The sequence below is a fragment of the Micromonospora inaquosa genome, assembly GCF_003857055.1.
GTDB classification, from domain to species: Bacteria; Actinomycetota; Actinomycetes; order Mycobacteriales; family Micromonosporaceae; genus Micromonospora; species Micromonospora inaquosa.
Map to the genome: position 1 here is coordinate 1 of NZ_QGSZ01000173.1, position 56,531 is coordinate 56,531.

Sequence of the window (56,531 nt, forward strand, 5' to 3'; positions counted from 1 at the left end):
CGACCTGACCCCGCTCCGCGATCTTGCAGTTTCTGTTGTCGGCATGCGTGGATATGCACCTTAAGTCGGGACAGAAAGTGCAAGATCGCGGAGCGGGGTCAGGTCGGGCTCGTCGATCATGGAGTTGCGGTGCCCGTCTTGGGGTTTTTCGGGTTTTTTGTCACCCACCACAACTCCATGATCGACGAGGTGGCAGCGGTTGACGGGCGGCCGTTGCGGTAAACGCAACGGCGTTGACAAGGACCAAGCGTGGTCATGCGTCGGGGGCGGGCGAACCGCGGCGCTGTCGGGCCTCAGTTGGAGTCGAGCAGCCAGCGGACCACGTCGATCTTCTCAGGGAAGACGCCGCCGTCGGCGACGCTCCAGGCCAGCGTGTGCCCGATCGTCCAGCCCCGGGCCCGCTCCCGGTCCAGCCCCAGCTCGGTGCTGAGCCGGTCCAGCCGGTGCCGGACGGCGGCCGGCGAGTGGCCGAGCTCCCGGCCGCGCACCATCGGCACGATCGAGAACTCCCGCTCGCCGGTCAGCGGCTTCGGGTCGATCGCCAGCCACGGCCCTCGGTCACCGGGGAGCGCCTCGGCGGCGAGCACGTTGCCGGCGTGCAGGTCCTGGTTGACCAGCACCTGCTCGCCCTGGCTCGACGCCAGATCGGTGAGCAGGGTGAGCGCCGCGTCGAGTAGCCGCCGCTCGTACGGCCGGCCGGCTCGTTCCCAGGTGCGGGGCATCCGGTCGATCCAGCCGGCGGCCTCCTCGGCCAGCGGGGTGAACGGCGCGCCCGCCGGCCGCCAGAGTCGGGGCAGCAGCACGGTCACCGCGTCCAGCGCGCGGTCCACGGGCAGCTCGTGCAGCGGAGTGCCGGGTTGGCAGCGTTCCACCAGCAGGGCGCGCCGTTCTGGGTCGTGTGCGAGCAGCCGGATCGCCCCGTCGCCGTCCCAGTGGGCCAGCGCGTCGGCCTCGTGCCGACTCTCCTCGTCGGGGTACTGGAGCTTGAGCACCGCCGCCGTGCCGTCGGGCAGATCTGCCGGGAGCGCCAGGGAGGCGTAGGCGTACCGGAAGGGCGGGCCGAGTCGTAGCGACCACCGCTCGGTGCACTCCGCCAGCCACGTCGGGAGTGTGGCGAGCCAGGCCCGGCCCGCCGGTGACGCACGTACCCAGTCAAGTCCCTCTGGTAGATCCATCCGGCCATCCTGGAGCATCCACCGCGTTCTGGTGGGTCTGGGTCAGGAGCGGGGCGGCGTCAGGCGCGGGCCGCGATAGGGCAGGGTGGCGCTGTAGACCACATTGGTGGTGGTGCTGCCGAACCCGGCGAGATCGTTGACGACCTGTTCGAGGTGGGCCATCGACGTCGCGGCCACCTTCAGCACGTAACAGTCGTCCCCTGTGGTGCGCAGGCACTCCAGAATCTCCGACCGTTGATCCAGTAGCCGGTGCAGCGGTTCGTGCCGACTGCCGGGGTATTTCAGTCGGATCACCGCGAGCACGGCGAAGCCCGCCTTGGACAGGTCGACCTCGGCGCGGTAGCCGCTGATCACACCGGTCGCCTCCAGTCGCCTCACCCGCTCGCTGGTGGCCGACGCGCTCAGCTTGACCCGGCGGCTGAGCTCGGTGATCGGCAGGCGGCCGTCGCCCTGCAACTCGATCAGGATCGACCAATCGAGATCATCAAGATTCTCGGCCATCCGGCCAATCTACCGGCGGATTCACGGCAAAGGCCAGCGAAGGCAGGGATCAAGGTGTTCCCGCGCCGCTCCACGCTGACTAGCGTATAACCCGTGCAAATTGGCGTGAACGTACCGAACTTCGCCCCGGGTACCGACCCCGACGTGCTGCGACAGTGGGCGCAGACGGTCGAGGGTCTCGGCTTCGACCTGCTGATGGTCTCCGACCACATCGCGGTGACCCCCGACGTCGCCAAGAAGTACCCGGCGCCGTTCTACGAGCCGTTCACCACGCTGTCCTGGCTGGCCGGGGTGACCTCCCGGGTCCGGTTGGGCACCACGGTGCTCATCGTCCCGTACCGGCACCCGCTGCTCACCGCCCGGATGGCGGCGAACCTCAACCGTCTCAGCGGCGGCCGGCTCGTCCTCGGCGTCGGCGTCGGCTGGGCCCAGCAGGAGTTCGAGGCGCTCGGCGTGCCGTTCCGGCGGCGCGGCGCGCTGACCGATGATTACCTGCGCACCATGCGTGACGCCTGGCAGAACGCCGACGACTACGACACGGATGCGATCCCGATCTGGGTCGGCGGCAACAGCGAAGCCGGCATGCGGCGCGCGGTTCTGCTCGGTGACGCCTGGCACCCGCTGCGGGTCACGCCCGGATGGCTGGCCGAGGCAGCCGGACGGCTGAAGGCCATCGCCGACGAACTGGGTCGCCCGGTGCCCGCGTTGATGCCGCGCATCGCACTGCGGGAGGTTCCTGAACCGATCACCGCCCCGGACCGGCTCGCCGGTGTCGGCACCATCGACCAGATCATCGCCGACCTTGACCAGATCCGTCTGCTCGGCGCGGAGACGGTCGTGCTCGACCCGTTCAACGGCGACCTGACCGAGATCCGCCAGCCCGAACGCGCCTGGCGGACACTTGCGGCCGTGGCCGCTCACCACAAATCCCAGGAGGACCGATGACCCCCGACGACGAGAAGTTTCTCCGCCGCGCCGTGGAACTCGCCAGCGAGGCAGGGGCCTCCGGCGAACGGCCCTTCGGCTCGTTGCTGGTCGGCGCGGACGGCACCGTCCTGATCGAGGACCACAACACCGTGGTCTCTGACTCGGACATCACCGCCCACCCGGAACTGAAACTGGCCCGCTGGGCCGCTCGGGAACTCGACCCCGACGTGGCCGCCGCCACCACCATGTTCACCAGTTGCCAGCCCTGCCCGATGTGCGCGACCGTGATCGACCGGTCCGGCCTCGGACGGGTGGTGTACGCGCTGTCCAGCGAGCAGTTCGAGGAGGTCAAGCCGGCCACCCCGGCGCTGCCCCCGGTCCGGTACGAGGGGCCGGCGCTGTTCGAGGAGGCACGTCGGCCGATCGACGACTACTACTGACCGAAGCTGTCCCGCGGTGGTGTGACGTAGCCGGAATTGACAGTCGGCCGGCTGCCGGAGCAGGGTTGAGCGGTGACAACGATGTCAACGGACAAAAGGGAAGGGATTGTGTGCATGATCCTCTCCCGGCCGCGCCCGGTTCGCGGTATCCCGTTGACGGTTTCCCGGCGCGGACCCGGTCTGTCCGCCGATCCTGGCCGTATGTCCCTTTCCTACCCGACGGTGACCAGCTGAGATGACCGACGTGCCCCGATCCGACGCCGCAACGACCCCCGCTCCGGCGCGGTCGCCAGACCTGCCCGATCTGGACGACTTCCTCGTCGACCAGACCCGGACGCTGCTCGACACCGCCCGCCGCTCGGTGCGGCCCGAGGGCGGCTTCTGGTGGTTGACCGACGACCGCACCCCGGATCGCGGCGAACCGATCCACACCTGGATCACCTGCCGGATGACCCACGTGGCCTCCCTCGCCCACCGCAACGGCGACCCGGACGCCGCCGCCCTGGTCGACCACGGCGTCGCCGCGCTCAGCACGCTGCTGCGCGACGACCGGTACGGCGGCTGGTTCGGCGCGGTGGACCAGCAGGGAACACCCGTCAACGATCGCAAGGCCGGCTACGACCACGCGTTCGTGCTGCTCGCCGCCTCCAGCGCCGCGCGCGCCGGACGGCCCGGCGCGGACCGACTGCTCGCCGACGTGCTGGCCGTCGTACGGGACCGGTTCTGGGACGACGACGCCGGCGCGGTCCGCGAATCGTGGAACCGCGACTGGACGGTCACCGAGGACTACCGCGGCGCCAACAGCAGCATGCACATGGTCGAGGCGTTCCTCGCCGCGACCGCCGCCACCGGCGACACGAGCTGGGCCGACCGGGCCCTGCGAATCGCCACCCACCTCGTGCACGGTGAGGCGGCCCGGCACGACTGGCGGCTGCCCGAGCACTTCACCACCGACTGGACGCCGCTGCCCGACTACAACCGGGACCAGCCCGCCGACCCGTTCCGGCCGTACGGCTCCACCATCGGGCACTGGCTGGAATGGGCCCGGCTGCTGCTGGAACTGGAGGCGGTGCTGCCGCAGCCACCCCGCTGGCTGCTCGCCGACGCCCGCGCCCTGTTCGCCGCCGCCGTGCGGCGCGGCTGGGCGGTCGACGGCGCGGACGGCTTCGTCTACACCATCGACTGGGACGACCGGCCGGTGGTGCGCTCCCGTATGCACTGGGTCCTCGCCGAGGCCATCGGTGCGGCGATCACCCTGCACCGACGCACCGGGGACGCGGTCTACCTCGACTGGTACCAGGTCTTCTGGGCGTACGCCCGCCGCTGTCTCATCGACCAGACCGGATGGCGGCACGAGTTGGACGCACAGAACCTGCCCGCCGACACGGTGTGGCACGGCCGACCGGACGTCTACCACGCGTACCAGGCGGTGCTCCTGTCCCGCGCTGCCGTCGGGCTCGGTGGCCCCGGCCCGCTCGCACCGGGGGAGGTGACCGCGTGATCGTCGTCGCGGGTGAGGCACTGATCGACCTGGTCGTCACCGCCGAGGGGCAGCGGGCGGTGCCGGGTGGCTCCCCGGCGAACGTCGCGGTCACCCTGGCCCGGCTCGACCAGCCGGTACGGCTGCTGGCCCGGCTCGCCAGCGACGAGTACGGTCGGCAACTCGTCGAGCATCTGAGCGCCAACCGGGTGGACCTGGCGTGGGCGGTCCACGCCGACGAGCCCACATCGGTGGCGGTGGCCACCCTGAACGCCGCCGGTCAGGCCAGCTACGAATTCCGGCTGGCCGGTGCGGCGGACTGGCAGTGGACGCCGCGGGAACTGCCCGAGCTGGCCGGATCACCGGCGATCGCGCTGCACACCGGGTCCCTCGCACTCGCGTTGGCCCCCGGCGCGGAGGTGCTGGAGGGCCTGCTCGCCCGGGAACGCCAACGGGACGGGCTCACCGTCTCCATCGACCTCAACCTGCGGCCGAGCATCGTCACGGACCGGGCGGCGGAGCAGGAGCGGGTACGCCGACAGGTTCGCCTCGCGCACCTGGTCAAGGCCAGTGACCAGGACCTGGCCTGGCTCTACCCGGAGCGTTCGCTGGCCGACGTGATGACCGAGTGGCGGGCGGCCGGCGTGTCCTGCGCCGTGGTGACCCGGGGCGGGGAGGGCGCCTGGCTGCTCGCTCCCGACGGCTCACTGCACGAGGAGCCGGCGGTCCGGACCACGGTGGTCGACACCGTCGGTGCCGGCGACTCGTTCACCGGTGGGCTGCTGGCCGCGCTGGCCGACCTCGACGCGCTCGGTGACCGGCCGGCCGACCGGCTGGCCGCGGTGACCGGGCCGCAGTGGGGTGTGGTGCTTCGGCAGGCCGCCACTGTGGCCGCGTTGACCTGTGGTCGCCGAGGCGCCGACCCGCCGAGCCGCGCCGAGGTCGAAGCCCTGCTCAAGACCGCCTAGGCCAGGCCCCGCTTCAGCAGCCTGGTGGGCAGCACCGTGGTTGAGGGCGGAGTGTCGTCGCCGGCTACTCGTTCGAAGAGGCGCTCGGTGGCGACCCTCGCCAGCTCCCGGGTGTCGTACGCGACGACGGTCAGCGGTCGGGGCATCAGGTGGGCCAGCTCGAAGTCGTCGAAGCCGACCAACGCGGCGTCACTGCCCCGCCGGTGCAGCTCCTGGAGCGCGCCGACGGTGAGCCGGTTGTTGGCGCAGAAGAACGCGGTGGGCGGCTCCGGGAGGTCGAGGAGCGCGGCGACCGCCCGCCCGGCCTCCTCGGGGGCGATGAGCCGCTCGCGGACCAGCGAATCGTCCGGCTCGACTCCGGCGGCGTCCAGCGCCGCCCGTGCCCCGGCCAGCCGCTCACGCATCGTGGGTACGCTCGGTGCGCCGAGCAGCAGCCCCACCCGCCGGTGCCCCTCGTCGAGCAGCGCGGTGACCCCGGCGTGGCTGCCGCCCCGGTTGTCCAACAGCACGGCGTCGGCTTGCAGCCCCTGCGGCGGCCGGTCCAGGAACACCACCGGCATGCCCAGCTCGACCTCACGACGCAGGAACGAGTGGTCGAGGCCCGCCGGCACCACCAGCAGCCCGTCGACCCGGCGCTGGGTGAAATCCTGGAGCAGGGCGCGTTCCCGCTCCGGGTCCTCCTCCGAGGACGCGGTGATCAGCATCGTGCCGTGGGCGGCGGCGATCTCGGCGGCGACGCTGGCGATGGTCGCGTAGAACGGGTTGGCGATCTCCTCGATCAGCAGCCCGACGGTGGCGTTGAGCTGCCGGGAGCGCAGGTTACGAGCGATGTCGTTGCGTCGGAAGCCCAGCTCGGCGATCGCGGCCAGCACCCGGCCGACCAACTCCTGCCCTACCGGCTCGTCGTTGACGACCCGGGAGACCGTCTTCAGGCTGACGTCGGCCCGTCGGGCCACGTCGACCATCGTGGGGCGCCGACGCACGGTCGGCCGGGTCGGAGTCTGGGTCACGGGGTGGTCCTCCACGGCGGGCGCGGGTCAACGGTCGAGCGCGGCGAGCGCGTCGACCGCTTTTCGGGCGGCGATGAGCACCGGATCCCACACCGGTGCGTACGGCGGAGCGTAGCCCAGGTCCAACTGCGTCATATCGTCCACCGTCATGCCGTTCCACAGGGCCACGGCCAGCGTGTCGATCCGTTTGGCCGCCTCGGACCAACCGACGATCTGCGCGCCGAGCAACCGGCCGCTGGGGCGCTCGGCGATCAGCTTGACCGTCATCGACCGGGAACCCGGGTAGTAGCCGGCCCGGTTGGTCGACTCGGCGATCACGGAGACGAACTCGAAGCCGGCGGCTGTGGCGTCGCGCTCGCGCAGACCCGTCCGACCGACCTCCAGGTCGCAGACCTTGGTCACCGCCGTGCCGATCACACCGGTGAAGGTGGCGTACCCGCCGCCGATGTTGATCCCGGCGACCCGGCCCTGCTTGTTGGCGTGCGTGCCGAGCGGCACGTGCACCGGCAGCCCGCTGACCCGGTGCAGGGTCTCCACGCAGTCGCCGGCCGCCCAGACCCCGGTGAGCCCGGGCACCCGCATCCGGCGGTCGACCCGGATCGCGCCGGTCGGGCCGAGGGGCATCCCGGCCGCCTCGGCGAGCGCGGTGTTGGGGCGTACGCCGAGACCCAGGACCACGACGTCGGCCGGGATCGACCCCTCGGCGGTGACCACGGCGGACACCCGGCCGTCCCGCTCCTCAAGGCCGGTCACCGGCAGGCCGGTGCGGATCGTGATGCCGAAGCCGCGCATCGCGTCGGCGACCAACTCGCCCATTTCGGCGTCCACCGTCGACATGGGCTGCTCGCCCGCTTCCATCAGGGTCACCGAGAGGCCGCGTTGGATCATGGCCTCGGCGATCTCGACGCCGATGTACCCGCCGCCGACCACCACCGCCCGGCGCGGCTGCGGGTCGGCGTCCAGCCAGTCGCGCAGCGCCGCACCGTCGTCGAGGGTCTGCATGCCGAACACGCCGTGCGCGTCGGTAACCGCCCACGACGGCTTCACCGGCACCGCGCCGGTGGCGTACATCAGGTCGTCGAAGCGTTCGCGGACCTCGCCGCCGTACTCCAGGTCGCGGGCCACCACCTCGCGGCGTTCCAGGTCGATGGTCGTGACCTCGTGGCGCATCCGGACGTCCATCGCGTGCTCGGTGCGGAAGATCTCCGGGTCCCGGGCGATCAACGCCTCGGGGCCGGACACCAGCCCGCTGATCCAGTACGGGATGCCGCAGGCCGAGTAGGAGGTGAAGTGGCCCCGTTCGAAGACCACGATCTCCAGGTCGGCTCGGGCGCGTCGGCGTCGGGCCTGGGACGCCGCCGACATTCCGGCGGCGTCCCCGCCGATGACGATCAGCCGTTGCGCCACGGGTTCATCCTGTCACGCGTCGATCAGCCGCGGGTCTGCCGCGCGACGTCCTGCACCACGTCGGTGAGTCGGCCGGTACGCTCGAACACGGCGCGCTGCCGTGCCGCGCCGCTGCCGTGTCGACGCAGCCCACCCAGCAGGTCGGTCACCTCGGCCCAGTCGTCGTGCTCCTCCAGCGCCGGGCGCATCCGCTCCACGAACCGGTCCAACAGCTCCCAGGCCGGGCGCAGCTCACCGTTGGTGACGTCGACGGCCTCGCCTTCCAGGCCGTCGTGGGCGGCCCGCCAGTGCGCGCCGACCAGCAGGTGGTGGTCGGTCCGCAACGCCGGCCGGCCGGCCTCGACATCCGCCATGGCGGTGGCCACCAACGCCCGGACCAGCGCGGCGACCAGCACCGCGTCGTCCACCGACGGGCAGACGTCGCCGATCCGCAGCTCCACCGTCGGGTACTTCGCGGACAGCCGGGCGTACCAGTAGAGCATCCCCTCGTCGAGCATCACCCCGCTGGAGATCAACTGGCGGATCAGCCGCTGGTAGTGCTCGTGCGACTCCAGAAACGGCGTCGGCGCCACCGACGGCCAGCGCTCCCACTCGACCGAGCGCCAACTGGCGTAGCCGGTGTCCTCGCCACGGGCGAACGGCGAGTTGGTGGTCACCGCCTGGAGCATCGGCAGCCACGGCCGTACGTGGTTGAGTACCTGCACGCCGGTGTCCGGGTCGGGCACCCCCACGTGCACGTGCATCCCGTTGTTGCCGGGGCCGGGAACGAGCAGCCGGAACCGCTCGATCATCCGGTCGAAGCGGGGCTTGTCCACCACCGGTGGCACCGGGCCGTCCACCGGGCCGGTGCCGATGGCGAGCAGGCGTACGCCGGCCCGCTCGGCGGCGTCGGAGAGCGCCCGACGCAGTACGCCGAGGGAGTGCCGGATCGATGAGAGCTCCAGGCCGGGTGGGCTGCCGATCTCGATCTGACTGGTCTGGAACTCCCGTTCCACCTGTCCGTGCAGTTCGGCCGGGACCTGCTCCATGACCAGGTCTACGGCCGGAACCGCAGCCCCGGTGTGCGGGTCGACGAGCAGGAACTCCTCTTCGACACCCACGGTGAGCAATCCGGTCGCCGCAGCCATGTCGCTGGGCGCCTCCGCCACCTGACCGGTCATTGACATCACCCGTCCGTTCCTACCGTTCGCGGTCCGTCCGCGTTGGTCCGTCGTTGGTTACCCAACGTGGCGACGCCGGGAAACGTGGCGTCGGCACGTCGTCCTCGGGGTGGCCCGCCGGATTCGACCGGGTGATGTGACAGCGGGTCCTATGCTGGGCCCGTGCCGGTGCTGCTGGGCTATGTCGGGGTCGCGTGGGTGTCCGCGTTCGCCCAGCTCACAGTGCTCGCAGGCCGGCCGGTCGACCTGCTCGCGGGCGCTGCGTTGACCGCCCTGGTGCTGCTCGCGGTGGTGCTGGCGGCCCGGGTGCGCGACCGGGCGGGCTCGCCAGGTGCCGGGCCGCGGAGGGCCGGTCTGCGGGCCCGCTCCCGAAGTCGCCGAATGCCCCGCCAGATCGACCCGGACGCGGCCGGTCGCCCCCGTCCCCGTGCCCCGGGGCACCCCTCGGCCGCGTAGCGCCTCGCCGCCGCGCGGCCGATCCCGCCGTCACCGGCCCCCCTTTGCTGAGCGGATTCCGCCCGGGGGAGGGCCTCACCGGAATCGGACCGAGGGGTTTCCCATGCTTGCCTTCGCACCACTGCACGACACCGTCAGCGCTGCCGGCAGCGCGCTGTCCTGGCTCACCGAGCTGCTCGAACCACTGGCCGGCGGTGCGGCGACCGCCGCCGCCATCGTGCTCTTCACCATCGCCGTCCGGTTGCTGATCTCGCCGCTGACCGTCGCGCAGGTCCGCGGCGAGCGGCGCCGCGCAGCGCTCGCCCCGCAGGTGCGGGACCTTCAGCAGCGGTACGCCGACGACCCGGCGACGCTTCAACGCGAGGTGTTCACGTTGTACCGCGAGGCCGGCGCGAACCCGATCGCCGGCTGCCTGCCGTTGCTTCTCCAGGCGCCGTTCCTGCTGGTGCTGTACCGGTTGTTCAGCACCAGCGAGGGCGGCACCGGGTTGCTGGACGAGCGGTTGGTCGGGGTGCCGCTGGGGCACCACCTCAGCGACGGGTTGGCCGGTGCGGCCGGACCGCTCTTCGGCGTACTGCTGGTGGTGTTGCTGGCGGTGGCCTGGTGGTCGTCGCGACGGGCCCGCCGGGCGTCGGCGGCGGTGGGCACGGTGGCCGGTACGCCGACCGAGGGGCCGGGAGCGGCCACGCTCGGCCGGTTGCTGCCCCTGCTGCCGTTCACGACTGTGCTGGTGGCGCTGGTGCTGCCACTCGCTGCGGTGATCTACCTGGTGACCACGAGCGTGTGGTCCGCGCTTGAGCAGGTGGTGCTCCGCCGACCGCAGGCGGTTTCGTCGCCGGCTGGGCGCTAACGCGGATCAGCGGCCGGCGGTCACCGACCGCCGGCCGTCGCGCTCCCGGCGCTTGCGGACCTTACGGATCACCCAACTGGCCACCATCACCACGAAGACCGCGACGATCGCGTAGTTGAACCAGTCGCTGTAACGCTCCACGTCCTGCCAGCGGCTGCCCAGCGCGTAACCGGCACCCACGATGAGACCGTTCCACACCCCGCTGCCGATGGTGGTGAGCAGGATGAACTCGCCCAGCGGCATCCGGTTGGCCCCGGCCGGCACGGAGACCAGGCTGCGGACCACCGGCACCACCCGGCCGATCAGCACCGCCCGCCGACCGTGCCGCTCGAACCACCTGTCGGCCTTCTCCAGGTCGTCGCTGTCCACCAGCGGGATGTGATCCAACCAGCGCTTGAGCCGTTCCTCGCCGAGCGCCGCGCCCAGCCAGTAGAGCACCAGCGCACCGACCAGCGAGCCGACAGTCGCGGCCAGCACCACCAGGACGACGTTGAACTCGCCCTCGTGGGCAAGGAAACCGGCGAGCGCCAGCACGATCTCGCTGGGGATCGGCGGAACGATGCTCTCCAGTGCCACCAGCAGCGCCACGCCGACCGGGCCCATCACCTCGATCACCGAGGCCACCCAGCCGGTCAACCCGGTGAACTCGGACGGGTCGCCAGCCTCGGCGTAAGCCATGGGTCGTCCTTCCGCGTGGGCCGTTGGGGATCGGAGGGTCATACCCACCGGGGCCCGAACTACACCTGGGCTCAGTGCTCCGGGTGCAGTGCGGGGTCCGCCGGCCCCTGCCGCCAGCCGGTGAACACCACGCTCAGCCCGGCGCGGGACGGCGCGCAGCAGAACGGGCCGGCCTGGGCGTCGGCCGCCGGGTCCAGCGGGGCGAGCCGGACCAGTCGCCACGGCTCGTCGTCGACCCGGGCGCGGACGGTCAGCGCGTCGCCGGCCCGGCTGACCCGGACGGTCACCTCCCGACCCGCCCACTCCGGCACCGGCCCCACCGACCAGTCGGAGAAGTCCCGGGTCACCACCGCGCCGAGCTGCACCTCGCCGTCGCTGATCTCGACGCCGGCCTTGGTCCAGGTCCGTTCGTCGACGCGGACGAACACACCGGCCTGGTCGAACTGCGCCGAGAAGTCGAGCCGGAAGCTCACCTCCATGGCGGCGCCCACCGGCAGCGGTGCCAGCAGGGCCGGGCCGTCGTCGTGGACGAAGCCGTAGCTGGTCTTCCGCCAGAAGTCGCTGTCCGCCGCCGGTTCGACGACCAACTCGCCGGCCGGGCCCTCCTCGACGCGTACCGGCGGGTGCAGCCAGGCGCCCCGGGACCAGTCCAACGGTTCGCTCGGCGGTACGAGGTCTTTCTCCATGACCGGCACGGTAACCAACGCCACCCGAGGGTCGCCGGACGGGTTTGCGGCGGTGATCGATCGGAGATGTTCCTCCGGCATGGGTGACCGTTGGTATTCCGAAGCCGTCGTCTACTGCCTCGACATCGACACGTACGCCGACTCGGACGGCGACGGGGTCGGTGACATCCGTGGGTTGATCGGGAGGCTGGATTACCTGGCCCGGCTCGGGGTGACCTGCCTGTGGTTGCACCCGATCCACCCGTCGCCCAACCGCGACGACGGCTACGACGCCACCGACTTCTACAACGTGGACCCGCGCTTCGGCACCCTCGGCGACTTCGCCGAGCTGCTGCACCAGGCGCAGAACCGGGGCATCCGCGTGATCATCGACCTGGTGGTCAACCACACGTCCGACGAGCACCCGTGGTTCCAGTCCGCCCGCTCCTCGCCGGACTCGCCGTACCGGGACTGGTTCGTCTGGTCCGACAACGAACCGGACGACCGGTACCAGGGCATGGTCTTCCCCGGTGAGCAGAGGGAGACCTGGAGCTACGACCGCACCGCCAAGGCGTGGTTCTACCACCGGTTCTACAAGTTCCAGCCGGATCTCAACTTCGCCAACCCGCAGGTCCGGGCCGAGGTCAAGAAGATCATGTCGTTCTGGCTCCAGCTCGGCGTCTCCGGTTTCCGGATGGATGCCGTGCCGTTCATCATCGAGCTGACCGAGCCGGGCAACCCGAACTCCCCGAAGGACTTCGAGTTCCTCACCGAGATGCGTCAGCACGTGCAGTGGCGACGCGGCGACGCCGTCCTGCTGGCCGAGGCGAACGTCGAACCGGACCAGCTACCGACGTTCTTCGGCGACGCCAGCGGATCCGGCAACCGGATCCACATGCTCTTCGACTTCATGCTCAACGGGCGACTCATGCTCGCCCTGGCCCGCGAGGACCCGGAACCGCTGATCGACGCGTTGCACGACACCCCGAAGCTGCCGGTCGGCGGGCAGTGGGCCACCTTCCTGCGCAACCACGACGAGATCGACCTGTCCCGGCTGACCACCGAACAGCGCAACCAGGTGTACGCGCAGTTCGGCCCGGACGAGAACATGCGCATCTACGACCGGGGCATCCGTCGCCGGCTCGCCCCGATGCTCGGCAACGACCGGCGGCGCATCGAGCTGGCGTACGCCCTGCAGTTCTCGATGCGCGGCACGCCGGTGCTGCGCTACGGCGAGGAGATCGGGATGGGCGAGGACCTGTCGCTGCCCGGTCGGGAGGCGATCCGTACCCCGATGCAGTGGTCGTACCAGCCGAATTCCGGCTTCTCCACGGCGGACCCGGAGAAGCTGGTCCGTCCGGTGATCGACAAGGGTGACTTCGGCTACCAGAACGTCAACGTCACCGCCCAGCGGGGCGAACCGAAGTCGCTGCTCGGCTGGTTCGAGCGCATGATCCGTACGCTGCGGGAGGCTCCGGAGATCGGCTCCGGCTCGACGACCCACATCGACGTGGCGGTGCCGCCCGGAGTGCTCGCGCACCGGGCCGACGGGCCAACGGGGACGATGGTCTTCGTGCACAACCTGGGCACCGACGACGTCGAGGTGGACCTCAGCAGTCTTGAGCCGGAGGCCGACCTGCCGATCGACGTGCTCGCCGACCGTGGCTACGGCGAGTTGGGCAAGCTCGGCGCGGTGAAGGTCTCCGGCCACGGATACCGGTGGATTCGACTCTGCCGGGACCGGGGCTTCTGAGGCACGGCGGTTCCCCGATCACGCGTGACGTCCGGCCGGTCGGTGCCGGCCGGACGTCACGCGATCAGGGCAGGACGATCAGCGCACGCCGAACGCGCGCAGCACGGTCTGGTTGATCGAGTTGCCTGAGCTGTCCGTGGCGCTGGCGCGCAGCGACACGAACGTGGCGCCCTTCGGCGCGCCCAGCTTCGTCGTCCACGAACCGTCCTTCGAACGGCTCAGCGACTGCTTCTGCCAGTGCGCGCCGTCGTCGTACGAGATCTCCAGAGTGACCGGCCGGATGGTGCCGCACCCGGTGGCGCCGGGCAGGTGGTCGGCGGACACGGTCAGGTCGGTGTGTGCCTTCGCGGTGCCGGCGGCGTCGGTGTCGACCGCGTAGTCGAGCTGGAGCAGCGGGAGCACCGCGGACTCCACCCCGGCGGCCGGCGCCTTCGACCGGAACGTCCACTCGGTGGTGGTACTGGTGGAGTACGGGCCGCCGGTCGGGTCCTGGGTGGTCCCCACCACCAACCGGTACGGCAGGTCGCCGGCGTTCGGCGCGGTGCCGCTGATCCACGTGCTGGTGCTTTCGGCGAGCAGCGTCCGGCCCTGGTAGAGCTTGTTGGTCTGCCCGGCGCCGTTCATGGCCATGCCGACGTGGTCGGCCGCGCCCCAACCGGGCACGTCCAGCTTGAGGGTGTCGCCGGAGCGGGTGGGCAGCGTGAAGTTGTTGTTCAGGTGCGGCCGTTCGATCGGCTCGAAGAACTGCTCCTCGTTCTTGCTGCCGGCGCGGTAGCTGGTCCGGGGGTCGATCTGGTAGGTGCCGCCGTCGAGGTACGCCTCCTGACCCCAGGTGTACAGGTCGCCGGTGGACACCCAGTCGGTACGGACCGCGGCGAGCGGCCGGTTGCTGGTCTGGCCGATGCCCCAGTTGTTGTACGACGGCCAGTCGTACCGGAACTCGCCGCCCCGGGTCTGCGGCGTCGGGACATTGAAGCCGACGTCTACCCGGGCCAGCGTCCTCGGAGTCTCGGCCCGGCTCAGGCCCTGCGGGATCCGGTTGTGGTACGCCTGGACCAGGTCGTACACGTAGTCGGCGATCGGCTGTGAGACCACCTCGACCTCGGTGGACCCGCGCTGAATCTGCTGGATCAACGCCTCGCCCTCGTCGGTGCTGAGCATCGCCACCTCGATCGGGGTGGGTGTGAAGAAGTCGATCGAGTAGTCGCGCACCTCGCGCCACGGGAAGTCGTTGACCACCAGCATCAGCTTCGCCCCGGCGGCGGTCGCCGCGGCGGCCTGCTCGGCGTCACCGACATCCAGGTTGTGCCGGACCACGACGGCCTTGCCCCGGGCGTTCAGCTTGGCGTAGTCGCCCGGCGCACCGTCGCCCGCGTAGACCGCCGGCAGCGTCGAGCGGCCCTTCGGCAGCTGGGTGGTGCCCTGCTGGCGGACCACGTCGTCGAAGTTCACCTTCTTGGTGCCGACGCTCAGCACCGGCTGCTCCTTGCGCCACCGGGCGCCGAGGTAGAAGTCGCCGTGCCGCACGTCCCTGCTGGTGGGCTGCGCCCAGAAGCTGTCGTAGAACACGCCGCCGGCGATGAACGAGCGCCAGCGGCCCTCGCCCTGGGACCGGTAGTAGTCCAGCCGGGTGAAGGTGTCGGCGGTCTGCTGCGGCACCGTCGACTCGACCCGGCGGGCCGCCTTTCCGTCCAGCCGAACCGTGGTGTCCTGGCGCAGGTCGATGTCGGGGTTGCCGAGCAGCGCCAGGCCGAGTGAGTTCGGGCCGTGGCTGCCGGTGACGTTCAGGAAGCTCATCGCCGAGTAGACGCCTTCGGGCAGGTAGAGCTGCGCTGTGCCGTCCGCGTCGGTCTCGACGAAGCTGAGGTCGTAACTGCCCGGCTGGCCCAGCTCGATGATGCCGCCGGCGGGCTTGCCGGCCCGGTCGGTCATCTCCAGGCGAAGGTGGTGGTACGGGCTGAACGTGCCAACCCCGATGGCGGTGCGGGCCAGCACGGCCCGATCCGGCCCGCCGGTGGCGATGACCTGACCGGTGTACCGGCTGCCGGCGCCGGCCCGGGTGGTGTCCGTGGTCAACGTGACAGTGGCGGTGCCGTTCGCGGGCACTGTCAGCTGCGGCGCGGACACGCTGAACAGTCCGGCTGGCGCGCTCGGCGCGTCCACCGCCAGGCCCAGCGTGATGGGCTGACCGGTGGTGTTGGTGTACGTCACCGGGTGCGTGCTGCCGCCCGCCTTCGCGGTGTCGGAACCCACGCTGGTGGAGATGGTGCCGGTGGCGATGACCGGGGCGCGGACCGCGGCCGCGACGTCGACCCGGCCGGTGCCGGCCTGGAAGGCGTCGTACTGCCCGGTGGCCTTGGTCGTGCTGACCAGGGCGTCCTTGAGTTGCTGACCCGTCCAGTCCGGGTGTTTCGCGGCGAGCAGGGCGGCAGCGCCGGCCACGTGCGGCGCGGCCATCGAGGTGCCGTCCATGCTCTGGTACGAGCCCTCGCCGGGCGCGTACTGGGAGCGGGCCGCGAGCACCCCGACGCCGGGCGCGGTCAGCTCCGGCTTGATGGCCTCGTCGCTGATCCTGGGGCCCCGGCTGGAGAACGCGGCGAGCTGGTCGTCACCGTCGACCGCACCGACTGTCAACGCCGCGTCCGCCGCGCCCGGCGCACTGACGCTGCCCGGCAGGCCGGCGTTGCCGGCGGAGATGACGAACAGCGCGCCGGTCTCCGCACTGAGCGTGTTGACCGCCTGGCTCAACGGGTCGGTTCCGTCGCTGGGCTGGTTGGAGCCCAGGCTCATGTTGACGACGCTGGCGTCGGCCTCCCGGGCCGCCCACTCCATGCCAGCGAGGATCCAGGAGTCCATTCCGTATCCGTCGTCGCTGAGCACCTTGCCAACGGCGAGCTGGGCATCGGGGGCGACGCCCTTCTCGCGGCCGCCGGAGGCGGCGCCGGTGCCGGCGATGGTGGAGGCAACGTGGGTGCCGTGCCCGACCCGGTCGGTGATCTCCTCGCCCGGCACGAACACGGCGGACGCGCTGATCTGGTTGGTCAGGTCCGGGTGGGCCGCGTCGATGCCGGTGTCCAGCACGGCAACCCGCACACCCGCGCCGGTGTCGCCGCCGGCCCAGACCGCGGGAGCGCCGATCTGCGCTGTGGTGTCGGCCAGGTCGGCGTGTACCCGCCCGTCCAGCCAGATCTTGGCGATCCCGCCGGAGAAGCGTCCCTTGCCGCCGGTCGCGGCGGTCGCCTTGGCGGTGGAGGCGGCCGTGATCGCGGCCCAGAACTCGCCGGCCCGGTCGCGGTCCTCGCTCAGCGCGACACCCGAGATGCTGCTCAACGTACGGGTGCGGGTCGCGCCGGTGGGTGCGGCGCCGGCCCGTAGGCCGGCTGCCCCTGGGTCGTACGACACGATGAGCGGAAGGTGGTCCACCCGCTCGTCGTCATACCCGTCGGCGATCAACCGGTTGACGTTGAACAGTCGCTTGTCCAGGGTTTTCGCGGCCACGTAGGGGAGCACCGACTGCGGGTAGACGTAGAGGTCGTCGCCGGCCTCGACCACCCGTACCGGTGTCGAGGAGCCGTCGGGACGCCGTACGTCGAGGGTGCCGCCGTTGCCGCTCTGGCGGGTGGTGACAGTGTCACCGGTGATCAGGGTGACCGAGTGGGTGCCGGGTGCTGTGGGAAGGCTGGTCGCGGGGGCGGCGGTGGCACCGGGATCGGCCGGGGCTCCCGGGGCGGCGGCCAGGGCGGGTGATCCACCGGTCGCCGCGAGGGCCGCGGAGACCACGGCGGCGAGCCAGGCTCCACGGGTACGCGAGAATGTCACGTGATGTCGTTCCTTGCCTCGTCTGTCCACTGTCGGGTGACAGCGGTCGCGACGCTACGCGCGGAAGATCATCTAGTACATACCCTGTGGATTTGGCCATGGTCATCACCGATAACTAGCAGTGGAAGGTTAAGCTCCTTCGATCGACCCCAAGTTACCCGGAGGTAATCATGTCGGAGGAGCTCCGCGTCGCCATCGTCACCGGAGCCGCACGCGGCATCGGCGCGGCCACCGCCCGGCGGCTGGCCGCCGACGGAATGGCAGTCGCCGTGGTCGACATCGAGGAGACGGCCACCAAGGAGACTGTGGACGCCATCGCCGCCGCCGGCGGCCGGGCGCTCGGAGTGGGCGCCGACGTGTCCGACCGGGACCAGGTCGAGGCGGCGGTGAGCCGGGTCGCCGCCGAGCTGGGCGCGCCCACCGTGCTGGTCAACAACGCCGGCGTGCTCCGCGACAACCTGCTGTTCAAGATGACCAACGCCGACTGGGACACGGTCATGGGGGTGCACCTGCGCGGCGCGTTCCTGTTCAGCCAGGCCGCCCAGAAGCACATGGTGGACCGCAAGTGGGGGCGGATCGTCAACCTCTCCAGCACCTCCGCGCTGGGCAACCGGGGCCAGGCGAACTACGCCGCCGCCAAGGCCGGTTTGCAGGGCTTCACCAAGACCCTCGCCATCGAGCTGGGTCCGTTCGGAGTGACAGTGAACGCGGTCGCACCCGGCTTCATCGTCACCGACATGACGGCCGCCACCGCCGCCCGGATGAAGGTCGACTTCGACGACTTCCAGAAGCACGCCGCCGCCGAGATCCCGGTCCGTCGCCCAGGCCGGCCGGAGGACGTCGCGCACACCATCTCGTTCCTGGCGAGCGAGGGTGCCGGCTTCGTCTCCGGTCAGGTCATCTACGTCGCGGGCGGCCCCAGGGACTGACCCGTACTCGGCGACGAGGGCGCACTGCTGGCCGGGACGCCCTCGTCGCCGGGTCTGCGCCGAGTGCGGTGGGCGCGCGGCGGTCGGGCGGGGCGTGCGGCGGGTCAGGCGGGTGCGCGGCGGGTGCGCCAGAGCCAGATCAGCCCGAGCACCGGCAACACCAGCGGGATGTAGCCGTACCCGCTACCGAACCCCGACCAGACCGTCTCGTCCGGGAACAGCTCCTTGTCGACCAGGCTCAGGACGCCGACGGCGACCACCCCGACCAGCTCCACGGAGCAGCACGCCAGCGCGACCCGTCGGCCGGTGTGCCCGGCGCGGGCCAACCCCACCGCCGCCACGATGTAGATGAGCGCGGCCACCCCGGAGAGCAGGTACGCCACCGGTGCCTCGTCGAACTTGGTGGCGATCTGAAGCCCCGCCCGGCTCGTCGCCGCGATGGCGAAGAGCAGGTAGACCGCGATCAGCAGCCGACCCGGGCCGGAGTTCGTACGTCGTGGGGCCGGCCCCGCCTCAACCACCGAGCACCTCCCAGGTCTGCTGCAACCGGACCACCACCACCGGGGTCACCAGGCAGACCGCGCACACGATCGCCGAGCCCCAGCGGGTTGGTTCCATCCGGGCCAGCACCCAGGCCAGTGGCGGCAGGCACACCAGCGTGACCAGGTAGCCGAAGAAGGCACCGGGCTCGCCGGGCCGATCCCCGCCGCCGACCGCGACGAGCGCCAGCACGCTCAACACCAGCAACGCCACTTCGAGTACGGCCAGACCGACGAACTGCACCCGGTCCGGCGGCCGGTGGCGTACCGCCGCCACCAGCGCCCACGCCGCGACGAGCAGCGACAGCACGATCGGTACGGTCGCGACGATCCCGTCCACCGGCGAGTCGGTGCCCACGCTGCTCACCGGGCACACCCGGTCGTTGCCTCGGTCACCGGCACAGCCTACTAACCGTCGTAGTAAGCGGGTGTTCTGCCTCTCCGCGTGTGACGCGCGCCTGTCGAGGTGGGCGTCAGTCGTCCACTGGCAGCCAGTAGACGGAGATGGCCAGGAGCGGGTCTGGTCCGTCGTTGCGAATCTGGTGCGGCACCCTGCTCTCGAACGCCGCCACGTCCCCGGCCCCCAGCACCGCCGTCTGGTCGGCGAACATCAAGCTTCCGGTTCCGGAAACGATGATCCACACCTCGCGGGACCGATGGACATCGAGGTCGTTTGACGTGTTCGGAGCCACCGACCAGCGAGCGACCTCGAACGGCGCGGGCGCCGTCGACGGAAACGGCAGCAGGGCGCGGTGAACGGGGCCGCCCTCGGCGAAGTCGTACCAGTGTTCAAACGTCACGGCGCCGCTGGCCATCGCTGGATTCGTTGTTCGCATGTGGTCGAGACTGCCGCGCCGCACGCGGGGGTGTCTGGCGGCAATCGGACCCGACGTTGGCGGGAGCGACGCCGGAAGGCCGCGAGCGGACCGGAGCACACCGACGTGTGCCGTCGGTGGCTCGACCGCGACCCGGAAACGAGGGTGAGCTGCTTCGATTGGTGGAACCCGCCGCCGTCAGGGCCGCCGGGGCGACTAGCGTGGATCACGTCCGTGGCGTTGCCGCGGTGCGGGGAAACAGCGGAGGTACACGTGCTGCGGTTCGGTTTGTTCGGCACCGGTCACTGGGCGATCGAGACGCACGGGAAGGCGCTGCACGCACATCCCGACGCGGAGTTGGTCGGGGTGTGGGGCCGCAACCCGGAGCGGGCCTCCGCGCTGGCCGAGCGGTACGGGGTGCCCGCCTACGCCGACGTCGACGCGCTGATCGAGCAGTGCGAGGCGATCGCCGTCGCCCTGCCGCCGGACATCCAGGCCGACATCGCGGTCCGGGCGGCCCGCGCCGGTCGGCACCTGCTGCTGGACAAGCCGCTGGCGCTCAGCGTGGCCGACGCCGACCGTGTCGTGGCCGCCGCCGAGGAGTCCGGGGTCGCCTCGGTCGTCTTCTTCACCCAGCGGTTCCAGCCGAACGTGACAGCGTTCCTCGCCGCGACCGCCGCCGTCGGGGGCTGGCAGCACGGCCGGACCACCGCGTTCGCCTCGATCTTCCAGGACGGCAGCCCCTACGGCGGCTCGTTGTGGCGTCGGGAGCACGGGGCGCTCTGGGACATCGCCCCGCACGCCCTCTCGATCCTCCTGCCGGTGCTGGGACGGGTGACGCAGGTGGCGGCGATGGACGGACCGAGCGGGATGGTGCACCTGCTGCTCACCCACGAGGGTGGTGCCACCAGCAGCGCCTCGCTCTCCCTGGACGCCCCGACCGAGTCGATGGCCCGGGAGTTCGTGTTCTACGGCGAGAACGGCGTCGAGAACGTCCCGTCCGGTGAGAACGACCCCGCCACCGCGTTCGGTGTCGCCATCGACCAGCTCGTCGAGCAGGTGCGGGCCGGCACCCGGGACCACCGCTGCGACGTCCGGTTCGGCCGTGAGGTGGTCGGCATCCTCGCCGCCGCCGAAACCGCCCGCAGCGAAGCCCGCACCATCACCATTCCCTAACCACTCTGTCTGGGGTGGGTCAGGTGCGGGTGGACAGGGCGGCGCTCAGCTCGTCCGGTGAGTCGAACTGCTCCGCCGGCAACGCCTGCAACATCTGCAACATCGCCGTGCTGGCCCCGTTCTCCTGACCCCAGCGGATCAGGTCCTCCCGCGAGACCGGGTAGTCGAGCCCGGCCAGGTACTCCTGCAACTGCACCCCGGTGACGGTCATGTCGGCCGGCTACCCGCTCGTGGTGGCCGTACACCGGCCTGGTCGGCACCCACGACGGCCCGGCGGCCGGCGTGTCGGCCCGCGACGCGCCGACGGTTTGCCGCAGTGGCGGCCGGGTAGCCGCTGGCATGCTGGTTCAGCGGCTCGGCGCGCCGAGCGATTTCGACCCGTTGCTGGAGCGCGTCCGGAACGCGCGGGTGGTGATGATCGGTGAATCCACCCACGGCAGTTACGACTACTACCGGTTGCGTGAGCAGCTCACCCGCCGCCTGATCGCGGAGTGTGGCTTCTCCTTCGTCGCCGTGGAGGGTGACTGGCCCGACTGTGACCGGGTGCACCGGTCGGTGACGGCCGCGCCGGGTGGCGCGCTCGAACCGCAGCTCGCGCTCGCTGAGTTCGAGCGATGGCCGACCTGGATGTGGGCCAATGCCGAGGTGGCCCGGTTCGCCAGCTGGCTGCGAGCCTGGAACGTCGAGCGGCCCGAGGAGCAACGGGCCGGGTTCCACGGGCTCGACGTGTACAGCCTCTGGGAGTCGATGCAGGCGATCTTCGACTACCTGGGGGAGGAGGACCCGAAGTCGCTGGAGGCGGCGCAGGACGCGTACCGGTGTTTCGAGCCGTACGGCAAGCGGGTCGAGGAGTACGGCGCAGCCAGCCGGTTCGTCTCCGCGCGCTGCGAGGAGGAGGTCGTCCGGTTGCTCGCCCGGACCCGCGAACACGCCCTCTCCGACGGCCCGGACAGCTTCTCGGCCTGGCAGAACGCGGAGGTGGTGGCCGGTGCGGAGCGCTACTACCGGGCAATGGTGGCCGGCGGGCCGGACTCGTGGAACATCCGCGACACCCACATGCAGGACACCCTGGACCGGCTGCTGGACCGGTACGGCCCGGACGCCCGGGGCATCGTCTGGGCGCACAACACGCACGTCGGGGACGCACGGGCCACCGACATGGCCGCCGACGGGATGGTGAACATCGGTCAGTTGGCTCGGGAGCGGCACGGCGAGGACGCGGTGGCCCTGATCGGCTTCGGCAGTTACCGGGGTACGGCGATCGCGGCACCCCGCTGGGGTTCGCCGCCCGAGGCGATGGTGGTGCCGCCGGCTCGGGAGGGGTCGATCGAGCGGCGGCTGCACGAGCTGATGCCGGAGCGGGCCGTGCTGATCTTCGGCGGCGACGACCAGCCGGGCTGGGTCACCGACACCGTGGACCACCGGGCGATCGGGGTGGTCTACGACCCGTCGTTCGAGTCCTGGGGCAACTACGTGCCGACCCGGATCGGCGAACGCTACGACGCCTTCATCTGGTGCGACGACACCACAGCTCTGCACCCGCTGCCGGTGCCAGCGGCCCCCGGTGAGATGGAGACCTATCCGGCGGGCGTCTGACGCAGTGCAGGTGTGGCGCCCGGTGGGTGCCACACCTGCACCATCGATCGGTCAGACGTGCGTCGGGGTGCGGTCTTCGAGGTGCGCGCGTAGGCCCTCACCCTCGATGTCCACGTTCGGCAGGGCGCGGTTGAGCCAGCGGGGCAGCCACCAGGCGCGGTCGCCGAGGAGCGACATCACCGCCGGGACGATGGTCATCCGGACCACGAACGCGTCGATGGCGACGCCGACGGCGAGCGCGAAGCCCATCGACTTGATCACCGGGTCCTCCAGGAAGACGAAGCCCCCGAAGACCGAGATCATGATCAGCGCGGCGGCGGTGACCACCCGTGCGCCGTGCCCCATACCGCTGATGGTGGCCTGTCGGGCGGTCTCACCGTGGACGAAATCCTCCCGCATCCGGGACACCAGGAACACCTCGTAGTCCATGGCGAGCCCGAACAGGATGCCGATGAGCAGGATCGGCAGGAAGCTGATCAGCGGACCGGGCGTGTCCAGGCCGACCAGGTCGGCGAGGTGTCCCTGCTGGAAGACGGCCACCGTGATGCCGAACGTGGCGGCGACGGTGAGCAGGAAGCCCAGCGCCGCCTTGATCGGCACCAGCAGCGAGCGGAACACCAGCATCAGCAGCAGCACCGAGAGCCCGACCACCAGCAACAGGTAGATCGGAAGCGCGTCGGAGAGCTTCTCTGAGACGTCGATGCCGATGGCGGTGACGCCGGTGAGCAGCACGTCCGCGTCACGGATCCCGCCCACCTCGCCACGGATGTCGTGGACCAGGGTCTCGGTGGCCTCGTCGGTCGGGCCGGTCTTCGGCACCACGCCGAGCAGCGCGGTCCGGCCGTCCGGGCTGACCTGGGCCGGCGCCACCGCGAGGACGTTCTCGGTGCGCTGGAGCAGGGCGGTCACCTGCGGCACGGCGGCCGAGGTGGCCTGCGGGGTGTCACCGGCGACCACCACCGCGAGCCGGCCGGTGAAGCCCGCTCCGAAGCCCTCGACGGTCAGGTCGTTAGCCACCCGGGCGGGTGAGCCGACGGCGGCCGTCGCGGCGCCCGGCAGGGCCAGCCGCATGTCCGGCGTGGGCAACGCGAGCAGCCCCAGGCCGAGCAGGCCGACCAGGATGACCGGTACCCGGAACCGGGTGATCAGTCGCGCCCAGCGGAAGCCGAACCGGGTGCGGTCCTCGGTCGTGGTCGTCGTCGTCGCGGCCGGCCGGTCGGTGACGTCCGTGTCGTCCTCGTCCGCGTCGACGGTGGGAACGGCACGCAGCCGGCGGGGGAGCACCCGGCGGCCGGCGAAGCCGAGCAGCGCCGGCTGGAGGGTGATGGCGACGAGTACGGCGACGGTGACCGTGCCGGCGGCGGCCAGACCCATCACGGTGAGGAAGGGAATGTCCACCACGGCAAGCCCGGCCAGGGCGATGACCACGGTGGCACCAGCGAAGACCACTGCCGAGCCGGCGGTGCCGACGGCCCGGCCGACTGCCTCCTCCGGGGACAGGCCGTCGAGCAGATTCTGCCGGTGCCGGGAGGTGATGAAGAGTGAGTAGTCGATGCCGACAGCGAGACCGAGCATCAGCGCCAGGATCGGTGCGGTGCTGGTGAGCTGGACGACGCCGCTCAGCGCGAACAGGCCGGCCATCCCGGCGCCCACGCCGATCAGCGCGTTGAGCATGGTCATGCCGGCGGCGACCAGGGAGCCGAACGTGATGATCAGGACGATCGCGGCGACCAGTACGCCGAGCGCTTCGGTGGAGCCGATCTCCGGCTCACCGCCGAGCACCTCGCCGCCGGGGGCGACCTGCCAACCCTGTGCCTCGGCCGCTGCGCCAACCTCCTCGTACGCGGTGCGCTGCGCGTCGGTCACCTCGTCGCCGCCGGTGGCGAACTGGACCTGGACCAGCGCGTACCGGCCGTTGGGTGAGACCGCGCCGACCTGCAACGGGTTGACCGCGCCGACCACGCCGGGCAGTGCGGACGCCTGCTGCACCAGTTCCTGCACCACGGCCTGGCCCTGCGGGGTGGCCAGGTCGCCGTCGGCGGGCGCCTTGACCGTGATGGTGCCGGTGGCGCCGCTGGCCGCGGGGAACTGGTCGGCGAGCAGGTCCAGTGCGCGCTGGCTCTCGGTGCCGGGCATGGTGAAGTTGCTCGCCGTCGTGCCGCGCAGGGTCGCCGCGGCCAGGCCGGCGACGACGAGTACGACGAGCCAGAGCGCGACGACGAGCCGTCGCCGGCGCAACGCGCCCCGGCCGAGCCGGTAGAGCAGGGTGGCCATCAGGAGTCCTTGTCCTCGGTCGTGGGTGGATGGGCCAGTGGTGCGTCGACGGGTTCGACGGCCCGCCGGGCGAGGGTGCGCAGGGCGGGGCGCAGTTCGTCGTCGGGGATGTCGACGAACTCGGCGCACGCCTCGGAGATGCCGGCGAGCAGCACCAGCGCGGCGATCCGGGCGCCCGGCCGGTCGGAGTGCCCGGCCAACGCGTCGCGCAGCCGATCGGAGATCTGCTGGATGTGCGCGAAGGCCGGCTGGCACAGCAGCTCCGGGAACTCGCCGCGAAGTACCGCGATTTCCCGCCGGAACCGGACCGCGAGGTCGACGAAGCCCTGTGCGGCGACCTCCTGGGCGGCCGCTCCGGTCAGGCCGTTGAGCTGGTCGTCGAGGCTGCGGAGCACGTCGATCGCGGGGGCCATCAGCTCGGCGAGCAGGGCTTCCTTGTTGGCGAAGTGGTAGAGCACCGTGGCCTTGGAGCAGCCGACCTCGCGGGCGATGTCCTGCAGGGAGGTGCCCCGGTAGCCGGTCACCGTGAACTGTCGCGCCGCTGCGGCGAGGATCTCGCCGTGCGTGTCTGGTACCGCTCTGACCATGCGTGGTCCACCTCCCGCAAACCAGCATGCCTGACCGATCGGTCAGACCCTGACCGATCGGTCAGACTGAGGCGGTGGCGTTCCCCACATCCCCGCCGGGTTTATCCGGCGTGCTGGGCGTCGTACCTGGTCCGCGCCTCGGCGATGGTCCGGCGGTGCCGCTCGGCCCAACTGGTCAGCGCGACCAGCGACTCGTAGAGCTCCAGCGCCATCGGGGTGGCGGTGTACTCGACCTTGGGTGGGACGGTCGGGTAGACAGTGCGGTGCAGCAGGCCGTCCCGTTCCAGGTTGCGCAACGTCAGGGTGAGCATCCGGCGGCTGATGCCCTCGATGTGCCGCTCCAGTTCGGTGAAACGCACCGGCCCGTTCGAGGCGGCCACCAGGATGCCGATGCTCCACTTGCCGCCGACCCGGTCGAGCACCTCGCGGACGGTGCACGCCCGATCCTGCCCCGGGGTGAACGGCACGCCGCCGTCCGCGCAGGTGAACTCGCCCTCGACCTCCGAGGACACATCGCTGTTCCGGTGGGACATCACGGTGCCTCCTTCCGCTCCGGTTCATGGTCACAGACCATGACCTCGGTAACAAACCGTGCACCAAGGAGGGGTTTCATGGAGCGTGTGGCGCTGGCCGCCCTGCCCCGACGTCCGGCCCTGCCGTCGTCGGCCGCCGATCCGTCGGACCTGACCGGGGTGGATATCGGAATCGATCCGTACCGAAGCGCCGCGTCCGGTTGACCGACGGCAGCCAGGCCGGGAGGGTGGTCGGGTGAGTGAGGCTGACGAGACCCGGGACGGCGTGGCCCTGACCAACCTGGACCAGCCGCTGTCCGACCGCGATGACGCGACAAAGCGTGACCTGGTCGACTACCTCGACGCGGTAGGGGATCGGATCCTCCCGCACCTGCGGGGCCGGCCGCTGTCGGTGATCAGGGTCCGCCCCGGCCAGCCGCCGTTCATGCAGAAGAACCTGCCCCGGTACACCCCGGACTGGGTCCGCCGGGCACCGGTCTGGGCGGAGGCGTCGCACCGGGAGATCTCGTACGCTCTCTGCGACGACCGCCGCACCCTGCTCTGGTTCGCCAACCAGAGGGCTGTCGAGTACCACCCGACGCTGGCCACCGCCGCGGATCTGCACCGCCCGACCCACCTGGTCCTCGACCTCGACCCGCCGGATGGCGACGGGTTCCGGGCGGCGGTCGACGCGGCCCTGCTGGTCCGTCAGGCGCTCGCCGACGCCGGTCTGGCCGGCGCCGTCAAGACCAGCGGCGCCAAGGGCGTGCACGTCTTCGTGCCGGTGACCGACGAGCCCACGGCCGAGGAGTTGGCCGCCGCCACCCGGGCACTCGCCGTCCGCGCCGAGCGGCTCGATCCGGCGCTGGCCACCACCGCGTACATCAAGGAGGACCGGGGTGGGCGGGTCTTCGTGGACGCCACCCGGGCGGGCGGGGCGACTGTGGCCGCCGCGTACAGCCCCCGGCTGCGCCCCGGGATGCCGGTCTCGTTCCCGGTCGACTGGGCCGACCTGCCGGACGTGACCGCTACCGACTTCACCATCCGGACCGCGCCGGCGCTGCTCGCCGACGGCGACCGGTGGGCCGCGCTGATGCCGGCCCCGCAACCGCTCCCCGCCGACCTGGTCGCCGAGGGCCGGACCATCCCGGTGGCCCGTGTGCAGGCCATGCACGAGGGTAAGCGCCGGGCCCGCGCCCGCCGCGAGGCCCCCTGACCGGCTCGTCGGGCACGCCCGCGCCCGGACAGCGGCCGATTGTCGGAGGGTTGTGGCACGATTTCGCAGGTGAGTAGCAAATCCGATGCGACGCAGCGCCTCGCCGATCTGACGCGGCTGCGCCGGGTCCGTGACCGGATCGACCGGGAGTACGCGCAGCCGCTGAACGTGGAGGCGCTCGCCCTTGGCGCGCACATGTCGGCCGGGCACCTCAGCCGCGAGTTCCGCCTCGCCTATGGCGAATCTCCATACAGCTACCTGATGACCCGACGGATCGAGCGGGCGATGGCCCTGTTGCGCCGTGGCGACCTGAGCGTCACCGATGTCTGTTTCGCTGTCGGTTGCTCGTCGCTGGGCACCTTCAGCACCCGCTTCACCGAGTTGGTCGGCGTGCCGCCCAGCGTTTACCGGCGGCAGGCGGCGCAGGCGACGGCGGGGCTGCCGTCGTGCGTGGCCAAGCAGGTGACCAGACCGGTCAGGAATCGAGAAGCGCCGGTGGCCGAGCCGCAACTAGCGTGACCAGCATGGACATCACCATTCACTCCAGTTTCCTTCCGCACATCGACCCGGAGGCCTCGCTGGTCTTCTACCGCGACATCCTCGGCTTCGAGGTCCGCCTCGACGTCGGCTACGAGGGGATGCGGTGGATCACGGTCGGGCCGGTCGGTCAGCCCAGCACCGCCATTGTCCTGCACCCACCGGCCGCCAACCCGGGCATCACCGACGATGAGCGGCAGACCATCATTGAGCTGATGGCCAAGGGCAGCTACTTCGGCGTCAACCTGGCCACCACCGACCTCGACGCCACCTTCGCCAAGCTGGAGGCCAGCGACGCCGAGGTGGTCCAGGAGCCGACCGAGCAGCCGTACGGCGTGCGCGACTGTGCGTTCCGGGACCCGGCCGGCAATATGGTTCGCATCCAGCAGGTGCGTTGAGTCCTGCGCCCCCGACAGATGGAGTCACGATGAGCACGGCCCGACAGCCGTCCGCGCCGCACGTCGCCGACAGTCACGATCTGATCCGGGTGCAGGGCGCGCGGGTGAACAACCTCAAGGACGTCAGCGTCGAGATCCCGAAGCGGCGGCTGACGGTGTTCACCGGGGTCTCCGGTTCCGGCAAGAGCTCGCTGGTGTTCGGCACCATCGCCGCCGAGTCGCAGCGGATGATCAACGAGACCTACAGCGCCTTCGTGCAGGGCTTCATGCCGACGCTGGCGCGACCCGAGGTCGACCTGCTGGATGGCCTGACCACGGCGATCATCGTGGACCAGGAGCGGATGGGCGCCAACTCCCGATCCACGGTCGGCACCGCCACCGACGCCAACGCGATGCTGCGCATCCTGTTCAGCCGGCTCGGGCAGCCACACATCGGCCCGCCCAACGCGTACTCCTTCAATGTTCCTTCGGTGAAGGCGACCGGCGCGATCACCGTCGAGCGCGGTGCCGGCAAGACGAAGACCGAGAAGGCGACCTTCAACCGTCTCGGCGGCATGTGCCCGCGGTGCGAGGGCATGGGCGCGGTGACCGACATCGACCTGTCGGCGCTCTACGACGACAACCTCTCGCTCAACGAGGGCGCGATCACCATCCCGGGCTACAGCATGGAGGGCTGGTACGGCCGGATCTTCCGGGGCTGCGGCTACTTCGACCCCGACAAGCCGATCGCCAAGTTCAGCAAGCGGGAGCTGCACGACCTGCTCCACCGGGAGCCCACCAAGATCAAAATCGATGGGATCAACCTGACGTACGCGGGCCTGATCCCGTCGATCCAGAAGTCCTTCCTCGCCAAGGACATCGACGCGTTGCAGCCGCACATCCGCGCCTTCGTGGAGCGCGCGGTGACCTTCACGACCTGCCCCGAGTGTGCCGGCACCCGGCTCAGCAAGGAGGCCCGCTCGTCGAAGATCAAAGGAAAGAACATCGCCGACGCCTGCGCGATGCAGATCAGTGACCTGGCCGCCTGGATGCGCGAGATCGAGGAACCGTCGGTCGCCCCGTTGCTGGCCAGCCTGCAACACCTCCTCGACTCGTTCGAGGAGATCGGGCTGGGCTACCTGTCGCTCGACCGGCCCGCGGGCACCCTCTCCGGCGGCGAGGCGCAGCGCACCAAGATGATCCGCCACCTCGGCTCCTCGCTCACCGACGTCACCTACGTCTTCGACGAGCCGACGATCGGGCTGCACCCACACGACATCCAACGGATGAACGAGCTGCTGCTCCAACTGCGCGACAAGGGCAACACCGTGCTGGTCGTGGAGCACAAGCCGGAGGCCATCGCCATCGCCGACCACGTCGTCGACCTCGGCCCCGGCGCCGGCACCGACGGCGGAACCGTCTGTTACGAGGGCACAGTGCAGGGCCTGCGGGCCAGCGGCACCATCACCGGCCGCCACCTCGACGACCGGGCGGCCCTCAAGGAGACGGTGCGGACGCCCACCGGCAAGCTGGAGATCCGCGGCGCCACTGCCAACAACCTCCAGGACGTGAACGTCGACGTACCCCTCGGGATGCTCGTCGTCGTGACCGGCGTCGCCGGCTCCGGCAAGAGTTCGCTCGTGCACTCCTCGATCCCGGCCGGCGCGGGTGTCGTCTCGATCGACCAGGGGGCGATCCGCGGCTCCCGGCGCAGCAACCCAGCCACGTACACCGGGCTGCTCGACCCGATCCGCAAGGCGTTCGCGAAGGCCAACGGGGTGAAGCCGGCGCTGTTCAGCGCCAACTCCGAGGGTGCCTGCCCGAGCTGCAACGGTGCCGGCGTCATCTACACCGACCTGGGGATGATGGCGGGCGTCGCCGCCGCATGCGAGGACTGCGAGGGCAAGCGGTTCCAGGCGTCGGTGCTGGAATACCACTTCGGCGGTCGCGACATCAGCGAGGTCCTCGCGATGTCGGTGACCGAAGCCGAGAAGTTCTTCGGCGCCGGCGAGGCGCGTACGCCCGCAGCGCACACCATCCTCGACCGGCTCGCCGACGTCGGGCTCGGCTACCTGAGCCTCGGCCAGCCGCTCACCACCCTCTCCGGCGGGGAGCGGCAACGACTCAAACTGGCCACCCACATGGCCGAAAAGGGCGGCGTCTACGTCCTCGACGAGCCGACCACCGGTCTGCACCTCGCCGACGTCGAGCAACTACTCGGCCTGCTCGACCGCCTCGTCGACACCGGCAAGTCGGTGATCGTCATCGAGCATCACCAGGCGGTCATGGCGCACGCCGACTGGATCATCGACCTCGGCCCCGGCGCCGGCCACGACGGTGGCCGGATCGTCTTCGAGGGCACACCCGCCGACCTCGTCGCCGCCCGCTCCACCCTCACCGGCGAGCACTTGGCGGCGTACGTCGGCGCCTGACGGTCGACGCTCACCCGACCGGCGGTCGTTGACGCTGTGCGGTGCTGACCATGAGGGCTCCGCAGGTAACGCTGATCAACCCGAGGGCGATAGTGCTCCAGAGGTATTCAAGACAAAAGCGCTCGCGGAGAGTTTCCGTTCTGAACTGGTAACGGCTTCCCGAAAGGGTGAAGCATTCGATGTCGATTCGGGACTTCCGATCACGATGCGGCGCGAGGCAGTCACCATGTCGTGGTACGAACTGGCATGTTCCTTCCCCGACATGAAGTGGCCGCATGTGGCTGCCACGACTAGGCGTACCCACGCCGAAGCGCTAACAGCGATTACCGTTCTCATGTTGACCAATGGCAAGGGGCGACCGGACGCCAAGCTGCTTCGCCACGCGTTGGGCCGCTGGGCCTTCAACACCACGCGCCGCAACGCCGAGGGTGTGCCCGAAGAGGTAGTGAAGGCGCTCGGTTGGGTGAAGCGCAACACCCGCAACGTGGCAAGCCTTAGCCGTCCGGAAGTGCTACGGCCGGTGCTGAACGGCCTCACGGTACGACTCGACGGAGCGCCGGCCGCGCCAAGCGTCATCAGCCGCCGTCGCAAGATTTTCAACACCGCAATCGAATACGCGGTGGAACGGCGGGCACTTCCAGCAAATCCGCTGCCGCAATTGAAGTGGAAGCCGCCGAAAACAGTTACGACGATCGACAGGCGATCGGTGGCCAACCCGGTACAGCTGCGAACGCTGCTCAACGGGGTGCGGGAGCAAGGGCGAATCGGGCCACGTATGGTCGCCTTCTACGCCTGCCTCTACTACGCCGCGATGCGGCCGGAGGAAGCCGTTCGCCTCGCAAAGCCGAACCTTCACCTACCGGAGAAGGGCTGGGGAGAATTCACGCTCGACGGAGCTAACCCACACGCGGGTCGGGAATGGACCGACAGTGGGAAGAATCGGGACAGCCGCCAACTCAAGCAGCGCGCCCGAGGGGAGACACGAACGGTTCCCTGCCCACCCGAACTAACCGCAATCATTAATGCCCACATCGCGCTATTCGGCTACGGCCCAGACGGTCGGCTGTTCGTGGGAGAGCGCAACAAGGAGGAATTACCCAAGGGCACGATCAACCGCGTCTGGCGGTGGGCACGCGCCGCCGTGTTAACGCCCGAGGTCTACGCCTCCCCGCTGGCACGCACCCCGTACGACCTGCGGCACGCCGCCGTGTCGACACAGCTAAACGGGGGAGTGCCGCCGACCCAGGTAGCCGACTGGGCCGGACAGTCAGTGGAGGTGCTGCTCAGGATCTACGCCAAGTGCCTAGACGGCGGTGAGGCTGCTCTCCGGCAACGCGTCGAACGAGCGTTCGGCCACGGCTGACCCGTGCCGAACTTCGGCACTCAGGACTGCGATGGCCGGCCGCTTGCGTGCGGGCGATTGCGCGACGTATAGCCGATGCTAACAAGCCGAGAGCCGCCTACTGGTACTCGATTCGGGCGGGTCCATCCGTCCACCCTGATTGCTGAGGTGACTGGACGACGCGCGGTTGGACGCGTCGTCCAGTACCACCTTGTGAGTTGCCAGCCGTCAGGTAGGGATCATTGCCAACGGTGTGACCGTGCGTAGTAGTAAACGTCGCTGCTTTTCACGCCTTGCGCAATATAATGTTGAGCAGTCACATAATTCGCGCCTTGGTAGATTGTGACGCCACGGTAGGCCGAGCTGGTCCCGCGGTTGTAGGCCGAGCGCACTGGCCAATTGAGAGACCAGGAGCAAGTGATACCGCTGCGCCAGTCGGGGTCGGCGTCACTCCAAAGGCAGCGCGCGCCCGTTCCACCCGTGCCGTCCCAGACGCAGAGGTTTCCGGAGGGGCAATCCCAAGCTGCCAGGGCTGCTGCCGGCTGCGCGGTGGCGGCTTGAGCGGCTACGGGTGGCGCGACGGCCATGCCTAGCGCTATAAAGCCCAAAACGGCAATGGCTTTTCGGATGATCCTCATATGCGCTCCCCGTTCGTTGTGCCCGCGCTCGATTTTCCGGCGATCTCAAGCTGAAGATGCTGCGAAGTTGTCGGTACTTCTGGACCTTCATCATTGATTAGCTCGGCATATCGAGATATGGAAGTTAACAAGATCCTATCAACGGTATTTTGATGTGTCAAGGACTGGGGAGGAGGTAGCAAGGCGCTCCCGTGCCCACTTCTGTCGGTTAATCTAAGCCTCACTCTTTTAAAGGTGGGCCAGCGGGCAATCGTGGTGGGTATCTCAGTACACCTTCCCAAGTGTCGGCGCGCCGGGTATTCGGCGAAGCTGCCGCACACCGAGCCGTCGATGTTGAGCAGCGCCGCGCCTACCTCGCCGAGCAGCCGCCCGAGGTAGGCGTTCATCCGTCGTGCCGGAAGGTGACGGTCGGCCATGCCGAGTCGAACCACGCTGGCCCCTTAACGGCCGGCGATACATGCGCCGTGTTGACCTGGTTCAACGGGGGAGTCTTGCCGACCCAGGTAGCCGGCTGGGCCGGGCAGTCGGTGGAGGGGGTGCTGCTCAGCATCTACGCCAAGTGCCTAGACGGCGGTGAGGCTGCGCTCCGGCGACGCGTCGACCGAGCATTTCGGCCACGACTGACCGAGCGGCCGAACTTTGGCACGGATATGGCACAGACGCCCGCCACGCGCCGCTGACGGCCGGACACAGCCGGACACACGAGTAAGGCCCTTGACCGGGTTTCCCCTGGTCAAGGGCCTCTTCGTGCTGGTCTTGGATGGTGCCCCCGGCGGGTCCCGTCGAACATGGGAACGGCCCGATTTGGCCGCTGACGCCGTCGTCATCAGCGGCACCTGGGCATTGCCCACATGAACAGCTAGCACGAAGCTCTCGTCGGACAGCAGCCCATGACGAAGTCGCCAGACCTGGGGAGGGGCGGACGAACGGTCGCCCCTTCCAGGTCACTGATTACGCGTCTCGGTACCTGTCGGCTGGGTGGCAGACCAGGCCCGTCATGGTTCTACCATCAGCCGCGGCCTCTATGAAGTCGAGCCAGTTGGTCGCAGCGACCCAGTCCTTCCTGAGGAGATGTGCCGTCCAGTTCACAAGCTGAGCCCATGTCGAGCAGCGTTCGACGGCGAACCAGTAGCACCCTTCGCATCCGCTCGTGCGGTGCGGGTTGCACGCGTCGCAATGAACCTGCCACAGAGCCTCGTTGTGCTCCTCCAGCAGTTCGCCGAACGTGATGGTCTCGGCTTCCAGGCCGGTTCGGCCCTCGGCGGCGGCCCGCGCGTGGCGGGCGTCCCGGGCCGCGGCGTTGGCGCGTTCAGGCAGCCACCTGGCTATCCGGTCGGTCTTGCCGGCAGTGTCGCTGACGGGCCGGTCACCAGCCCTCGCCGTCCGTCCACGAACGATTCGGCCTCCGGGGGACGGTGGGCCGGGTGTGGACCTGGCAAAAGCGGGAAGCCACGAGCCGTTGCATGACGGCTCGTGGTTACGACGGCTGGAGGGACATGGGTGCCAGAACCTTTGTGGTGGTCGGTGGGACCAGCGGACTCGGGCTGGCGGTGGCTCGCCTGCTCGTCGGCGGGCACCGGGTCGCCGTCGTCGGCGACGCGCCGGACGAGGTTGCCGCGGTGACCGATGACCTGGGCTGCGCGGGCGCCGTCTGCGATGTCTCCTCCTACGAGCAGGTTCGGCAGGCGTTCGCCGAGGTGGCCGACCGGTACGGCGAGATCGACGGGGTGGCGGCCTGCGCCTCGATGTGGGCGGGCGGCGACCTGGCGGACCTGTCCCCGGAGCGCATCCGGCGGGCCGTGGATGTGAACGTGCTCGGCACCACCTTTGTGATCAAGGAGGCGCTGCACCAGATGCGGCGGCAGGGCCGGGGGAACGTCGTGTACATCGGCGCGATGGCGGTGGCGAAGCCCAGGCCCGGCATCCCGGTCTACCGGGCCACCAAGAGCTACGGCAGCAGCCTGGTCGAGTCGCTGGCCGAGGTGCAGCACAGCAACCAGATCAAGGTGATGCTGGTGCATCCCGGGCCGATGCCGACCCGGCTGCAGGAACGGGTCGGCGACGAGTTTCTGGACGAGGTCTCCGCGCTGCCGGAGCAGGTCGCCGCCGAGGTGGTCCGGCTGCTCCTGCTCGCCCCGGACGACCTCTACGTCTCCGGCGAGCGCGTGCTGCGCGCGGACGGGCGGTGGTGACGGCCGACAGCACCGCCGCCGAGCGTCCGGTCTCGGCTCGACTTCAGGTGGCTCAGGTCCGTCCCGGGCCGCGCCTGCCCGGCTCCCGGTCGGTGTCCGGGCAGGCGCGACCTGCCGTTGACGCCCGGCTGGGCGGACGCCTCGCAGGTGCGGGGGACGACAAACGTCACTATGGTCGAGCCAATGAACAGGCCAGACCCCGCGCAGGGGCAGGCACCAGGGCGGCAGGCGTCGCCACAACCCGCACAGCAGGCTGTGGTCAACACGCACGGACACAAGGGCAGACGGCCCAGCCGAGCCACAGAGGATCAAGACTCACCACCGGCGCCACAGGAGCGCTCAGGCCGAGCCGCCCCGCTAACTTCACCGTCACCCGCGAACTCGAGGTCAAGGTGTCCGGCAGCCCCAGCGCCTCGCTCTCGCCGTTCGTCTGCCCCACCTGGTACCCACTGCCGGTCCCCAGGCCAGCTAAACGCTAGCGAATGGGACATCCGTCGCCAGCCATGCGACCCTGTTGGCCGGGAGGATCCGCTGCAGCCATCGACCTCCGACGGCCTCACGGCAGCGGCGGCCGTAAACGCTCACCACCTGCCCTCGCCCTCTGGTCTCGGAGGGGGAGTTCGTCGAGGCGAACCAGCCTCGGAACCGCGCGGTGCGCACTGCCGCGGGCGGTCCCTGCGGTGGATCAGGTGGGAGCGGCGGGCGCTTTATGAGGAAGCCAGCCGCCTGGCTGCGCCCGCCGCTCCCGGCGCCGCTGACGCTACCAGCACCACTCGTCACTGATGACCGTTTCCGCAGGCCCCGGAACTCGATCGAGCAGCTCGTCGCGGGTCACGACGGCGGTGGCGCCAGTCGGACCCACACGCACTTGTGACCATCGTCGAGGTCAGTGACGCCCCACTCGTCGCACAGCGCTTCAATGATCGCTAGACCGCGGCCACCGTCGCCGTCTGGCTCACGGCGGCGGGGAACGACGGCGGAGCCGTCGACGGCCGCGATCGTCACCCTGCCGTCTGTAGCGCGGATCTGCAGGCGCAGGCAGCCGCCGCCGTGGCGCACCGCGTTGGCCACCAGCTCGTCGGCGATCATCACGGCGTCGTCCACCCACTGCGGGTCACCGAGCCCCCATGCGGTCAGGGCGGCCTTGGTGACCTGGCGGGCGGCGGCGAGAGCGTCGACACCGACAGGAAGGTCGAGGTGCGTGGTCAACTCGCTCACGGCCGTGATCCTGTCTCCCGAGGCTCCCGTCCTGACAGCGACCATCGCTACCCCGCTCTGACCAGGTGAAAACTCTCCGGAGACGGCATCGTCCAGCCGCCTGCGCGCAGCGGGTGTCACCGACGGATCTCGTTCAGTTCCACCGCACCGCCCTGGCCTGCCCGCGAGGAGCGCGCCATCCCCGATCACGCCGAGCCGCCCACCCGTTCGGCCCGCACCTGCCAGCCGAGGCTCGCCGCCAGCGACTCCTGCCGCTGACGCGTACAGACTCGCCGCTGGCGTTGAGCGTCGTGCCCGGTCACGCGTCGCCCGGCAGCGGCCCCGGGGCAGCGTCATCGGGGCCGAGCAGCGGCAGGACGCCCGTGAGGTCCAGGACGCGGCGGACCTGACCGGTGGCGTTGAGCAGCGTCAGCGCACGGCTGCGGCGAGTGCCCGGGCCAACTCGGTCTTACCGACGCCGGTGGGCCCGAGGAAGAGGGACGAACCCGTCCGGGCGCTGGGGGACAAGGGACCGGACGTTGCCATCCAGGCGTGCCGGGCCGCCGGCCTGCCGCTGATGCTGGTTGGCAAGTGCAATGAGCCGATCGAACGCCGCTACTACGACGAAGTCATCCGGCCACTGCTCGACGACGACATCACGGTGGTGTTCAACGCCGACCGGGAGGCCGTGCTGCAGCTGCTGATCGACGCCCGCTGCCTGATCATGCCCATCCAGTGGGAGGAGCCCTTCGGCATGGTCATGGTGGAGGCCATGGCGACCGGCACCCCAGTGGTCGCGCTCAACCGCGGCGCCGTCCCGGAACTCGTCCGACCCGGCCTGACCGGCCTGGTCTGCGAGGCAGACGAGGAACTGCCGGCGGCGCTGCACGAGGCGACCACCCTCGACCCGGCGGCCTGCGTCGCCCACGTGGCGGAGAACCTCTCCACGCAGCGGATGGCCCGCGACTACGAGCCGATCTACCAGCGCGCTGCCGTGAAGGACTAGCACTGCTTGAGCAAATCCCTCCAGCCGACCAACCGGATGAACTGGCAGCTCGATACAAGGTCTGACTCGACACGATCAACGTCGCACACGTTGCTCTGGATGTCGTACCGGCCCGGCCCTGACCGCGCTGCTCGGCACCCGGGTATGCGCGTCGCTTTGTGCGTCGCAGGCCAAGGCGCTGGAGACGCGGCGGTGGCTGGGGTGCCGCTGTCGGGCCCTTGAACGACCCCGTTGGCGAGGGTGTCGGGCTCGTAAAGGGGTTCAGCCGTGCTGCCGTGCGGTTCCGTGCAAAGCCAGCCCCGGCTGCGCTGCCAGGAGGACAACTGCTGGTGCTGTCAACGGCCAATCAGATTTGCCTCTGGCACCAACTTGGTGATCGAGACTCGTTGATCGATGTTCTTCCGCTATGTCAGCTCTCTGATCTCTTGCGCGTGGTGTTTCCTCACCTGGACGGCTTACGCATCTTGGACGTGGCCGCCAAGGCTGCCTCGGTTCGGGTGTACGCCGAGGTGGCGGGGACGGTACACCTACAAGTCACGGTCTCGTCGGGGTGGCGTTCGTGTTAGCCAGCGTGGCGTTCAGTCTTGGCTGCGGAGCGGCGCCGTCGCCAGGCCTCTGCCAGTGTCAGCGCGCCGACCACGATGGCGTAGGCGCCGATCACCTGAGCGATGGCCACAGCGCCGACGTCGGGGCGGAGCAGCAAGAGGACGCCGGCCACAATCGACAAGACCCCGACCACGGCGAGCAGCCCTCGGCCGTGCTGCCGCACTACCACCGCCGTCCCGATTTCCAGGACGCCCGTGGCGACCGCCCACACCCCGATAACCACAGCCAACGCCAGGGCCGTGATCGCGGGCAACAACAGCGCCACCGCGCCGGCCGCGATCCCGAGCAGACCCCGCAGCACAAGCAGCAGCCTAGCTTTGCCCGCTTTGTCGCGGCTGAAAGCCCCAGTCAGGTTGAGCGTTCCGTTGGTGAGCGCGTACACGCCGAACAGCACAGCGAGCGCGAGCGCCGTCACCGAGGGCCACGCCAGGGCGAGCAATCCGAACACGATCGCGGCGGCCCCCCGAAGGGCCTGCCACCAGACGTCCTGTCTACTTCGCATCGCCTTACTCCTCGATGGAAACGCGGTCGCCCGCGTCGGTTCCTCCCCGCCTTCGCCTCGCGCCGCTGCCAGTGGCGGCACGTGTGCATGCACCTGCCGAGGGTGCGGCGACGTTCCTAGGCGGGATCCGCAGGTGCGGCGTGGTCGTCAGAGAGGGCTGGGCCGATATGAGACGGCAGGCGGCCACGCCAGGCGGCCCTCTCTGACGGATCGCCACGCGAACGTCCGACCGGAGCCAGCGGACGCCGGAGGACAACGGCCGGGGCCCGCGTCTAGTCCTCGGGCACGACCACGATGCGGTTCTCCACCTGCGTCACTCCTGGGGCCGACCAGGCAACCCGCGCTGCCTCTTCGCGCTCACGCCAGGACCGGACCACACCGGTCAAGATGACCTTGTCACCCTCGATGGTCACGGTGAGCCGCTCGCCGGGCGTGTCCACGGTACGGACCAGCGCCTCCTCGATCCGGCGCCGCGCCTCCGCCAGGTCCACCCTCGTTCGCGGCCGCAGGGAGATCTGGTTGGTCACTCCCCGCACCCCGGACAGCCGGCGCACCGCCCGCTCCGCCGCCCGTCGCTGGTATTCCCATTCGACCTCGCCGCTCAGCGTCACCCATCCCCTGGTGACGGTTACGTGGATGTTCTGGCTCGGCACCAGCGCATCCCACTCCAGGGCCCGGGCCGCCGCCGCCGCCAGATCCGCGTCCGTGCGCTCCGTCGAGGTCGGCAACCGCACCTCGATGTCGTTCGCGACCGCCTTCACCCCCCGTACGCGGTGTGCCGCCTGCTCAGCGGCCCACTTCTTCACGAACGAGTCGACCCACCCGGTCAGGGTCACCACCCCGTCCTTGGCCGACACCCCGATCTCGTTGGGCTGGACGCGAGCATCCCACTTCAACTCAGCCAGCACATCTCGCTGGATCTGCTCATCGCTTCGCGTCATCGTCGCAGCAGTCATTCCTGTTCCCTCCAGGTTCGTGGCTTCCTGACCTGATGCTTCGCCCCCACGCCCGCACCGTCCGCACATCACGGCAGGCATAACCAAGCGGGTGACCCCTCATCCCCCAAACCGGCCGAACTGTTCGGCCACCGGCTCAGATCCGACCATTTACCTGCGACGGGGTCATCACGGCACCTTCCTCGCCAGGCACTACGCCCGGCGGGTCAAGCCGGAAACACCAACTTGTTGGATTGGTGGCGGAGATCAGGGTCTGCAGCCATGATCTTCGAGGTTGCGGTCGGGGTCGCTCGGGAAACACCTGCCGCCTTCGGGCTGGCCCCCTAACGGCCTGCGCCCCGATCGCAACCGCCGGCGAGAGTGGCTCGAGAGAGGTCTGTTTAACCCGAAGTTGGTCTGCCCTCCTCGCCGGACTCCCCTATCCGGCTCCGCAAGGAGAAGCCCGTGCCCCTGGCCCTGCCCTCAGCATCCGCACCGGTCGTCATCGCGATCGATCCTCACAAGGCGTCATGGACTGCTGTGGCGGTCGACAGCCGACTCCAACCCGTCGCCGCGATCCGTGTCGAGGTCAACCGCGACGGCTATCGACAACTGCGTCGCTTCGCCGGCCGCTGGCCGCACGCCGTCTGGGCAGTCGAAGGCGCAGGCGGCCTCGGCGCCGCGCTGACCGCCAGACTGACCGCCGACGACATCGGGGTGGTCGACGTGCCCGCGAAGCTGGCCCGCCGCGTGCGGATGTTGTCGACCGGACACGGCCGCAAAACCGACCAGGCCGATGCCCTGTCGGTCGGTATCGCTGCGCATACCGCCACCGGACTCAACACCGCGGTCGTCGACGAGGCGATCGCCGTCCTGCGATGCCTTACCCAGTCCCACTGCTCGAGCATCTCGTCGAGCATGTCCAGAGCAAGGCGCCACTTCTCCCGGTGCCGGACCTCGTCCGGAATACCCGCACGCGCCCGTCGCAGCCGTACCGCCTCGGCCCGGTCCGGTTCACCGCGGTAGTGATCACGATCGTGGCCATCGGCCTGATCATGACCACGTTCCCGCCCATCCGCGCGTTCGGGATCTCCGTCCTGGGCTCGGCCGGCGTCGTCGGCGCGCTCATCGGCCTGTCCGCCCGGACCGCGCTGGGCAACGCGTTCGCCGGTATTCAGGTCGCCTTCTCGGACGGTCTGCACGTCGGCGACGTGGTGGTCATCGAGGGTGAGTGGGGCCGGGTCGAAGAGGTCAAGCTGACCAACGTGGTCGTCCGGCTGTGGGACGACCGGGTGCTCATCCTGCCGACGATGTACTTCACCGAGCGCCCGTTTCAGAACTGGTCCCGGCACGAGGCGCGGGTGGTCGGCAAGGTCCAGATCCACGTGGACCACACCGCCGACCTCGAGGACCTGCGCACGGAGACGCAACGGCTGGTCGAGTCCTCACCGCTGTGGGACCGGCGCCGGTGGGTTCTGCAGATGGTCGATGCCACCGCAGCGAGCGTCGTGATCGAGGTGCAGGCCACAGCCGCCGACGGGGCCAGCGCCTGGGACCTCCGCTGCGACCTCCGCGAGGGCCTGATCGGCTACATCCGCGACAACCACCCGCAGTGGCTCCCCCGCACCCGCAGCGAGTACAAACCCTGACCTCCCCGCAAACCCACAAAAGCCGCCTTGACGGGCGAAAGGTGCGTAGCGTTCAGGTGGGCCTGTGCCGAGGACCCACCCCACCGGCAGAAAGGGTATGAGATGTCGCTCGACGCGTTCCGCATCCCCGGCGGCTCCTTGGATGATCTGATGAGTCGGTTCTTCGGGGGGGATCCGTTCGCGGGACGTCCGGTGGAGCGGGTCGACCTGTCCCAGCTGCTCTCCACCGAGTCGCGGCAACTCCTGCAACGGGCAGCCGAGCAGGCTACGGAGTGGGGCAGTCCGTACCTCAACGTCGAGCACCTGCTGTGGGCCGCCACCCAGGCCGACCCCACCCGCCGGATGCTCGGCGCGAGCGGCGCCGACCCCGACGACCTGGCCCGCCAGATAGAGTCGGCCGTCCCCAAGGGCAGGCCACGCGAGGACACCCCTCCGCTCGCGCCGGCGGCGAAGCGCGCCCTGCTCGACGCGCACCGCGAGTCGCGACGGTCCGGCGCGACGTACATCGGCCCCGAACACCTCCTGCTCGGCATCGCCGCGAACCCGGAGACGACCGCGGGCCGGGCGTTGCGGGCGCTCGGTGGGGCCGTCACCGGGCCCACGCCGCCGGCGGGCGGTGCCGACGGGCGCGGGGCCAGCAGCACCCCCACCCTCGACCAGTACGGGCGGGACCTCACCGAGGACGCCCGGGCCGGTCGGCTCGATCCGGTCGTCGGCCGTGACGACGAGATCGACGACACGATCGAAGTGCTCTCCCGGCGTACGAAGAACAATCCGGTGCTCACCGGCGAGCCGGGCGTCGGCAAGACGGCCATCGTCGAGGGCATCGCGCAGCGCATCGTCAACGACGAGGTGCCCGAAACCCTGGCCAACCGGCGTGTGGTCGCACTCGACCTGTCCGGGATGGTGGCGGGCACCAAGTACCGCGGTGAGTTCGAAGAGCGCCTGAAGAACGTGATCCAGGAGGTGACGTCGGGCGAGGACGGGCTGATCCTCTTCATCGACGAACTGCACACCGTGGTCGGCGCGGGCGGCGGTGGCGAGGGGGCGATGGATGCCGGCAACATGCTCAAGCCCGCCCTGGCCCGCGGCGAACTGCACGTGGTCGGTGCGACGACACTGAACGAGTACCGTCGCTACATCGAGAAGGATCCCGCGCTGGAGCGCCGGTTCCAGCCGATCCTGGTATCGGAGCCGAGCGTGGAGGACACCGTCGCGATCCTCAAGGGCATACGTGACCGGTACGAGGCGCACCATCAGGTGCGCTACACGGACGAAGCGCTGGACGCCGCCGCTGAACTGTCCCACCGCTACATCACCGACCGGTTTCTGCCGGACAAGGCCATCGACCTGCTCGACCAGGCGGGGGCCCGGGTCCGGCTGCGTTCCCGCACCCCCGCTCCGGACAAGAAGGAGATCGAGAAGCGGCTGTCCCAGCTGCGCCGGGAGAAGGACAGCGCGGTGGCGAACGAGGATTATCAGCGCGCGGGTGCGCTGAAAGCCGAGATCGGTGCGGCCGAGCGGGACCTGGCGGCGGCGCAGGAGGGCACGCCTCCGGTGCCCGAGGTGCGCATGAGCGACATCGCCGAGGTGGTCAGCCGCCGTACCGGTGTTCCCGTCACCCAGCTCACGGAGGTGGAGAAGCAGAGGCTGAGGCGCATCGAGGAGCAACTGCACGAGCGCGTGGTCGGCCAGCACGAGGCCGTACGGGCTGTGGCGGCCGCCGTACGCCGATCGCGTTCCGGGCTGAGTGACCCCCAGCGACCCGACGGGTCGTTCCTCTTCCTCGGACCCACCGGCGTCGGCAAGACTGAACTGGCCAGAGCCCTCGCCGCGGCGCTCTTCGGCGACGAGTCCAGCATGATCCGCTTCGACATGAGCGAGTTCCAGGAGCAGCACACGGTCAGCCGGCTGGTCGGAGCGCCCCCGGGCTACGTCGGGTACGAGGAGGCCGGTCAGCTCACCGAGGCGGTTCGGCGTCGGCCGTATTCGGTGCTGCTCTTCGACGAGGTGGAGAAGGCGCATGCGGATGTGTTCAACGCGCTGCTGCAGGTGCTCGACGACGGTCGCCTCACCGACGCGCAGGGTCGCACGGTCGATTTCAGCAACACCATCCTGATCATGACGAGCAACATCGGCGCGGACCGCATTCTGGCCGCGCAGGCGGCAGGGCGTCCGGTCAGCGACCAGCGCGAGGAACTGATGGGGCTGCTGGGGCAGCGGTTCCGGCCGGAATTCCTCAACCGGATCGACGAGATCATCGTCTTCACCGGCCTGGACCGGGACCAGCTCCTTGAGATCACCGGCCTGCTGCTGGACCGCACCCGCCGCCGGTTGCACGCACAGAACATCAACCTCGAGATCAGCCCGGACGCCACGCAGTGGCTGGCCAACCGGGGCTACCAGCCCGAGTACGGGGCGCGGCCACTGCGGCGCAGCATCCAGCGTGAGCTGGAAGACCGGCTGTCGACGCTGCTGCTCGAGGACGGGGCGAGTCCGGGCGACACCATCGAGGTCAATGTCGTCGGCGGCGAACTCGACCTCTCGGTCCGGCCCGCCGTGCCGGCCCGCACATGACGCCCGCGCCTGCCGGGGCTGACGACATGCAGGAGATCTGCGGGGGCGGCGTCCGGATGACGCCACTCCCCTTCTCGTGCCTAACCGATCACCGTCACAGTGCCGGGCTCACGGCGGGCCAGCCGGTCGGCAAGGATGCCGGTGAACCGGGACGGGTCGGCCAGCTCCCCACCCTCGGCGAGCGGTTGCGAGTCCGATCTGCGGTGACCGAACATCCCTGGCGACAGCCGCTCGGGGGCTGACGATGCGGCTGGCGGTTCCCGCGGTCATCATGGCCTGTCAGCCACGTCCGCAGCGGCGGGGCGAGCGGGTGTGGCTGACCGGTCATCGCGACCAGCGCGGCGGCGACAGAGGGCAGGTCGGCCGTGAGGTAGGTGGTGGTTCGCGGCCGACCCATGTTCACTGCGGGTGCGGCCGGGCGCTAACGCCTGGCTGGGATGTGCGCTGACCAGCGTCGACCCGCCCGTTCGGGTTCTTGGCGACATGCCAGGTTATGCCGCGAAGGCGGTGCCGGTTGCGGTAAGTGTGGAGGAGGAGGTGTCCGATGACGCTGCCGTACGCGACCTTGCCGGGCGACCTCGACCACCTGATCGCCGACGAGCACGTGGTGACGAACCGCCTCTTCGAGCACATCGAGGCCGGACGCGGTGACCGGCGCATGCTGGTCGACCAGGTGAGTTACGGCCGCGCCCTGCACGCCCAGGCCGAGGAGGAGGTGTTGTATCCGGCGCTGGCAAAGATCGGCGCCGCCGCGGACGCCGAGGAGGGGCGGGACGAGCACCAGGCCCTCAAGAGGCTGCTCGTCCTGCTTGACCATGCGGATCCTGGCAGCCGCGAATTCGAGCGGGCGCTGAACAAGCTGATCGGCGGTGTCCGGCACCATATCGATAAGGAGGAACGGGAGTTCCTGCCGGCGCTGCGTCGGGCGGTGGGCGCGGAGGAGATGGGTCGGCTCGGCGAGCAGTACCTCGCCGCCAAGCGGTCGGTCCCGGCCCGCTCGCATCCCACCGTCCCGCCCACCGGACGCCGTCGCAGGCTCATGAACGTGGCCGCCGGGTTCATGGACAAGGTACGCGACCGGGTATCCGGCCGCAGCAACGTCCTGTCGACCGACGCCTCCTGGCTGCTCGACACCCAGGCGCAGCGGATCCTCGACACCTGGTCCCGACTGGTACTGGCCCCGTACGAGCTCCTCACCCTCGAGCAGGCCCGCCAGCAGCCGAGCCTCGCCGACGCGGCGATGGAGATCCTGCAGCAGGACGGGCGGCCGACGGACCCCGAGGAGGTCGGATCGGCGGCGGACGTCACCGTGCCCGGCCCGGGTGGTGATCAGGTCGTACGCGTCTACAAGCCGCTCGGCCAGACCGCCGATCCGGTGCCCGTCGTGATGTGGGTGCACGGTGGCGGTTGGATCCTGTTCACCAACGACGACTATGACGCGTCCTGCCGCGCCCTGGTCAACCGGACGGGCGCGATCGTGGTGTCGCCGGAGTATCGCAAGGCTCCCGAGCACGTGTTCCCGGCCGCCCACGAGGACGTGCTGGCCACCTACCGGTGGCTCCGGACCAACGCCACCGAGCTCGGCGGCGACCCGTCACGCATCGCCATCGGTGGCGAGGGCGTCGGGGCGAACATGGCGGCCTCGACCTGCGGTCAGCTCAAGCAGGCAGGTGAGCCACTGCCCGTGGCGCAGGTGCTCGTCTGCCCGCTGACCACCACCGCCCAGTACGGCGCGTCCATGCGGGACGCCGCAGACGCCCGGCCGCTGAATCGTCCACTGCTGTCCTGGATGATGATGCACGCCTTCCGTGGCGTGACCGACAGCCTGAAAGACCCCAGGGTCGATCTGCTCCCGCTCTCCGCGCAGGGCCTCGCCGGTCTGCCGCCGACACTGATCGTCACCACCGACCGCGACGTGCTGCAGAGCCAGGGCGATGAGTGGTGCGCCCGCTTGGAGGCCGCCGGCGTGCGGGCCACGTCGGTCCGTTACAGGGCAGTGATGCACGACTTCTTCGGCCTTGCCGCGGTGCTGGACAAGGCCGCGCACGCCCAAGAGGAGGTCGCCCTGCACCTGCGCCAGGCGTTCGGGGAGGCCCCGACCGCACATCCGTCGGATGGTGCGCCAATGCGAGCGCCCAAGGTCATCGGGTGACGCCGGCTGCCATGTCGCGGATTAGGCCCTGTTTGGCCCGACGACCGCATCCGATGGCGGGAGCCGTCAAACATGGGAACGGCTCACGTCGGGCGGCGGGCCTGTTGTCATCACTGCGTTCTGGCGGCTGGACAACGCATGACCTGGCCGGGTACCGGATTCGAGCCCTTTCGCGGCTGCATACCGGCAGCTCTGCACGGCTCGTACGCTGCATTGAGGCAGCGCATAACCTTGATCGCATGCCAGCCACGGGATCGCCGGACGGCTGGCAGCTGCTCAGTTCTGGAGTCTCGACCGGATCATGTCCACGATCAGGCTGATGACCTGTGTTGGGGACTTGGGCAGCAGCTTCAGGATCGCCAGCGCCTTCTTGTCTCTGGGCGAATCCAGAAGGACGTACATCAGGCCGAAGACAAGGAACAGCACGGTCGGTGCGAGCACGGCAATCCACAGCAGGACTGTCATGGCTGCCTGCCCGGCTGCAGCGTGGGCATACGGGCCGTCGCACCCGGCGCTGGTGATCGCCAACCGACCGATCCGGCAGTGATGTGGGAGGAAACGTGCTTCACACCCTCATATACTGCCCCGGTGGGACATTGGTCCGAGAACCTCGTGGATGATCTTGCCCGTCAGGTTGGCGGCAACCCGGACCCCGAGGAACTGCGAAGGGTGTTGCGAAAGTCCGCGGAGGAGATCGAGACGCTGTCGGGACGCACCTTCGACCCCGTGCGGCGGTCCACCACCGTGTTCGAGACCAATGGCCTGCCGTTCATCGACGTCCCCAACATGCACATGGGATCTATGGAAACCGCGGACACGGTGTGGCAAGTACCGGATCCGGTGAGGCCGGAGTTCGCCGCGGCGCTGCAGGTTCACGCGTTGGTGTACCCCAGCCCTACTGCCAGGTCCGTGGCTGACGGACTCGGGTTTGCCGGTCAACTGGTCGCCCGCGCGGCGCGCCAGGGCGCACTGACGCGGGACTACGTCATCGAATGGTTGGGAACCTTCGTCGGCTATGAGGAGCGCAAGGACCTCTTCCGTCGCGTCATGAACTCCAACACCAGGTTCAACGTGCCGGTCATCGGTGAAGCAGTCGGCGGCTGGTGGATCCAGGTCACACGTCGTCTGGTGTGGATAACCCATGAGACACAGAACGACGGAACGCTCGTCGAACCGCTGTTCGACAGGTCCGCCGACGACAACTGGATTCCGCTTGCCGCCGCCGAGCCCACACTGATCGTGGCCCCAATGACGAAGCAGCCCGCAGACTGGGCCTTCACCGCGCGCATATGGCCAGAAGGCGCACAGCCGCCCAAGAACCGGCCTTGGCGCCGGTTAGCGTCGGCGATCCACGGCTTCGGGATCCCGACCATCACGATCGACGACAACTCGACCCCATACGAGCTTGCCTGCCAGGTGGTGTTGAAGGCCTACTGGCATAGATACCTGCGCGGTGACGAGCCGGCGCTAAGGAATGTGGTCGCGCTGGCCTATCCGAAGCAGGTCGAGCTGATCCACCGCAAGACGGATGCGCCGGACCTGGGCTCAGCTGCGGCGATGCTGCTGGAGCAGCTGATCCAGCCTGGATTCGACCCGGCGCAGGGTGCGGAACTCACCCGCCGGTATGTCCGCCGCAAGGCCAGCATCGTCGTCATGGAGCACCACAAGCGGGAGTCGCCGCAACGCTATCCGTGGACACAGCTCGGCATCAGCGAGCGGCGTTACTACAAGCTCCTGCCCCTGTTCGCACAGAAAGTCAACGGCCGCTACCAGGTCGACTACGACGACATCGTAACCAGGATGAGGGACCACCTCGACGGCAAGGACCAAAGCCGGGAGGTCCGGGCAGCCGCCCTCGACCTCCTTCAACAGCGCGGGTTCAGCCACGCGGCCGCCCGAAAATGGATGCAACGACACCAGCCCGAAGAAGCCCTCGACGCGTGGCCCCGGGGCCTCCGACCCCAACCCGAGTAGCGGGGGGCGAGCCACTGCGCGGTTCCCAGGAGTGCCAGGTCGGCCGAACCTGCGCATCGACTCAGTCGAGATCTGATCGACGTTTGCGCAGGTCAAAGCATGGGGAGTCGAGGCACAGAATCGGACTAATACGGTTGAATGCGGATAAAAATTGCCCCTGGCAGAATTCGAACCTGCGACACACGGTTACCATCCGTCACCCTGCCGCGCTTGTCATCGCTGGTCATATATTGGCGTTGACCTGCACGAACGCCGCCCTACGCTTATCGCTGCTTGTCACTCGTACTCAGTTCTGGGGAGGGGTTTTCGGGGGGTAAACGGGGGCAGCCTGCCCGTCGCCGGCGTCTGCGTTTCCCCGTGAGGTCCGTTCGATGATCATGGCAACTGGTTCTTCTTGCCCGGGCGCAAGGCCTTGACTAGTTCAGCCATCGCCTTGATCGCCTCGACGCGCTTGGACTTCTCCACAAGCAACAGCGCGCAGATGAACATGATCACTGAGCCATTTTCATCGTGATCGAGGGGCCTGAGCAGGCACTCAGCGGCGTGTCGCTGCTCCAGATAGGACGAAGCTCCCGGTAGGACAGCAGTCGACCAAGACGCACCGCCCAGCACAGGAGCTTCGTTGCTGACCTGTCCTGCCAGCATCCCGCTGTCCACGCGCAGCCTGACCCGCCTGACCGAGCTGATCCGCGACCGCCGACGTGCGCTCGGCACCCGCTGGCGGAGGCTGCCTGCGCAGCAGTAGGCGCTGATGGCCTTGGCTCACCTGCGCAACGGCGACACCCTCACCCGGCTGGCTGAGCGGCGAGAAGGTCTCAGATAGTGCAGTAGTGCAGGTCTTGCAATGTGCCCGTACTCAGGCCCTACAAGCACCGGCCCCCTGGGTCTCTTCCAGGGCTTCCGGACACCCGACTGACTTTCGCGTCACAGCCGAGTCCCGAACGCTCACCGCCCTGGGCGTGGATGATTTCGCGCTCCGCCGAGGGCACCGGTATGCGACTGTGCTGGTCGACGTCGAGGCCCGCTGGCCGGTCGACGTTCTGCCCGACCGCGAAGCCGGCACCCTCGCCGCTTGGCTCAGGCGGCATCCCGGCGTGCAGGTCATCTGCCGGGATCGCGCTAACGCCTATGCCGAGGGCGCCCGTGTGGGTGCGCCACAGGCTGTTCAGGTCGCCAATCGGTGGCATCTGTGGCACAACCTCGCCGAGCACGTCGAGAAGACCGTCGCCCGCCACTACCGCTGCCTGAACACCTCCCCGCAAGCGCAGCCGACGCCGGCGGTCAACGGCGGACCTGCACCAACTCTCGGCCGATGCCCTCGCTGACCGGGCAGAGCAGGGGCTGCTGGTGCCCCGAACCCGGCGCCGCTGCCAGCAGGTCCAGGCTCTGCTCGCCGAGGGGCACAGCCTCCGGGAAATCACGCGGCGACTCGGCCTTGCGCGAGGCACGGTGCGCCGCTTCGCCCGCGCCACCAGCGTCGACGATCTCCTGGCCGAACCCCGAGCCAGTCGGCGAGGGCCTGGCTGAACGCGCTGGTCAGATCGGTTGCGTCCGCGAGATCGGCCAGCAGTCGGGCACCGGCGTGGTTGACCACGCCCCGCCCGCCACCGGTGACCACGATCTTTGGACGTGTTGGGGTACCTTCACTCTGCAGGTGCCTTCCGTAACGGGATGAGCAGGACTCTCGACAAGCCCTATTTTCCCAGATCAGAAGGCACTTCTGCGTTTCCAGCTCAGCCCTGGGACAGCCGTCAACGAAGGGCTGAGGCTAATTTGATAAGAGTCGCGCACGCCTCAAGATCGCCACCCTGGATCACCGACTTTTACAACCGGCGTCGCCAGCACTCCGCCTGCGACGGCCGCCGACGGCGCGCGATCAGCGGCGCGAGCTCTGGGGCTTTAGCCGCATAGCCGAGACTCCACGTTTTCAGGGGATTGATAGCCCCCATCCCGTCAGGGCCATTAGTTTACGGTCCCGTTCACGATCTTGCCGGCGCCGCGGTGGCGAGCAGCTGTTCGCTGAGGGTTTGGTTGAGCTTTCTCAGTTGTTGTGAGGTCTCTGTCTTTTCGACGAGGTTCTTGAGGAGGCACTGCGTGCAGGTGAGGGCTCCGATGATGGTCGCCCAGTCGGTGAGGTGTTCGTAGCCGGCGATGGCGAGTTTGGTGATGCGTTGAGCGGTGTTGAGGGCGAACAAGTCGCGGACTGCGTCATTGTGGGGGGCCCTGAGAAAGTCTTGGAAGTCTTCCTGAACTCCACGAATGGGTGCGGATCGGGTTTGCAGGGGTGCTGTGCCGAGGTGTCGCAGGCAGCTGTCGATTCTTTCGAGGTGTTGGTTGCTGGCGCTGGCCATGTCCTCGATTATGCGTTTGAGTGTGTCGTTGTGGACGCGGGCGCCGATGAGGAGTCCCAGAATCGAACGCGCTTCGCGTTCAATGTCCTGCATGGCCGCGAGTTCAAAGAGGAATACCTCGTTGGCTGACTTCATTCCGTTCACCATCCTTTGGCGGATACTCTGGGTGATTCGTCAGTCAATCAACTGCGAGAGGCGCTGTCTCGTTCGTTGTGGTTGGTGTCCGGTCGTCGTCGGCCGAGGGCGTCCACGACTCCCCACCGGCCGGGAATGTCTAGTAGTTCGATGCGTCTGATGCTGTCAGGAAGCGCGGGGTCGACGACGAGGTGGTTGCCGTGAGGTTGCAGTCCGAGCATCACCCGGATTAGGAGCAGCGGCGTCCCTGCGGACCATGCCTGTGGGCTGCACGCCGTTGGGTATTCTACGGGATACTTTGTTCGCTTCCGATCGTATCCAGCGAATGCTTCTGGAAGGCGGCCGTCGAAGTATCGCGCGGCGTCGAACAGCGCTTGGCAGATGATGCTGGCTTCCTCCCGGAACCCGTACCGCCAGAGGCCCCAAGCGATGATCGAGTTGTCGAACGGCCACACCGTCCCCACGTGATATCCCAGCGGGTTGTAGCGGCCGTTTCCGGTGGCGAGCGAGCGGATCCCCCAGCCGGAGAAGAGCCGTGCTCCGAGTAGGTGGCCGACGACGTCGGCGGCGCGCCGTTGGTCGACAATGCCGCTCCAAAGCAGGTGCCCGATGTTGGATGACAGGGCGTCCACCTGCCCGCCCTCGGCGTCCAGTGCCAAGGCGTAGAACCGGCCGTCGCCGACCCAGAAGTCCCGGTTGAACCGGTCCTTGAGATCGGCCGCCTCCTGCTCCAGCCGATGCGCGTAGGTCGGGTCGTCCCACAGCAGTCGAGCGAGCCGGGCGCCCCGCTTCTTCGCGTCGTAGGCGTAGCCCTGCAACTCGCAGGTGGCTCTCGGAAAGCCGGGCAGCCGGCCGTCGGCATAGGAGATCGAGTCCCACGAGTCCTTCCAGCACTGGTTCTGCAATCCCGTCTCGGGGTTGCGTGTCTGGTACCACACATATCCGGTGCCGAGCAGATCGCCGTAGGTGTCGATCCAGTCGAGTGCGGCCCGGGCCTCCATCTCGAACCGTTTCGGAAGCGAGTCGTCGCCGGTCCATCGGTGGTACTCGTCGAGAAGAATCACGAACAGCATGGTTGAGTCGGCGGAACCGAAGTAGGGAGAATGCGGTTGTTCCCCGAAGCCGGCTGATTCTCCGTAGCGCAGTTCGTGCAGAATCTTGCCAGGCTCCTCATCGCGAAAGTCATCGAAGCGAGACCCTTGGGCCAGCGCCAGCGCGGTGATGATCGGCGGTGTGAGATGTGGCAGGAAGGGCAGAGACTGCAGACAGGTGAACAGGCTGTCGCGGCCGAACAGGGTCATGAACCACGGCAGACCAGCGGCGACCAGGTGAGTGGCGGTGCTGACCGAGGTGTACCGCAGCGCTGCAAGATCGGTCAGGCTGCGCCGGTAGGTCGATGTGAGCGTCTCGCTGTCGCTGACTAGCCGTGGCGTCCTGTCCAGCCATCCGGCCAGCTCCTCGGAGATCTGCGCCGCGGAGCGGGGACGGTGCACCCGCAGGCTGTCCCGGAAGTCGCGCTGCTGTGCGCCCAGAATATTCGTCGCCACATGCAGCCGGGTGCGCCACTCGGCGTGTGCGGGAACCTGAATCCGGAAGGTCATGCCGTGCTCATCGACATCGCCGGCCACGCTGCTGGACACCACTGTTTGCCGTTCGAAGTTGCCCCGACGATAGGTGAAACACAGCATGCCGTCACGGACGGCGACCGTGACCGGCGCCGCCTTCCGCGTTGGGTTCTTGACCTCGAACAGGTCCGCGAAGTCCGCGCCCATTTCGACCCTGACGACCAGATTCGCTGGCTTGTTTCCCTCGTTGAGCACCGCAAGATCTTCATCGAAGCTGCCACCGATCGTGCGGTGACGGATCACCGAGATGTCGGTGTCCACGTAATGGGTCGGCTCACCCGGCACCAGGAAAAATCGGCTCTCGAAATACTGCAGGTCATCCACCGACAACGCGGTAAGCCGACCGCCGTCGATGGTCAACAGCCAAGTAGACAAAAAGCGGGTGTCATAGGAGAACAGTCCTGTGGGAAAAGCAGGCGAGGGATCAACATCCCCCTGCCGGTCGCTGACCAAAAACGTGTTGCCGTCAAGAATGTTGACCAGCGGTTTCATGCTCGCTCCGCCGGCCGGCTCCGGGCGACGGTCTCATCCATCCGCTCCCGCCAACGGCAGCCATCGACCCGGTCCCTCGGATCACCCGACCCGGGCGCGGAGGGAAAGAACCGCCGAAAAACCAACAACAGTGCAACTTTCCCCATCACCGTCGCCTCATTACGCAGCATCGCGGCTATCAACTGATCATTCCCCGTGATCAGGTCGTGGAACAGGCCAGTCGACAACGTGACTGTGGCATCGGCCGGCTCGCTGCCCTTGCCCACGACAACGTTCCGGTCACGCATCGCCACGCGCCAGAACTCCCAACCGCCCCCGTCCTCCACACTGATCAACACCACACCAGCGACCCAGCCCGGAAGCACGTGCCCCGCACGAGACGACAGCGACCGGAAAAACGTCTCCCGCGCGCGTGTCAGCTCCTGTCTCGTCGGCGACATGCCCATATCGTAGGTGCGGCATGTCAACGACGGCCGAAAACGGGATTCTGAGCCGCCCCGGGTTCTGTGGAGTCTCTACAAGATCCGGGGCGGTTCAGTCGCCTACGGCTGCTCGCCGTGGCCGCCGTTGTCGGTGGAACGAGGCCAGTGGCCGACTCCTTGATGATCATCTCCGCCGTGTCGAGGGCCTGTTCGATGGCCGCGAGCAGGGTCGCGGGCAAGGCGCCTTGGCCGAGGCCGCATGCAGACATTAGGTCGGCAAGTCCGGCTCGTTGCTGGTTGCTGGCGACGTCAACGCATTCGTGGTGTTCGAGTAGGTCGCGAGCGGCGTAGCCGTCGTCGGCCGCTAGGGCAATGAGGCCCATGATGAGCAGATCACGTCCCTGGTGGTTGGTGTGAAGGGCGTCCACGAGAGTGAGACCCAGTCGGGTCCGGAAGAGTGTCGGTTCATCAGATCCCAGCGAGTTGTAGATCGCCAACGCGGTGGTGGCCGCCTCCGCTGGGTCGCGGCCGGGTAGATGCAGATGCAGACTGGCGGTGACGGCGTTCTCCCATGCCTCGCCCGGTTGCGTGGTGCACAGCAGCCTGTAAGCGTCCTGGTGGCGACCGGCGATGGTGTGGGCGATGACGGTGACCTGTCTGCCATCGAGCATGCGCTCGCCAACTCCCTTGTGCTGGCTGAGGCGTTGACTTGCTTCGTCCCAGCGGCCGGCGGCGGCGAGGGCGTGGGCGCCGGTGCCGAGCAGGACGCTCCATAGCCAGGTACGTGCGTTGGCGTACCTGGAGGGTGCTTCGGTGAGGTTTGCGGCCTGGATCAGGATGCCGTCGATCACCGTGTCGGTGCGGGTGGCGATTGCCTGGTAGAGGTTCTCCAGCAGGGTCCAGGCAGTGGGGCCATCGCCAGCGCGGATGTGCAGGCGTGCGAGGTTGACGATGGGTTCGAGGACATGTCGGGGTTCGGTGCTGTGGGCCAGTGCGATGGCGGCGAGCCGGTGGCACCAGGTGCGGGCGAGGTCGGGCAGGCCGCAGTCGGACGCGAGCAGGGCGGCGAGGTTGAAGACTGCGGTCGCGGAGGCCACGTTGTGGTGCTCTTGGGCGAGGGCGGCACGGTGTTCGAGGTCAGCTACTCGCTGGACCAGGGGCGTGCAGGCGGGGCGAGGCCGGGCGACAAGAGGGAAGCGACGGGCTACATCGGGGTTCATGCTTCACCGCCTGTGGTGAGGAGGCCGACCTTGGGGCCGGGGCCGAAGATGAGAGTCTTGGCGGCCGTGGCGACAGCTGCTTGGTGCAGCCCGGGAACGCCGCGCCGGTTCCAGGTGAAGATCACGTGGTGAGCGAGGATGCCCCGTAGTCCGCGGTGGTGTAGCCGCCCGGTCTGGTTGAGCTGCCGAAGGCGGCCACCGGCAGTTGCGTAAGCCTCGACCAGGGCCGAACAGTCGGCCATCGCTGCACCGGGGGCGGTGAGGCTGGCGATGTCGACCGTGAGGAGCCGCTGCGTGGCTCGATGCAGGGAGGCAGTGCGGGCAGGGTCGGGCGGGTCTCTGTGTTCGGCGACGCGTGCCCACACGTCGCCTTGCTCGTACCAGTCCAGGCCCGCCGCCCGCATCATCGCCGCGAGCAGCATGATTGACTGCTCGCGATGGTGCGCCGTGGTGCCTGCGAGGAGGTGGCGGCTGTCGTGGTGCCAGAGCTGGTGGGCGATGTCCATGGCGTCGGGGCCGCCGAAGGCGTAGACCTCGGGCTCGTAGGTGCCGGCGACGGTGCCGTGGACGAGGCGGCGTTGAACGAGCCGTTTCAGCTCGCCGTCCACGTAGTTTTCGGCGGTGCCGCTGCTGGTCGCGGGCAGGTAGCGCAGCCGCCGCTCGCCTTTGCGTACGTAGAACCAGGCGGTGAGGAGGCTGCGGGCCTCGGCGTTGGCCAAGATCGGCGCAAGGTGGGTGATGGCGGTCCGCTCGGCGATGTCAGAGTCAACGAAGGAGATGGCGGTCTGCCGCCATGGGGGTGCGGTCATGGCACTTCTCGGGTCAGGAGAGGGCGAGGAAGGCGTCCCAGCCGGTGGCCGGGTTGCCGATGGCGGCGGTGTGCAGGGCAAGCGCGGCACCGGCGGTGCCGTTCATGAGCTCCGGATCGGCGTGGGCTTCGTCGGTGAGTTGGCTGGCAAGCTCAGCGGCGAGGTTGGGCACCGGGGCGGCGAGCAGGGCCGATCTGGTCGGATCGGTGCTGTCGGCCGCCATGCGGCAGGCGGATTGCAGCAGTCCGGCTTTGCCATGGCACAGACCGATTTCGGGGAGTCGTCGGCGCTGGGAATCATCAGCGAGGGCGGTGAGCATCGCGTCTTCGGCACGCTGCTGGCGGATCGTGTCGCGTTGGGCCAGCCCGGCGAGTTGCTGGGCGCGGGCCGTGCTGGGTGTGCCGTAGCACCAGGAGAGCCGGTGACGTTTGAGTTCGGTGCCGGGGGCCACGTACCCGGGCCACCACGTCCCGGCAGGGTCGTCTTGGCGGTAGTAGTCGGTCCAGTCGCACAGGACGGCGAGGGCGTCGCGGACGGCGGCAGTGTCGTGGCCGTGCATGAGGGCGTAGGCCAGTAGGGCGATGACGGCGCTGATGCCGTGCGCGGTTCCGATGTTGGCGTGGCCGTGCGGGAAGTCGTCGTGGGGTACGCCGCCGAGGCCGGACGGCAGCCACCATGGCGGCCGGGTGGTGTTGTCGCCGAGGGGTTCGGTGATGCGGGCGAGGTAGGCCACCAGTTCCTCGCTGATCGGGTGGTCGGGGTGGGCATGGAGGTGGTACAGGCCGAGGCCGGTCAGGCCGTGCACGAGGTCGAACTCGTACATGGTCAACGGCTCGCGACGGTCGATGCGGGCGTGGGCGGCGGCCAGCCGTTGCCGGGTGAGGGTGGCGGTGGCCTCGTTAAGGCTGGTGGTGGCGCGGCGATACTCGCCGAGCGGGCTTGCCGTTTGCAGCATGAAGGCCAGAGCGGGGGCTCCGTGGAACGGGTCGGAGTTGTGGCCGATGCTGACCGGCTCGCTGGCCGCGGCGCGTATCCAGGTGTGGGCGGTGGCTTCGTCGCCGAGGCCGGACACGGCGCGCTCGATGTGCAGTAGCGCGATGCCGACCGCGCCTCCGGCCAGGGATTGGGGCCGGGTGCGTCCGTCTGGTGAGGGGCCGACGATTGAGGGGTCGGCGAGCCTAGCGCAGACGGCGGTGAGCGGGTCCGCGCGGTGGGAGGTGGTGGCGGGGGCGGTCACGGGGTCCTCCTTGTCGTCCAGCTGAGCGCGGCGGCGCGGGCGAGGTGCAGGCAGGCGCGTTCGCTTTCCAGGTCGAGTCCGATGACGCGGACGTGATGCAGGTGCATCAGGTCGGGCAGTAGGTCGGCCGGGGTGGTGGTGTTGATGCCGGTGAGGTGGTCTCGCCAGGTGGTCAGGGCTCGGCGGCGTTCGGCCCGCCGTTCGGCGACGGTGTCGCCACCGGGTAGGGCGCGCAGCGCAACTTTGTTGTCAGGGTGGGCCAGCCGTACCGCGTCGTCGTAGACGGCTCGTGGGGGCGCGGGCCGGTGGGTGCGGGTGTGAGAGATCAGCCAGCGCATGGCCTTGGCCGGGTCTCCGATGATGGCGCTGACGAGGTCCGCCATGCTGGCGGCGGTCAACGCCTGCCGGTGCAATGTGGGGGTTCTCAGGACTGTCGTCAGTTCGGCGAGCGCGGCCTCGGAGTCGACGCCGAACGCCGCCGTTGTGGCCGCGTACGCGGCCGTGTCGCCGAAACGGCCGGGCTCGGGAAAGTCGGTGTCCCACTGAACTCGGCGCGTCAGGTCGTGGGCGTGCAGCTGTCGGGTCCAGCTGGAGACGGCCTCGCTGGGCATGCCGCGTATGCGCAGCCGTAGGTGCGGTTCGGGGTCGGCGTACCGCAGGTACCACCACGGGCCTGCCCCAGGGTGTTGGGACAGCAGCCGGGGCAGATGACCGGCGAGGATGGCGTCCTGCTCGTCGGGGCGGGCGTAGATCTTGAGGTAGTGGCTGTCGCCGCCGGGCAGGATGCCGTGGTTGCGTACGTCAACCGTCGTCCTGCCGACGCGGGGTGCGGGTGGTCTGGCGGCGGTGGCGAAGAGCGGGATGACGATCTCGTGGGCGTGACCGCCGATCCACTCGTTGCCTTCGGCGATAGCGCGTAGAAGGGCGGTGGGTTCGCGGGTCAGGTGGTTGCGCAGCAGAGCCCGGTGGGCGGGTTCGTCGAGATCGAGCCTGATCGTTTGGTCGCCGACGCCGAGCGCGACCAGGCGGGGGCAGCCGGTGGCCTGCTGCCAGGCCCCGAGGGCCGTATCCCAGTCGGGCCAGGGGGCGTGGCGGTCGGGCAGCTCGTCTGCGGCCAGGTGCCATCGGGCAGGGCTCAGTACGGTGCGGCCGTAGCGCAGGGCGGGCAGGAAGGGCAGGCCCTTGGCCGCT

51 protein-coding genes and 6 pseudogenes (1 of these 57 running past the window's edge) are annotated in these 56,531 nt (G+C 69.3%); 26 read left to right on the forward strand and 31 right to left on the reverse strand.

Annotated elements, in window-relative coordinates:
• Positions 1-293: 293 nt before the first annotated feature.
• On the reverse strand, positions 294-1,175 hold the full coding sequence (locus tag DLJ59_RS09165) for an aminoglycoside phosphotransferase family protein (protein WP_208648608.1): 882 nt from the start codon (positions 1,173-1,175) through the stop codon (positions 294-296).
• Between the two features lie 42 nt (positions 1,176-1,217).
• Positions 1,218-1,676 carry an Lrp/AsnC family transcriptional regulator gene (locus DLJ59_RS09170; RefSeq protein WP_124772075.1) on the reverse strand — a complete coding sequence of 153 codons (459 nt, stop codon included), beginning with the start codon at positions 1,674-1,676 and terminating at the stop codon, positions 1,218-1,220.
• Between the two features lie 93 nt (positions 1,677-1,769).
• Here DLJ59_RS09170 and DLJ59_RS09175 point away from each other — a divergent pair, with 93 nt between their 5' ends.
• From DLJ59_RS09175 to DLJ59_RS09190, 4 genes are all read left to right on the forward strand, one after another.
• Entirely contained in the window at positions 1,770-2,621 is an 852-nt protein-coding gene (locus DLJ59_RS09175; RefSeq protein WP_124772076.1) for a TIGR03619 family F420-dependent LLM class oxidoreductase, read from the forward strand.
• Positions 2,618-3,043 (forward strand): nucleoside deaminase, encoded by a 426-nt coding sequence (locus tag DLJ59_RS09180; RefSeq protein ID WP_124772077.1) that lies wholly within the window; start codon positions 2,618-2,620, stop codon positions 3,041-3,043. The genes DLJ59_RS09175 and DLJ59_RS09180 overlap by 4 nt, the downstream gene beginning before the upstream one ends.
• A gap of 235 nt (positions 3,044-3,278) precedes the next feature.
• Positions 3,279-4,544: an AGE family epimerase/isomerase gene (locus tag DLJ59_RS09185; RefSeq protein ID WP_124772078.1), complete on the forward strand. Its 1,266-nt coding sequence runs from the start codon at positions 3,279-3,281 to the stop codon at positions 4,542-4,544.
• Positions 4,541-5,491 carry a carbohydrate kinase family protein gene (locus DLJ59_RS09190; protein ID WP_124772079.1) on the forward strand — a complete coding sequence of 317 codons (951 nt, stop codon included), beginning with the start codon at positions 4,541-4,543 and terminating at the stop codon, positions 5,489-5,491. Before DLJ59_RS09185 ends, DLJ59_RS09190 begins: the two co-directional genes overlap by 4 nt.
• Here DLJ59_RS09190 and DLJ59_RS09195 read toward each other — a convergent pair.
• The 3 genes from DLJ59_RS09195 to DLJ59_RS09205 form a co-directional block, all read right to left on the reverse strand.
• The gene (locus DLJ59_RS09195) at positions 5,488-6,456 is read right to left on the reverse strand and encodes a LacI family DNA-binding transcriptional regulator (protein ID WP_124772116.1); all 969 of its coding nucleotides are present in this window, start codon (positions 6,454-6,456) and stop codon (positions 5,488-5,490) included. The genes DLJ59_RS09190 and DLJ59_RS09195 overlap by 4 nt on opposite strands.
• A gap of 72 nt (positions 6,457-6,528) precedes the next feature.
• A complete protein-coding gene (locus DLJ59_RS09200) occupies positions 6,529-7,908 on the reverse strand; it encodes an FAD-dependent oxidoreductase (RefSeq protein WP_124772080.1) in 1,380 nt (459 codons plus the stop codon).
• Between the two features lie 23 nt (positions 7,909-7,931).
• Positions 7,932-9,074, reverse strand: a complete 1,143-nt coding sequence (locus DLJ59_RS09205) for a carboxylate-amine ligase (RefSeq protein ID WP_425271405.1) — start codon at positions 9,072-9,074, stop codon at positions 7,932-7,934.
• 156 nt (positions 9,075-9,230) lie between these two features.
• On the opposite strand from DLJ59_RS09205, the gene DLJ59_RS09210 reads away from it, so the two are divergent.
• Positions 9,231-9,524, forward strand: coding sequence for a DUF6412 domain-containing protein (locus tag DLJ59_RS09210; protein ID WP_244235920.1), 294 nt, complete (start codon positions 9,231-9,233; stop codon positions 9,522-9,524).
• Between the two features lie 103 nt (positions 9,525-9,627).
• Complete coding sequence (locus tag DLJ59_RS09215) at positions 9,628-10,374, forward strand: YidC/Oxa1 family membrane protein insertase (RefSeq protein ID WP_124772082.1); 747 nt, start codon at positions 9,628-9,630, stop codon at positions 10,372-10,374.
• A 6-nt stretch (positions 10,375-10,380) separates the two neighbouring features.
• Here the strand turns inward: DLJ59_RS09215 and DLJ59_RS09220 are convergent, their stop codons facing one another.
• Both DLJ59_RS09220 and DLJ59_RS09225 read right to left on the reverse strand, forming a co-directional pair.
• Positions 10,381-11,052, reverse strand: a complete 672-nt coding sequence (locus DLJ59_RS09220; protein ID WP_124772083.1) for a DedA family protein — start codon at positions 11,050-11,052, stop codon at positions 10,381-10,383.
• A gap of 71 nt (positions 11,053-11,123) precedes the next feature.
• Entirely contained in the window at positions 11,124-11,738 is a 615-nt protein-coding gene (locus DLJ59_RS09225) for a DUF1349 domain-containing protein (protein WP_124772084.1), read from the reverse strand.
• Between the two features lie 79 nt (positions 11,739-11,817).
• On the opposite strand from DLJ59_RS09225, the gene DLJ59_RS09230 reads away from it, so the two are divergent.
• On the forward strand, positions 11,818-13,470 hold the full coding sequence (locus DLJ59_RS09230) for an alpha-amylase family protein (RefSeq protein ID WP_124772118.1): 1,653 nt from the start codon (positions 11,818-11,820) through the stop codon (positions 13,468-13,470).
• Between the two features lie 78 nt (positions 13,471-13,548).
• On the opposite strand, the gene DLJ59_RS09235 is transcribed toward DLJ59_RS09230, so the two are convergent.
• Entirely contained in the window at positions 13,549-17,289 is a 3,741-nt protein-coding gene (locus DLJ59_RS09235) for a S8 family serine peptidase (RefSeq protein ID WP_208648610.1), read from the reverse strand.
• A gap of 170 nt (positions 17,290-17,459) precedes the next feature.
• Here DLJ59_RS09235 and fabG point away from each other — a divergent pair, with 170 nt between their 5' ends.
• The gene (fabG, locus tag DLJ59_RS09240; RefSeq protein ID WP_124772085.1) at positions 17,460-18,218 is read left to right on the forward strand and encodes a 3-oxoacyl-ACP reductase FabG; all 759 of its coding nucleotides are present in this window, start codon (positions 17,460-17,462) and stop codon (positions 18,216-18,218) included.
• Positions 18,219-18,322: 104 nt separating this feature from the next.
• On the opposite strand, the gene DLJ59_RS09245 is transcribed toward fabG, so the two are convergent.
• The 3 genes from DLJ59_RS09245 to DLJ59_RS09255 form a co-directional block, all read right to left on the reverse strand.
• The gene (locus DLJ59_RS09245) at positions 18,323-18,739 is read right to left on the reverse strand and encodes a hypothetical protein (RefSeq protein WP_124772086.1); all 417 of its coding nucleotides are present in this window, start codon (positions 18,737-18,739) and stop codon (positions 18,323-18,325) included.
• The gene (locus tag DLJ59_RS09250) at positions 18,732-19,124 is read right to left on the reverse strand and encodes a hypothetical protein (protein WP_208648611.1); all 393 of its coding nucleotides are present in this window, start codon (positions 19,122-19,124) and stop codon (positions 18,732-18,734) included. Before DLJ59_RS09250 ends, DLJ59_RS09245 begins: the two co-directional genes overlap by 8 nt.
• A gap of 106 nt (positions 19,125-19,230) precedes the next feature.
• The gene (locus DLJ59_RS09255) at positions 19,231-19,572 is read right to left on the reverse strand and encodes a cupin domain-containing protein (protein ID WP_158630810.1); all 342 of its coding nucleotides are present in this window, start codon (positions 19,570-19,572) and stop codon (positions 19,231-19,233) included.
• A gap of 273 nt (positions 19,573-19,845) precedes the next feature.
• On the opposite strand from DLJ59_RS09255, the gene DLJ59_RS09260 reads away from it, so the two are divergent.
• Positions 19,846-20,748, forward strand: coding sequence for a Gfo/Idh/MocA family protein (locus tag DLJ59_RS09260; RefSeq protein WP_167493833.1), 903 nt, complete (start codon positions 19,846-19,848; stop codon positions 20,746-20,748).
• 19 nt (positions 20,749-20,767) lie between these two features.
• Here the strand turns inward: DLJ59_RS09260 and DLJ59_RS09265 are convergent, their stop codons facing one another.
• The gene (locus DLJ59_RS09265; RefSeq protein WP_124772089.1) at positions 20,768-20,959 is read right to left on the reverse strand and encodes a DUF2795 domain-containing protein; all 192 of its coding nucleotides are present in this window, start codon (positions 20,957-20,959) and stop codon (positions 20,768-20,770) included.
• A gap of 128 nt (positions 20,960-21,087) precedes the next feature.
• Between DLJ59_RS09265 and DLJ59_RS09270 the strand changes: the two genes are divergently transcribed.
• Positions 21,088-22,344, forward strand: a complete 1,257-nt coding sequence (locus DLJ59_RS09270; protein WP_124772090.1) for an erythromycin esterase family protein — start codon at positions 21,088-21,090, stop codon at positions 22,342-22,344.
• 51 nt (positions 22,345-22,395) lie between these two features.
• Here the strand turns inward: DLJ59_RS09270 and DLJ59_RS09275 are convergent, their stop codons facing one another.
• The 3 genes from DLJ59_RS09275 to DLJ59_RS09285 form a co-directional block, all read right to left on the reverse strand.
• Entirely contained in the window at positions 22,396-24,618 is a 2,223-nt protein-coding gene (locus DLJ59_RS09275; RefSeq protein ID WP_124772091.1) for an MMPL family transporter, read from the reverse strand.
• Complete coding sequence (locus DLJ59_RS09280; RefSeq protein WP_124772092.1) at positions 24,618-25,205, reverse strand: TetR/AcrR family transcriptional regulator; 588 nt, start codon at positions 25,203-25,205, stop codon at positions 24,618-24,620. The genes DLJ59_RS09275 and DLJ59_RS09280 overlap by 1 nt, the downstream gene beginning before the upstream one ends.
• 101 nt (positions 25,206-25,306) lie before the next feature.
• On the reverse strand, positions 25,307-25,741 hold the full coding sequence (locus DLJ59_RS09285) for a winged helix-turn-helix transcriptional regulator (RefSeq protein WP_244235921.1): 435 nt from the start codon (positions 25,739-25,741) through the stop codon (positions 25,307-25,309).
• Positions 25,742-25,816: 75 nt separating this feature from the next.
• On the opposite strand from DLJ59_RS09285, the gene DLJ59_RS37865 reads away from it, so the two are divergent.
• The 6 genes from DLJ59_RS37865 to DLJ59_RS09315 all read left to right on the forward strand — a co-directional run bounded on the left by DLJ59_RS37865 (position 25,817) and on the right by DLJ59_RS09315 (position 31,642).
• Positions 25,817-25,942, forward strand: a complete 126-nt coding sequence (locus DLJ59_RS37865; RefSeq protein ID WP_279635736.1) for a hypothetical protein — start codon at positions 25,817-25,819, stop codon at positions 25,940-25,942.
• A gap of 31 nt (positions 25,943-25,973) precedes the next feature.
• Positions 25,974-26,933, forward strand: coding sequence for a DNA polymerase domain-containing protein (locus tag DLJ59_RS09295; RefSeq protein ID WP_124772094.1), 960 nt, complete (start codon positions 25,974-25,976; stop codon positions 26,931-26,933).
• A 69-nt stretch (positions 26,934-27,002) separates the two neighbouring features.
• Positions 27,003-27,452 (forward strand): helix-turn-helix transcriptional regulator, encoded by a 450-nt coding sequence (locus DLJ59_RS09300; RefSeq protein ID WP_124772095.1) that lies wholly within the window; start codon positions 27,003-27,005, stop codon positions 27,450-27,452.
• A gap of 5 nt (positions 27,453-27,457) precedes the next feature.
• Complete coding sequence (locus tag DLJ59_RS09305) at positions 27,458-27,868, forward strand: VOC family protein (RefSeq protein WP_124772096.1); 411 nt, start codon at positions 27,458-27,460, stop codon at positions 27,866-27,868.
• A gap of 29 nt (positions 27,869-27,897) precedes the next feature.
• Positions 27,898-30,279 carry an ATP-binding cassette domain-containing protein gene (locus DLJ59_RS09310; protein WP_124772097.1) on the forward strand — a complete coding sequence of 794 codons (2,382 nt, stop codon included), beginning with the start codon at positions 27,898-27,900 and terminating at the stop codon, positions 30,277-30,279.
• 28 nt (positions 30,280-30,307) lie between these two features.
• Complete coding sequence (locus DLJ59_RS09315; RefSeq protein ID WP_208648612.1) at positions 30,308-31,642, forward strand: tyrosine-type recombinase/integrase; 1,335 nt, start codon at positions 30,308-30,310, stop codon at positions 31,640-31,642.
• 218 nt (positions 31,643-31,860) lie between these two features.
• On the opposite strand, the gene DLJ59_RS38240 is transcribed toward DLJ59_RS09315, so the two are convergent.
• Positions 31,861-32,259 (reverse strand): peptidase inhibitor family I36 protein, encoded by a 399-nt coding sequence (locus DLJ59_RS38240; protein ID WP_124772098.1) that lies wholly within the window; start codon positions 32,257-32,259, stop codon positions 31,861-31,863.
• 1,496 nt (positions 32,260-33,755) lie between these two features.
• Between DLJ59_RS38240 and DLJ59_RS09335 the strand changes: the two genes are divergently transcribed.
• Positions 33,756-34,451, forward strand: a complete 696-nt coding sequence (locus tag DLJ59_RS09335) for an SDR family NAD(P)-dependent oxidoreductase (RefSeq protein ID WP_158630811.1) — start codon at positions 33,756-33,758, stop codon at positions 34,449-34,451.
• 831 nt (positions 34,452-35,282) lie between these two features.
• On the opposite strand, the gene DLJ59_RS09340 is transcribed toward DLJ59_RS09335, so the two are convergent.
• Positions 35,283-35,669 (reverse strand): ATP-binding protein, encoded by a 387-nt coding sequence (locus DLJ59_RS09340; protein ID WP_167493834.1) that lies wholly within the window; start codon positions 35,667-35,669, stop codon positions 35,283-35,285.
• A gap of 502 nt (positions 35,670-36,171) precedes the next feature.
• Here DLJ59_RS09340 and DLJ59_RS36885 point away from each other — a divergent pair.
• Positions 36,172-36,654, forward strand: a pseudogene (locus DLJ59_RS36885) (glycosyltransferase); the annotation flags it as partial.
• Between the two features lie 562 nt (positions 36,655-37,216).
• Here the strand turns inward: DLJ59_RS36885 and DLJ59_RS09350 are convergent.
• Both DLJ59_RS09350 and DLJ59_RS09355 read right to left on the reverse strand, forming a co-directional pair.
• A complete protein-coding gene (locus DLJ59_RS09350; RefSeq protein WP_124772102.1) occupies positions 37,217-37,762 on the reverse strand; it encodes an HdeD family acid-resistance protein in 546 nt (181 codons plus the stop codon).
• Positions 37,763-38,034: 272 nt separating this feature from the next.
• Complete coding sequence (locus tag DLJ59_RS09355) at positions 38,035-38,718, reverse strand: BON domain-containing protein (protein ID WP_124772103.1); 684 nt, start codon at positions 38,716-38,718, stop codon at positions 38,035-38,037.
• Between the two features lie 519 nt (positions 38,719-39,237).
• Here DLJ59_RS09355 and DLJ59_RS38245 point away from each other — a divergent pair.
• Positions 39,238-39,549, forward strand: a pseudogene (locus tag DLJ59_RS38245) (IS110 family transposase); the annotation flags it as partial.
• Positions 39,550-39,590: 41 nt separating this feature from the next.
• Here DLJ59_RS38245 and DLJ59_RS38250 read toward each other — a convergent pair.
• Positions 39,591-39,713, reverse strand: a pseudogene (locus DLJ59_RS38250) (transposase); the annotation flags it as partial.
• A 9-nt stretch (positions 39,714-39,722) separates the two neighbouring features.
• On the opposite strand from DLJ59_RS38250, the gene DLJ59_RS09365 reads away from it, so the two are divergent.
• Entirely contained in the window at positions 39,723-40,346 is a 624-nt protein-coding gene (locus tag DLJ59_RS09365; RefSeq protein ID WP_244235923.1) for a mechanosensitive ion channel family protein, read from the forward strand.
• A gap of 102 nt (positions 40,347-40,448) precedes the next feature.
• Complete coding sequence (locus tag DLJ59_RS09370; RefSeq protein ID WP_124772105.1) at positions 40,449-42,923, forward strand: ATP-dependent Clp protease ATP-binding subunit; 2,475 nt, start codon at positions 40,449-40,451, stop codon at positions 42,921-42,923.
• Between the two features lie 80 nt (positions 42,924-43,003).
• On the opposite strand, the gene DLJ59_RS37870 is transcribed toward DLJ59_RS09370, so the two are convergent.
• Positions 43,004-43,138 (reverse strand): hypothetical protein, encoded by a 135-nt coding sequence (locus DLJ59_RS37870; protein ID WP_279635737.1) that lies wholly within the window; start codon positions 43,136-43,138, stop codon positions 43,004-43,006.
• A 329-nt stretch (positions 43,139-43,467) separates the two neighbouring features.
• Here DLJ59_RS37870 and DLJ59_RS09380 point away from each other — a divergent pair, with 329 nt between their 5' ends.
• The gene (locus tag DLJ59_RS09380) at positions 43,468-45,075 is read left to right on the forward strand and encodes an alpha/beta hydrolase fold domain-containing protein (RefSeq protein ID WP_124772106.1); all 1,608 of its coding nucleotides are present in this window, start codon (positions 43,468-43,470) and stop codon (positions 45,073-45,075) included.
• A gap of 276 nt (positions 45,076-45,351) precedes the next feature.
• On the opposite strand, the gene DLJ59_RS09385 is transcribed toward DLJ59_RS09380, so the two are convergent.
• Positions 45,352-45,603 (reverse strand): hypothetical protein, encoded by a 252-nt coding sequence (locus DLJ59_RS09385; RefSeq protein WP_124772107.1) that lies wholly within the window; start codon positions 45,601-45,603, stop codon positions 45,352-45,354.
• 60 nt (positions 45,604-45,663) lie between these two features.
• Here DLJ59_RS09385 and DLJ59_RS09390 point away from each other — a divergent pair, with 60 nt between their 5' ends.
• Positions 45,664-47,049 (forward strand): hypothetical protein, encoded by a 1,386-nt coding sequence (locus DLJ59_RS09390; RefSeq protein ID WP_124772108.1) that lies wholly within the window; start codon positions 45,664-45,666, stop codon positions 47,047-47,049.
• 375 nt (positions 47,050-47,424) lie between these two features.
• Here DLJ59_RS09390 and DLJ59_RS36295 read toward each other — a convergent pair whose 3' ends face one another.
• Positions 47,425-47,694 carry a hypothetical protein gene (locus DLJ59_RS36295; RefSeq protein ID WP_158630812.1) on the reverse strand — a complete coding sequence of 90 codons (270 nt, stop codon included), beginning with the start codon at positions 47,692-47,694 and terminating at the stop codon, positions 47,425-47,427.
• Here DLJ59_RS36295 and DLJ59_RS37300 point away from each other — a divergent pair.
• The 3 genes and pseudogenes from DLJ59_RS37300 to DLJ59_RS38255 all read left to right on the forward strand — a co-directional run.
• A pseudogene (locus DLJ59_RS37300) lies at positions 47,672-47,791 on the forward strand (IS5/IS1182 family transposase); the annotation flags it as partial. The gene DLJ59_RS36295 and the pseudogene DLJ59_RS37300 overlap by 23 nt on opposite strands.
• A gap of 202 nt (positions 47,792-47,993) precedes the next feature.
• A pseudogene (locus tag DLJ59_RS36300) lies at positions 47,994-48,249 on the forward strand (ISL3 family transposase); the annotation flags it as partial.
• Between the two features lie 147 nt (positions 48,250-48,396).
• On the forward strand, positions 48,397-48,576 hold the full coding sequence (locus tag DLJ59_RS38255; protein ID WP_158630814.1) for a helix-turn-helix domain-containing protein: 180 nt from the start codon (positions 48,397-48,399) through the stop codon (positions 48,574-48,576).
• Here the strand turns inward: DLJ59_RS38255 and DLJ59_RS37305 are convergent.
• From DLJ59_RS37305 to DLJ59_RS09435, 8 genes and pseudogenes are all read right to left on the reverse strand, one after another.
• Positions 48,560-48,747: pseudogene (locus tag DLJ59_RS37305) on the reverse strand (hypothetical protein); the annotation flags it as partial. The gene DLJ59_RS38255 and the pseudogene DLJ59_RS37305 overlap by 17 nt on opposite strands.
• Positions 48,748-49,028: 281 nt before the next feature.
• Positions 49,029-49,535: a YciE/YciF ferroxidase family protein gene (locus DLJ59_RS09405; protein WP_158630815.1), complete on the reverse strand. Its 507-nt coding sequence runs from the start codon at positions 49,533-49,535 to the stop codon at positions 49,029-49,031.
• A gap of 47 nt (positions 49,536-49,582) precedes the next feature.
• Positions 49,583-51,652 carry an amylo-alpha-1,6-glucosidase gene (locus DLJ59_RS09410; protein WP_124772110.1) on the reverse strand — a complete coding sequence of 690 codons (2,070 nt, stop codon included), beginning with the start codon at positions 51,650-51,652 and terminating at the stop codon, positions 49,583-49,585.
• Complete coding sequence (locus DLJ59_RS09415; protein ID WP_158630816.1) at positions 51,649-52,092, reverse strand: SCP2 sterol-binding domain-containing protein; 444 nt, start codon at positions 52,090-52,092, stop codon at positions 51,649-51,651. The genes DLJ59_RS09410 and DLJ59_RS09415 overlap by 4 nt, the downstream gene beginning before the upstream one ends.
• A gap of 23 nt (positions 52,093-52,115) precedes the next feature.
• Positions 52,116-53,171: a hypothetical protein gene (locus tag DLJ59_RS09420; RefSeq protein ID WP_208648614.1), complete on the reverse strand. Its 1,056-nt coding sequence runs from the start codon at positions 53,169-53,171 to the stop codon at positions 52,116-52,118.
• Positions 53,172-53,290: 119 nt separating this feature from the next.
• On the reverse strand, positions 53,291-54,103 hold the full coding sequence (locus DLJ59_RS09425; RefSeq protein WP_124772112.1) for a thiopeptide-type bacteriocin biosynthesis protein: 813 nt from the start codon (positions 54,101-54,103) through the stop codon (positions 53,291-53,293).
• Positions 54,104-54,116: 13 nt separating this feature from the next.
• A complete protein-coding gene (locus DLJ59_RS09430) occupies positions 54,117-55,340 on the reverse strand; it encodes a lanthionine synthetase C family protein (protein WP_124772113.1) in 1,224 nt (407 codons plus the stop codon).
• On the reverse strand, positions 55,337-56,531 hold the 3' portion of the coding sequence (locus DLJ59_RS09435; RefSeq protein ID WP_124772114.1) for a lantibiotic dehydratase. The gene runs 1,892 nt beyond the window's last position; 1,195 of the gene's 3,087 nt are visible here — the last part of the coding sequence; its start codon lies beyond the right edge, outside the window — the gene reads right to left on this strand; it ends in the stop codon at positions 55,337-55,339. The genes DLJ59_RS09430 and DLJ59_RS09435 overlap by 4 nt, the downstream gene beginning before the upstream one ends.

Bases quoted from the DNA above. Each gene is read 5' to 3' on its own strand.
- DLJ59_RS09165 (WP_208648608.1), bottom strand. From the start codon at position 1,175: ATGGATCTACCAGAGGGACTTGACTGGGTACGTGCGTCACCGGCGGGC.
- DLJ59_RS09170 (WP_124772075.1), bottom strand. From the start codon at position 1,676: ATGGCCGAGAATCTTGATGATCTCGATTGGTCGATCCTGATCGAGTTG.
- DLJ59_RS09180 (WP_124772077.1), top strand. From the start codon at position 2,618: ATGACCCCCGACGACGAGAAGTTTCTCCGCCGCGCCGTGGAACTCGCC.
- DLJ59_RS09185 (WP_124772078.1), top strand. From the start codon at position 3,279: ATGACCGACGTGCCCCGATCCGACGCCGCAACGACCCCCGCTCCGGCG.
- DLJ59_RS09195 (WP_124772116.1), bottom strand. From the start codon at position 6,456: ATGGTCGACGTGGCCCGACGGGCCGACGTCAGCCTGAAGACGGTCTCC.
- DLJ59_RS09205 (WP_425271405.1), bottom strand. From the start codon at position 9,074: ATGTCAATGACCGGTCAGGTGGCGGAGGCGCCCAGCGACATGGCTGCG.
- DLJ59_RS09215 (WP_124772082.1), top strand. From the start codon at position 9,628: ATGCTTGCCTTCGCACCACTGCACGACACCGTCAGCGCTGCCGGCAGC.
- DLJ59_RS09220 (WP_124772083.1), bottom strand. From the start codon at position 11,052: ATGGCTTACGCCGAGGCTGGCGACCCGTCCGAGTTCACCGGGTTGACC.
- DLJ59_RS09225 (WP_124772084.1), bottom strand. From the start codon at position 11,738: ATGGAGAAAGACCTCGTACCGCCGAGCGAACCGTTGGACTGGTCCCGG.
- DLJ59_RS09230 (WP_124772118.1), top strand. From the start codon at position 11,818: ATGGGTGACCGTTGGTATTCCGAAGCCGTCGTCTACTGCCTCGACATC.
- fabG (WP_124772085.1), top strand. From the start codon at position 17,460: ATGTCGGAGGAGCTCCGCGTCGCCATCGTCACCGGAGCCGCACGCGGC.
- DLJ59_RS09255 (WP_158630810.1), bottom strand. From the start codon at position 19,572: ATGGCCAGCGGCGCCGTGACGTTTGAACACTGGTACGACTTCGCCGAG.
- DLJ59_RS09265 (WP_124772089.1), bottom strand. From the start codon at position 20,959: ATGACCGTCACCGGGGTGCAGTTGCAGGAGTACCTGGCCGGGCTCGAC.
- DLJ59_RS09270 (WP_124772090.1), top strand. From the start codon at position 21,088: ATGCTGGTTCAGCGGCTCGGCGCGCCGAGCGATTTCGACCCGTTGCTG.
- DLJ59_RS09275 (WP_124772091.1), bottom strand. From the start codon at position 24,618: ATGGCCACCCTGCTCTACCGGCTCGGCCGGGGCGCGTTGCGCCGGCGA.
- DLJ59_RS09280 (WP_124772092.1), bottom strand. From the start codon at position 25,205: ATGGTCAGAGCGGTACCAGACACGCACGGCGAGATCCTCGCCGCAGCG.
- DLJ59_RS37865 (WP_279635736.1), top strand. From the start codon at position 25,817: ATGGAGCGTGTGGCGCTGGCCGCCCTGCCCCGACGTCCGGCCCTGCCG.
- DLJ59_RS09305 (WP_124772096.1), top strand. From the start codon at position 27,458: ATGGACATCACCATTCACTCCAGTTTCCTTCCGCACATCGACCCGGAG.
- DLJ59_RS09310 (WP_124772097.1), top strand. From the start codon at position 27,898: ATGAGCACGGCCCGACAGCCGTCCGCGCCGCACGTCGCCGACAGTCAC.
- DLJ59_RS38240 (WP_124772098.1), bottom strand. From the start codon at position 32,259: ATGAGGATCATCCGAAAAGCCATTGCCGTTTTGGGCTTTATAGCGCTA.
- DLJ59_RS09335 (WP_158630811.1), top strand. From the start codon at position 33,756: ATGGGTGCCAGAACCTTTGTGGTGGTCGGTGGGACCAGCGGACTCGGG.
- DLJ59_RS09350 (WP_124772102.1), bottom strand. From the start codon at position 37,762: ATGCGAAGTAGACAGGACGTCTGGTGGCAGGCCCTTCGGGGGGCCGCC.
- DLJ59_RS09355 (WP_124772103.1), bottom strand. From the start codon at position 38,718: ATGACTGCTGCGACGATGACGCGAAGCGATGAGCAGATCCAGCGAGAT.
- DLJ59_RS09370 (WP_124772105.1), top strand. From the start codon at position 40,449: ATGTCGCTCGACGCGTTCCGCATCCCCGGCGGCTCCTTGGATGATCTG.
- DLJ59_RS37870 (WP_279635737.1), bottom strand. From the start codon at position 43,138: ATGTTCGGTCACCGCAGATCGGACTCGCAACCGCTCGCCGAGGGTGGG.
- DLJ59_RS09380 (WP_124772106.1), top strand. From the start codon at position 43,468: ATGACGCTGCCGTACGCGACCTTGCCGGGCGACCTCGACCACCTGATC.
- DLJ59_RS36295 (WP_158630812.1), bottom strand. From the start codon at position 47,694: ATGCTGGCAGGACAGGTCAGCAACGAAGCTCCTGTGCTGGGCGGTGCG.
- DLJ59_RS09405 (WP_158630815.1), bottom strand. From the start codon at position 49,535: ATGAAGTCAGCCAACGAGGTATTCCTCTTTGAACTCGCGGCCATGCAG.
- DLJ59_RS09410 (WP_124772110.1), bottom strand. From the start codon at position 51,652: ATGAAACCGCTGGTCAACATTCTTGACGGCAACACGTTTTTGGTCAGC.
- DLJ59_RS09415 (WP_158630816.1), bottom strand. From the start codon at position 52,092: ATGTCGCCGACGAGACAGGAGCTGACACGCGCGCGGGAGACGTTTTTC.
- DLJ59_RS09425 (WP_124772112.1), bottom strand. From the start codon at position 54,103: ATGACCGCACCCCCATGGCGGCAGACCGCCATCTCCTTCGTTGACTCT.